Raw genomic sequence first — 46,503 nt, 5'->3', positions numbered from 1 at the left:
CTCGCTAGCGCCACTCCCGACGAGTGCACGAAGTGCTCGAGGAGGCGTTGACGGGAAAACCCGTGAAGTGTCGTTGTCCGAGCCCGCCCTTGATCGCACTTGCCGGGATCGCCATCTATCGAATTGACATGGCTGAGCTACTTGAGTTCCTCACGCTGATGCTTGCCATGGCGATCTATGGCTCCGAGAAGCATCCCAGGCACCCTGCGATCAGGAACTCGATACGGATCATCGCGTTTGCAGGTTCAGCGGTTGCCCTGGCCATCATGCTGGGGCTGGTGGCCGACATCCGAGTCCCCCTCATAGTGACCGTTCTTTGGGGTTTGGCGGGCCTGATTGTTCTGATGGCAGAGCACGAGCTGGGCGACAAGCGCATTGCCGTTGCAGCCTGGCTGACCGGGGCGGCGCTGCTTGGGGTGGGACTCTGGCAGGGCTTCTAGAATCCAACCCCACCTTCACCCGCGACCCCTATTGTCGCCAGCAAGACAGACGCCCGGTCGGCCCACGGCGCATCTCTCGGGCATGGAACGCTCGCCCGCCCTGACCGGAATCCTCTTCGCCATTGGCGGCACGCTGATCTTTTCCGTCAACGACGTCGCGATCAAGTTCCTGTCGGGCGGCTATGCGCTGCATCAGGTGATCCTGATCCGCGCCTGCGTGGCGTTGACGGTCATCCTGAGTGTCATCGCCGTCTCCGGCACGGGGTTCCGCCAGCTGGTGACCAGTCGGCCCAGGACGCATCTTCTCCGTGTCGTCATCATCATGGTGTCGAACGTGACCTTCTTTCTTGGCCTTGCGGCGATGCCCTTGGCCGATGGCGTTGCGGTGGCTTTCGTCAGCCCGATCGCGGTGACCGTGCTGTCGGTGGTGTTCCTGCACGAGACCGTCGGGCCAAGGCGTTGGGCGGCCGTGATCATTGGGATGATCGGCGTGATCGTCATGCTGCGACCGGGTGCGGGGGTGATCCAGCCGGCGGCTCTGTTGGTGCTGATCTCGGCCATCCTTTATGCTGCCGGGAACCTGCTCTCGCGGCAGATGGGCGGGACAGAAAGCGCCATGACGCTGGGATTCTACGTGAATGTCGGGTTCGTCCTCGTCAGCAGCGTGATGGGGCTTTGGGCCGGCGACGGGCATCTGGCGACCGACGACCCGCTCTGGGGCTTTCTGTTCCGTCCGTGGATCTGGCCGCCGATGGCCGATTGGCCGATCTTCCTGGCCACCGGGCTTTCGGTCAGCATCGGCGGGATGATGATGACACAGGCCTACCGGACCATCGAGGCGGGGCTGGTGGCACCTTTCGAGTATATCGGCATGCCTGCCGCAATCTTCTGGGGGCTGGTCGTCTTCGGCACCTTTCCGGACGCGACAGCCTGGGTCGGGATTGCGCTTATCTGCGGGTCGGGCCTTTATGTGATCTGGCGCGAAACGGTTCGGAAGCGGGAAAGCGATGCAGCCTGAAGCAGTGATCTTCGACATCGGCAATGTGCTGACCCGCTGGCAGCCCGAAGCCTTCTATGACCGGGTGATCGGCGAGGACCGGCGCCGCCGGCTGTTCGCCGAGGTCGACCTGCACGGGATGAACCTGGAGGTCGATGCGGGTGCGCTTTTCCGCGAGACGATCTATGACTGGGCGGACCAGTATCCGCATTGGGCTGTTGAGATCAGGTGGTGGTACGACCGCTGGATCGAGCTTGCCTCACCCCGGATCGAAGGGTCCATCGCGCTGCTGCGGGCGTTGCGGGGCAAGGGTGTGCCGGTCTTCAGCCTGACCAACTTTGGCAGCTACTCCTACGAGGAAGCGCGCGACAAGCTGGACTTCCTGAGCGAGTTCGACCGGGAATATGTCTCGGGCCGGATGGGGGTGATCAAGCCCGACCCGCGCATCTATGCGATGCTCGAAGAGGATTGCGGGATCGCGGCGGATCGGTTGCTCTTCGCTGACGACAAAGCCGAGAACGTCACGGCGGCGGCCCGGCGGGGCTGGCGGACGCATCAGTTTGAAAGCTGGGAGGGCTGGGCCGCGCGCCTGGTTGCGGAAGGCTTGCTCACCAACCAAGAGGCCGGACTATGACCGTCGAGATGATCCCGTTCAGCGCCGAGGCGCATCTGACCTGGGAAGGCCTGACCCAGGCGCTGGAGGCCGGGCACCGCCTGCCGCGCGCGCAGATCGAGGATATCCTGTTCCGGCGCGGGCAGGATGCACTGCTCAGCCGGGTGGCCTGGATCGACGGGCTGGGATCGCTGGTCAAGACCGGGCTGGTAGCACCCGGCAATGCGGCCCTCGGCAAGCCCACGATCAACGGAGCGGTGACCCTGTTCGACGATGTGACGGGCGAGCTGACGGCGCTTCTCGACTTCCATCTGGTGACCAAGTGGAAGACCGCCGGGGACAGCCTTCTGTCGGCCAAGCGGCTGGCGCGGAAGGAGAGCCGGAACATCCTGCTGGTCGGGGCGGGCACAGTGGCGCGCAGCATGGTTCAGGCCTATTCCTCGGTCTTTCCGGGGGCTGAGTTCACGGTCTGGAGCCGGACCCGCGCTTCGGCCGAAGCGATGGGCCTGCCGGTGGCGGATGACCTTGAGGTGGCGGTGCGCAACGCCCACATCATCTGCACTGCGACCATGTCAACCGACCCGCTGATCAAGGGCGACTGGCTGCAGCCCGGCCAGCATCTGGACCTGATCGGGGCCTATGCCCCTGCAATGCACGAGGTCGACAGCAAGGCCATGGCTCGGGCGCGCATCTTCGTCGATGCCCGGGCGACGACGGTGCATCACATCGGCGACCTGATGACGCCGCTGGCCGAGGGCGTGATCACCGCGGCCGACATCATTGCCGATTTCTACGACGATCCAGCGGCGTTTGCGCGTCGGTCGGACGACGAGATCACCATCGCCAAGAATGGCGGCGGGGCGCATCTGGACCTGATGACAGCGACCTATATCTCCGGGGTCTGGGCGGGCCGACCCTAGCAGCCGCTGAGACCGTCCCTATTGAGGACAAGCGCTTCGTGGCGCTTCAGGATTCGGCGGGCAGCGGGGAAAGCGGTGTGGCGATGCAACGCCAACTCGGGGAAGAGGCGGAAAAGCTCCGCGCGCTGTTCTTCGCCGACTTGCGTGAGGGCGTGGTCGCCGGGCAGGAAGCTTTCCGCCCATGCGCCGTTCGCCCGCACGACCTCATGCCGCGAGCACATGAAGTGGATGTAGCTCACCGGCCGCGCCGCGCTTTGGGCGATCCCCGGAACCCCGGCAAGGTGCTTCGCGGCCACAAGGACCTCAGGCTCCTCGAAGTAAAGCTGAGCCCGCCGCGAGCCGACCAGCATCCGGTGGGCGGGGCTGACCAGGAGGTCGCTCTCGGGGAGATTGTCGCCCAGCGATCCGGCCCTGATGACGATGGGCCGGAGGCTCTCGTCCTTCCGCAGCTGCCGCGCCGTCAGGTCGCGCCGACCGATCCAAGCGATCTCTTGCCAGCCGTTGTCGCGGGTCAGCACCCGGTCGCCCTGGCGCAGTTCTTCGACGGGAACCGGACCCCTGACGGTCTCGATCAGCGTGCCTGGGGTGAAGCAGATGACACCCTCGATCTCGGTGAAGGTCAGCGTGCCGATGATGCTGTCAGGATTGGCGCTGTCGCGGAAGACGACCGTCCCGGCCAACGCACCCGGTGTGGTGTCGGAGTAGTTGACCGTGTAGTTGGAGGCCGCAGACAGGTCGAGAACATCATTGTCCGCACCCCCCGCCCCGCCGTCGATCGTCGCCGTGACCGGCCCGCTGACGATGAACGTGTCGCTGTCGTCGTTCCCGTTGATGGAGTCGCCATCCCCGACGAGGATCGTGTCGTTCCCGGCGCCGCCGAAGACGAGATCGGCGCCGTCTCCGCCAACCAGTGTGTCGTTCCCTGCACCGCCGTCGAGCGTGTCGCGTGAGGCACCGCCATCCAGGCTGTCGGCCCCTTCACCACCCGCGAGAACATTGCCGCCGATACCGCCGGTGAGCGTGTCGTCGCCAAGGCCGCCGGTCACGTTCTCGACGCTTATCAGCCTGTCGTTCAATGCATCGCCAAGCGTGCCGCGGTTTGTCGCCAGGCTGACGCTGACCGAACCGGTCGAGCCCGAGTAGTCGGCCGTGTCAATTCCGCCGTTGCCCTGCAGCAAGTCCGCCCCGGTGCCACCCACCAGCGTGTCGTTGCCAGCTCCACCTGTCAGGCTATCGTTGCCGCCGCCGCCCGCCAGCACGTTGTCAAGATCGTTGCCTGTAAGCGTATCGTTGGCCGAGCTGCCCGTCAGGTTTTCGATGCTGATCAGTTGGTCGAATGCAGCGTCTCCGCCACTCGCCGATCCTGTCTGAAGACTGACGGCTACGCCTTGGCTGGACGTCGAGTAGTCCGCGGTGTCGATGCCATTGCCGCCGTTGAGCCTGTCGCCTCCAGTGCCGCCAATCAGCGTGTCATTGCCTTCGCCGCCGACCAGGGAGTCGCCCGACGCCCCGCCGGACAAGCGATCATTCCCGTCGCCGCCCAATAGGGTGTCGGTCGAGGAACTGCCGGTGATCGTGTCGTTGAAGACCGAACCGATCACGACTTCCATTCCGGAGAGAACGTCGCCCTCGGCATCGTCGCCCACGCCTGGCGTCAGGCCGTCGACCGCGACCGAGATTCCGGCCGAAGAGGCGGAGTAGTCGGTGGTGTCAGACCCTGCCCCGCCAACCAGCGTATCCGCACCCGCACCGCCGATCAGCGTGTCGTTGCCGCCGCCGCCTGTCAGAACGTTGCCGAGATCGTCGCCGGTCAGCACATCGGCCACCGTCCCGCCGGTAAGGTTCTCGATGCTGCTGAGAGTGTCGCCCAGTGCATCGCCGCCTGTGGCCGTTCCCGTCGCGAGATTGACAGTCACGCCTTGCGTGTCGGTCGAATAATCGGCGGTATCGGTTCCGCTTCCGCCCCGAAGTTCGTCTGCTCCGGTGCCGCCGATCAGGGTGTCATTGCCCTCACCTCCAGCCAATGTGTCGTCCGATCCGGCGCCGGACAGACGATCATTCCCGTCGCCGCCAACCAGGGAGTCAGCCGAAGCGCTGCCGATGATCGTGTCATTGAAGGCCGAGCCGATCACGGTTTCAATCGCAGAGAGTATGTCGCCCTCTGCGTCGCCGCCCACGCCCGGCGTTAGACCATCCATCGAGATCGAGATTCCGGCCGAAGAAGCGGAATAGTCGGTAAGATCGAAATCGTCTCCGCCGAACAGCGTATCCGCGCCTTCTCCGCCGACCAGAGTGTCTGACCAGCTCCCGCCTTCAATGCTGTCGTTTCCGCCGCCACCGGACAAAAGATCATCGCCGGAAAGACCTATGAAGATGTTGTCAGCGACATCGCCGATGATCGTATCATTGCGGGAACTTCCGATAACGCCTTCAACGCCCGAGAGGGAATCTCCCTCCGCTTCTCCGCCGCTTTCGGCCACGCCATCAGAAAGATCGATATTGACCGCATCAGATTCAGCTTGGACAACATCAAATCCACCGTACTCGACCCAATCGATCCCAGCGCCGCCAACAAACGTGTCCGCTCCGATGCCACCGATCAGTGTATCGTCGCCCCCGGCACCGCTGACTAGGTTGTTGCCTTCACCAACGAAAAACAGATTGGCCGCATCATCGCCGGTCAACGTGTCATTGAAAGCACCGCCGATCAGATTTTCGACACCGCCAAGCGTGTCGCCCTCCGCATCTCCGCCGACGCCCATAGTGCCGTCGAGCGACACATCAACGGCCACTGTCGAACTGCTGTAGTCAGCAGTATCGATGCCGTCTCCTCCCGTCAGCGCATCCGCGCCCTGGCCACCGATCAGGGTGTCGTCGCCCCCGGCCCCTGAAATGCTGTCATCGCCGCCTGCCCCATCCAGCAGGTTGGCCTGCGCATCGCCAGTCAGCGTGTCGTTCTGCGACGAGCCGGTCAGATTTTCGATGCCGCTCAGTGCATCGCCCTCTGCGTCTCCGCCCGCCTCGGCCAGCCCGTCGCCCAGGTTGACATTCACAGCCAGGGCCGAGCCCGAGTAGTCGGCGGTGTCGGTGTCGCCACCGCCCGTCAGCAGGTCCGCCCCGCCGCCACCCTCTAGGACGTTCGCAAACCCGTCCCCCGTCAGCGTGTCGTTCTGCGCTGATCCGGTAAGGTTCTCGATGCCGCTGAGCGTGTCGCCCTCGGCATCGCCGCCCGTCTCGATCAGCCCGTCGGCAAGGTTAACATTCACCGCCAGGGCCGATCCAGAGTAATCGGCTGTGTCGTCGCCGAGATCGCCCACCAGAGTGTCGCTTCCGGCCCCGCCGATCAGAGTGTCGTTGCCCCAGCTTCCTGTCAGCGAGTCATTTCCGTTCCCGCCGTCCAGCGTATCGTTGCCCTGGCTGCCGGTGACTTCATCGCTTCGCAACGTGTCGTTGCCGCCACCCCCTGTGAGAAGGTTGTCACCCTGGTTGCCAGTCAGCCGGTCATTGAAGGACGTGCCAGTCAGGTTCTCGATGTCGCCGAAGTTCGACAAGGTGATGGCTAAAGCCGACGTAACCTGACTGTAGTCCGCCGTATCGATCCCGTCACCACCCGAAAGGAGATTGCCGCTGCTGGGCCGCAGTGTGTCGTTGCCCGCCCCGCCATAAAGCGTGTCCCCAAAGCCGAACGCGGTCAGGAGATCGTTGCCGCTGCCGCCATTCAGGACGTTGATATTGGAGTCTCCGGTCAGGGTGTCGCCGTGGGCACTGCCGATCACATTTTCGATGAACGTGAGCGTGTCGCCCGTGGCGTCACCGCCCGAGGCAGTACCGAGCCTGAGCGAGATATTCACACCAGCGGTCGAGGTGGAGTAGTCCGCAGTGTCTGATCCTTGGCTGCCTTCCAGAAAATCTGCACCGGCACCGCCAACCAGGACGTCGTTGTCGAAGCCACCAAGCAACCTGTTCGCGCCGGCATCGCCGGTAAGCGTATCGTTGAAGGCCGAGCCAGTGATGTTCTCGATCCCGACCAGTGAATCGCCTTGTGCGTGCCCTCCGCTGCCCACCGTTCCGTCAAGGGCAATGCCGACACCGTTGTTCGAAGTGCTGTAGTCCGCCGTGTCGATGCCGTCGCCGCCAACCAGCAGGTCCGCTCCGCCGTTGCCGGTCAGCACGTTGTTTCCTGCGTCCCCGGTGAGCGTATCGTTGAAGGCCGAGCCGACAAGGTTTTCGACGCCGGTCAGCGTGTCGCCTTCCGCACTGCCGCCGGTGTTGGTGCCGATGCCAAGAGTGACGTTAACGCCGCTTGAGGATGTGTTGTAAAAGGCGGTGTCAATGCCCGCCCCGCCGTCGAGGGCGTTTGCCGCGGTATCCCCGATCAGCGTATCGTTGAAGGCCGAGCCGGTGACGTTCTCGATACCGGAAAGAACATCGCCTGCGGCATGCCCGCCACTTTCGGCGGTCAGGTCGGACAGGTTGACGTTCACCGCAGCGTTCGAGGCGCTGTAGTCGGCAGTGTCGGCGCCACTCCCGCCGATCAGCGTGTCGCCCGAGGCCAGTCCCGCAAGCGTGTCATTGCCGTCCCCACCGTCAAGCGTATCCACGCCTGCGGTTCCAATGAGAAGATCGTTGAAGGACGATCCGGCCAGCCGCGTGATCCCCGTCACGATATCGCCTTCGGCATCGCCGCCGGTCTCGGCCAGGCCATCCGACAGGTTCACCTGCACCCCAGCCGATGATCCGCTGTAGTCGACGGCGATTGCGTTCTGCAACGTGTCGGCACCCGCGCCGCCCACTAACGTCCCGCCACCGCTCAGCAGGTCGTTTCCGGCCCCGCCATACAGCGTTGCGCTGGGACCAGTGGCCGTCAGCGTATCGCCGAACGACGTTCCGATGATCCGTTCGATCTGGGTCAGAACGTCGCCATTGGCCTCGCCGCCGGAGCCAAAGATGCTTGATCCGCCTATGACGAACGACACGGCGCTGTCGGCCCCGGAATAGTCAGCTGTGTCGGTTCCCGAACCACCGATGAGCGTGTCGGCCCCCGCTCCTCCGAACAAAGTGTCGTCGCTACCGGCGCCATCGAGGTAATCGGCGCCCTGCCCGCCCGTCAGCGAGTTGATTCCGGCGGTTCCGATCAACGTGTCGCCGAAGTCCGAGCCGACAAGATAAGCGACGCGGGTGAGTGTGTCCCCTTGAGCATCCCCACCACTCTCCGGCGCGCCGTCGCCAAGATTGACGTTCACTCCCGTGGGTGATGTGCTGTAATCGGCTGTTCCGAAATCGAAAATACCACCGTCCAGAACGTCCGCCCCGGCGCCACCGACCAGCTTGGCGCCCCATGCGCCGACCAGCGTGTCGTTGCCGCCGCCGCCGATCAGCAAGTCGCCGGATTGGCCTAAACCGCCGGTCCAGCCGGCTGCGATATAGTTGTCGCCTTCGTCGCCGATCAGGGTATCGCGGAAGTTTCCGCCAACCAGGCTTTCGAAGCCCGAGACCGTATCTCCTTGGGCATACCCGCCGCTTTCGGGCAATCCGTCGCCCAGGTTCACAGCGACGCCGCTCGTCGCGCCTTCGTAGGACAGCAGGTCATTGCCCGCTCCGCCGGTCAGCAGGTCAGCTCCGGTGCCACCGAAGATCGAATCGTTCCCGGCACCGCCATCGATGACGTCATCACCGGTGCCGCCGAACATCAGGTCGGACCCGACGTCGCCGATCATCAGGTCGGCCCCGGCGCCGCCGACAAAGGTATCCGCGCCAGAAGGGCTTGCGCCGCCTATGCCACCCACCAGAGTGTCGTCGCCGTCGCCGCCGGTCAGTGAGTTGGGCCCCCCGACAGAGGTTCCACCCGAGATGCCGACAATCGAATCGTTGAAAGCCGTCCCGATCACGTCGTCGATCTGAAGCAGCACATCGCCTTCGGCATCTCCGCCGGACTCGGGCAAAGCGTCGGACATGTTGATGAAAACTGCCGCGCCGGACTGGCCGTAATCAGCAGTCGCAGCGGACAAGGTCGTCGAGCCGTCCAGAGTATCCGCGCCGGCCCCTCCGACCAGCGTGTCGCGACCGCCGGTTGCGACCAGCGAGTCGTTCCCTTCCAGCCCGACAATGCTGTCATTCCCGCTTGTACCGACCAGCGTGTCGTTGCCCGCCGTACCAATTATCGTCGCCATAGACCTTCGCCATCCCAGCACGTCCACGCACAACCTTGCGTTGCGGGGAGAACGCTCACTCACATCCTAAAAGGACGTCTTATGGGCGAAATTATGGAACTGGAAGGCACCCGCCGGGCACATTGCCGGCCGCGGTGGAAATTTTTCTGCGAGTGCAAGAAATGCCACAGACGGGACTTTGGTCGGAGCGAGAGGATTCGAACCTCCGACCCCCTGCTCCCGAAGCAGGTGCGCTACCAGACTGCGCTACGCTCCGACCGATGCCGCGGGGGTTACCGCGTCCTCCGGGCTTTGGCAAGAGGCGTCACGCCTGATCGCCGGTCCTCTCGAACCGCTTCAGCCAGCTGGAAATCCGGGGCTGGGTGCCGGTATCCATGCGCGAGCGGCTTTCGAGAACCGGGCGGTTCTGGCTGACCGAGGGGGTGCCTTCGCGCAGCACGATGTAGATGCCGGACGCGATGATGACGGCAGAGCCGACTGCGGTGTAAAGGTCCACCGTTTCGTCGAAGAAGAGCCAGCCGTAAAGGGCGGCCCAGATGATCTGGCTGTACTGCATCGGCGCTACGATCACGGCGGGCGCAGTCCGGTAGGCGGCGATGATCCCCAGCGCGCCGAGCATGCCGAGGAAGGCCATGACCGCGGTCAGGCCCAGATGGGTGACCGACATGGGCTGGTAGACGAAGGGAAGGGTCGCGCCCATGGCGAAGAAGGTCAGGACCATGGGGTAGAGCATCAGGACGACCGAGCGTTCCTCGGACCCGATCTTGCGCACGATCACGCTGGTCAAGGCGCCCGTGAAGGCGGCGCCAAGGGCGGCGAGGTGGCCGATGGAGAACCCCTCGCCGCCGCCGGGACGAAGCACGATCATGACGCCGATCAGCCCGACGATGACGGCGATGCCGCGGCGCAGGCCCACCTTTTCGCCCAGCATCGGGATCGCCATCAGGGTGATCAGCAAAGGCATGGCGAAGAAGATTGCGTAGCATTGCGCCAGGGGCAGTTGCGAGAAGGCGAAGAACCCCATCACGCCCGTCGCTACCGCCGACACCGACCGCAGCGCCGACCACCAGGGATGGCGCGGGATCAGCGTCCCGTCGCGCCGGTCGCCCATCAAGAGCATCATGACCAGCGGAAAGCCCATGAGTCCGGAGAAGAACATGATCTGGAACGAGGTATAGGTCGCGCCCAGAAGCTTCACCACTACGTCATGGGTCGCGTAGAGGGCGAAAGCCGCGAGCGAGAAAAGAGCGCCGCGCAAGTTGGGGGACATGAGAGCCGGGTCCGTGAAGATGTGCGGCTACAGAGCCGCGGCTGATTGCGCTATCATCATCGCCCGGAATGGCCTTGGCCACAAGGGCGGCCAAGGTCGATCCGGCGCAGGAACCGTCAGGAATCCGCGCCCTTGCGGCGGAAGCGGTTGAACACCCAGCCCAGAGGCGCGAGCAGCAACACGAACCCGCCCTTTTTCAGGAAAGCCAGCGCCACAGCAATAAGCCCTGCCGCAGCGACTGGATTACCCGAGATCAGACCGCCGACGTCCATTGCGGCGACCTTGTCGGTGTCCGGGTTGAAATCCGCGTAGCGGTTGCCTTCGGTGAAGGTGATCATCTTCAGGATATCCGGCGCCGAGGCCTTCACATCGGCAAGCATCTGCATGTCAGCGATGAAGCTGACCACCAGCACACCCTTCCGGCCAAGCTCGCGGATGTCGTAGTTCAGCGTCTCACCCTCGGTCTGGGCGAACTTCAGCCGCTTGGCCCAGTAGAGCTCGTTCGTCGCGCTGTCGTAGTGCGGCGGCTCGGCCCAACCGAGAAGCGCAATGCTCTCGTAGCCGTTCTCCGCCCGCCATTTGTTTCCCTCGAGCGTGTCGGCTGTCATCTGCGTCAGCATCTCGTTGAAATCGTAGGAAGCGGCGTCCTCATCCGACACGTAGCCCATCGGGTCATAGGTGATCGTCGCGCCCCATGATCCGTTCCATGCCCAGCCGTCGCGAGGGAAGATCATCCCCTCGACGCTTTCGTCTGGCGGGTTGCCCCAAAGCTCCTCAAGCACGAAGCGGGCATCCGCGCTATCCAGGAAGTAGTAGCCATCTGGCACATCGATCGCCGCGATCCCGCCCGACAGGGTGATCTGGCCCTGCTTCAGATCGAACTGGCCAAAGATCGCCCGCTCTTCGTCGTTCATCTGACCGTATTCTTCCGGGAAGAACGTCTGGAACGGCTCGGCCGCGACCGGGCCTGTGAGGCAAAGTGCAAGGCAGACCGTCGCGGGAAGCGGAAGGGAATGAATGAAGCGCAAAACAACCTCCTGTAAGCAGCCGCACGATAGCCGAGGCAATTTGTTTTGCAACTTAAACGCTAGCGTCCAATGCCGCGACAATGGCATCGCCCATCTGGCCGGTCGTGACGGGCTTGCCGCCGTCGGGGCCCATCAGGTCGGCGGTGCGGACGCCATCGGCCAGCACCTTCTCGACCGCCTTTTCGACGCGGGTCGCCTCGTCCCCAAGGTCGAAGCTGTAGCGGAGCGCCATCGCGAAGCTCAGGATGCAGGCGATGGGGTTCGCCTTGCCCTGCCCCGCGATGTCTGGGGCCGAGCCGTGGACGGGCTCGTAAAGTGCCTTCGGGCGGCCGTTGGCCATCGGCACGCCAAGGCTCGCAGACGGCAGCATGCCAAGCGAGCCGGTCAGCATCGCCGCGATGTCCGAAAGAAGATCGCCGAAGAGGTTGTCGGTCACGATGACGTCGAACTGCTTTGGCCACCGGCACAGCTGCATCGCGCCTGCATCGGCGTACATATGCGACAGTTCCACATCCGGATAGTCGCGGTCACGGATCTCCTGCACCACTTCGCGCCAGAGGATGCCCGATTCCATCACATTGGCCTTCTCCATCGAGCAGACCTTCTTCGACCGCTTCCGGGCCAGCTCGAAGGCTGAGCGGGCCACGCGAGCGATCTCGGATTCGGTGTAGCGCTGGGTGTTGATCCCCACGCGTTCGTTGCCTTCCTTGAAGATGCCGCGCGGCTCGCCGAAGTAGACGCCGCTGGTCAGTTCCCGGACGATGACGATGTCCAGACCCGCGACAACCTCGCGCTTCAGCGACGAGAAATCCGCCAACGCGTCAAAGCACTGCGCGGGGCGGAGGTTCGAAAAGAGGTCCATTTCCTTGCGCAAACGCAGGAGACCACGCTCCGGTTTGACGGAAAAGTCCAACTTGTCGTATTTCGGCCCCCCCACGGCGCCCAGGAGAACGGCATCCGCGGCCTGCGCCTTCGCCATCGTATCGTCGTGCAGGGGCGTTCCGTGTTTGTCATAAGCACAGCCGCCGACGAGGTCTTCCGACACGTCGAAATGGACGCCGCGCCTGGCACCCATCCAGGCGATGATCTTCTTGACCTCGGCCATGACTTCCGGGCCGATGCCGTCGCCGGCGAGGATGAGGAGGGAGGGATTGGCCACGCGCGGTCTCCTGCAGGAATGACCCGGACCGCCTAGCCCCTTGGCCCCCGGTGGTCAAGCCGGGAAGCCGCCCGCCAGCGCATCCCACACCCGGCGCAGGCGGGGCGACTGGCGCAGATGCGGCGCGGCGGTCAGCCAGACGGGCAGGCTTGGCAGGTCGGGAATAAGGTCGATCCTCTCCAGCACGGGGTCGTCGTCGGCGATCCTTCTCAGGATGCCGCCGACCCCGCAGCCGGCGCGGATCAGCGAGACATAGACCAAGGGGTCGTCGCAGCGCACCGGAAAGAAGCTGCGGTTGACCGGAAAGCCCAACTTGGTCATGACCCGGATGATCTGGTCAGACCGGTCCTGCCCCACGAAATCGAGCTGGATGAGGTCTTCAAGGGTGGCGGGTCTTCCCCTTCGGTCAAGGTAGGACTTCGCCGCATAAAGGCCCAGGGACAGGTCGGCCACATGCCGGGCGACAAGGTCAGCTTGCGTGGGGCGGTACATCCGCAGCGCAATGTCCGCCTCGCCGAAGAGCAGGTTTTCCGAGGTGTCGGACGGGATCAAGTCGATCTCGATCCCCGGTTCTTCTGCCCGGAGGCGGGCGAGGATTGGCGGCAGGATGGTCAGCGACACGACCCGGCTGGCCGTGATCCTGACGGTGCCCTCGATCCCCTTGGCACGGCCCTTGGCGGTAAGCGCCAGGTCCGCCGCTGCCGCTTGCATCGCACGGGCCGCGGGCAGCAGCGCCTGTCCGGCATCGGTCAGGACCAGACCTTGCGCGATGCGGGTGAAAAGCGGCACCTCCAGCGCCGCCTCGGCCGCCTGGACATGGCGACCCAGGGTCGGCTGGCTGATCCCCGTGGCGCGGGCGGCAGCGGAAAGCGACCCCGCCTCGGCCACGGCAAGGAACGAACGGATGAGCGACCAGTCGAGCTTTTCCATTCAATAATGAATATCCGCTTCGCGCTTTCATGCAATTCCTTATTCGCCGTGCTTCACCGATATACGTCGGGAAGGAGTACCGGACATGGCACAGACAGCATTGGTTCTTGGCTCTTCAGGCGGGTTCGGAGGGCAGGCGGCGTTGGCGCTGCAGGCGGCGGGCTGGAGGGTCAGCCGTTACAAGCGTGGTACCGACATGGCGGCGGCGGCCAAGGGGGCGCAGCTGATCGTCAACGGGCTTAATCCGCCCGCCTACCACAACTGGGACAAGCTGATCCCCGAGATTACCGCCTCGGTCATCGCGGCGGGGCGGGCCAGCGGGGCCACTGTTCTGGTGCCGGGCAACGTCTATCCCTACGGTAAAGAGCCGGGGCCCTGGGGGCCGGACACGCCGCACCGCCCGGTCAGCCGCAAGGGTCGCATCAGGGCCGTGATGGAGGAAAGCTACCGCACGGCCGCAGAAAGCGGCGGGCCGCGCGTCATCCTGCTGCGGGGCGGAGACTTCCTCTTGCCGGAGGCGCCGCAGATGCCGATGAACCGGATGATCCTGGCGAAGGCCGCGAAGGGGCGGATTACGGCGTTGGGCGACCCCGACGCACTACACGCCTACGCCTACCTGCCCGACATGGCGCGGGCGGCGGTTGGCTTGGTAGAGCTTGGCGACAAGCTGCCCGCCTACGCCGACATCCCCTTTGCCGGGCATGCCTTTACGGTGAACGATCTTGCGGACCGGGTTGCGCGGCTGTCCGGTCGCCCGACGAAAGTGCGGCGCTTTCCCTTATGGTTCTTCGCCCTCGCCAGCCCGTTCTGGGAGCTTGCGCGCGAGCTGCGCGAGATGCTGTATCTCTCCAGCTATCCGCACCAGCTTGACCCCGCCCCGTTGCGCCGCTGGCTTCCGGACTACCGCGATACGGCCCTGGATGAGGTGATCATGCTCCACCTGCGGGCGCTTGGGATCAGGGCAGCGTGACGTCGACCCAGACCGGGAAATGGCGGGAGGCGGCGGCAAGGTCTGCGGAAAGCGGGGCGTTCTCGGCGGGCCAAAGCACGCCAGCCCCGGCGACGGCAAGCCCGGCCTGGGGCAGCACATAGTCCAGCCGGAGGCCGCCGATCTTGTCATAAAGCGCTGTGTCCAGGCCAGGCTTGCCGTGATGGGCGGGCTCGGTCCGGCCATGGGCGCCCTGGGGGGCGGGATCCTGCAGCGCGGGGTGGGTGAGGAGGGCAGCCATCCCCTCGCGCAGGCCGTCGCCGTCGGCGGGGTCAAGGTTGCCGTCGCCGAGAAGGACGAACGGACCCGCGGTCGGCTGCATGGGAAGGGAGCCGTCGAGGAAGAGGCGCCAGAAGGCAGCCTCGTCATGGTTGCGCTTGCCGTTCCGGTCCTCCGGCCCGTCGAAGACCGGCGGTGTCGCGTGCCAGGCCAGAAGGTGGAGCAGGCCACTATCGGTCACGACTGGTACATCCCAGAAGCCGGTCGTTGCCAGCCGTTGGACTTCCAGGAGCTTTGGTTCCATCCCCTCGGGCAGCATGGCGCCCGGCAGGTCCTCCCAAAGGAGATCCGAAAAGTCGCGCGAGGCCGCCTCATCAAGCGGAAGGCGCGACAGGACGGCCATCCCGCCCTGGCCCGAGAAAAGCCCGAAGCCCTGGGCATCGCGGGGGTCGCCGATCCGGCCATTCCCGTCGACATCGAAGCCGGTCTGCATCCCGGTGTTGGGGCGGAAGGCCAAGCGGTGGGGATAGTCGATCCCCGCCGCAGCCAGATCTTCCGCCAGCAGCCGCAGCGCCACCCCTCCCCGGTCATAGTCGACCGATGTCAGCAGGATCACATCCGCCTCAAGCGCCACCATGACCCGCACGATTGCCGCAACCTGCGGGTCCTCGCCCGAGGCCAGGTCCTTGACCAGAAGGCCCGGCCCGATCCGGTCGAGGCCCACATTCCAGGTCGCAATGCGCAGGGTTTCGGCCTGGGCCGGCGCGGCGGCAAGAAGCGCCAGAACGGGAAGGCGCAGCGGTGGGATCAGAGATCTTCGTCCTCGTCGTCGTCGCGGTCGAGCTTGCCGGGCTCGATCGCGCCCAGGACCGCAAGCTTGGCAGCCCGCTTGATCCGGATCATGTCGGCAATCCGCGCCATCGCGACCGCCCGCATGATCAGGGCCGCAGGCAGGTAGGCCCAAAGCGCCATGGTCCAGATCAGCGTCTGGGGCGAGGTCAGCGTCTCGGCCGGGATGCCCGTTGTCAGCACCGCGACAAGGGCGGGAATGACGAAGGGCAACAGGAACCCGACCGTCAGGTTGGCGTAGGAATCGCGGACCAGCCGGTCGACGACATCACCCCCGGCGGTCGGCTCGAAAGTGGGAAGGTTCACCCAGACGTTGAACGCGCTTTTCGTCGACGGCCAGCCGACCAGCTTCAGCACGATGACGAAAATCCCAAGCGAGAACAGCGAGATCAGATAGGCGGCCCCGGCAGCCACCTTGACCAGAACGATCTGGCTTGCCGTCGCCCCGTCCGCCAGCATGTAGCTGGCCAGACGGACCGGCGAGTAGGGGAAATCGAGCGCCGCGCCGATGACCAGCCCGATCGCGAAAAAGAGCCGTGAGACCGTGGTCGAAACCTCCTGATCGGCCGCGATGACCGACAGGAAGATGACGATCGTCAGCATCATCAGATAGCGGACCCGGTTGTAGGGCGCGCCGTCGCGGAATTCGATCAGGCTGGGGTAGACGGCGTTGTATTCGAAGAACACCAGCGCGCCCCCGAAAAGCGCGATAAGGGCGACGATCTGCTTGGTATCCGAGCCGATGCCGGGAAGGATGACCGAGGGCATCACGATCACGACCATCACAAGGAAGGCGCGCACACCAGCAGCGACCGCCCGCGAAAGCCACGTCCGCGCCCATCCGTCCGTCGAGATGACAGAGGTCAGCCGCAGCTTGCTGCGCAGCGCTTCGATCCATGCGGTGCCGTTTGCCACAATTCCGCCCAATTCCGCACCGTTCTTAGCCGAGTCGTGTCTACTGCCCTCAAATAGCCCAAGATTTGTGGCCATTTCAGGGTCAGTCTGGGCCCAATAGGCGGCGTCGTACAGATTATCCGCACAATCGGCTTAAACCCGCCGCCCCATCAGTTTTCGCGGAAGGCGAGGGCGAAGTAGTCGGTGAAGGGCTTGACCAGATAGGCGAGCGGCGTTCTCCGCCCGGTTTCCATGAAGACCTCGACCGGCATGCCAGGCAGAATCGCGCGCGCGCCAAGGCGGGCCTCTTCGCCCGCATCGAGCTCAAGTTCTGCCGTGAAATAGGTCGCACCCGTCTCTGAATCCGTCAGCGCATCGGCCGAAACCAGCGTGACATGCCCCTTCAGGTGCGGTGTGTCCCGCGCAGAGAAGGCCGAGAACACCAGTTCGGCCGGCTGCCCCGGCGCGACCTCGTCGATGTGGATCGGCGCGATGCGGGCGGTCACCACCAGCGGCCGGTCCTGCGGGATCACGAACAGCACCGGATCGGCCGGGCGGAGCACCGCCTGCGGCGTCGTCACCTGCAGCCCAAGCACGATGCCCGAAACCGGGGCGCGGATCTCCAGCCGGTCAATCCGTTCGGTCAGGGCCCGGCGGCGCTCGGCCAGCTCAAGGATCATGGGGCCGATCTGGCGAAGCTCGGTCGCGGCCTCTTCACGGCGCTGGGTGACAAGGCTCGATATCTCGATCTCGATCTCGGTGATCTGTCCTTGGGTCCTGGCAAGCTCGGCGGCAAGCTCTCCCAGTTGCCCCTCAAGCCGGGCCTCTTCGCGCTGCAGCGCTAGAACCGTCCCGGCCTGCGTCAGGCCCTTGTCACGCAGGCTTTGCTGGGCCCGAAGCTCTTCCCTGATCAGCTCCAGCTGCCTTGCAAGCGCAGTGCTTTGCGCCGAGATGCCGCCCGCCTGCGAGGTGATCTGGTCGATGCGCCGGGACAGAAGCTCCCGCTTCTCGGCCAAAGTGGCACGGCGGGCATCGAAAAGGCGCCGCTGGCCTTCCAGCTGCGCCTCCACGTCCGGCGAGGTCCGGGCAAGCGCCAGTATCTCATCCGGGAAGGTCAGTTCGGTGGCTTCGTCCCGTTCGGCCACCAGCCGGGCAGAGCGGCCCGTCAGCTCGGACAGCTGTCCTTCGACGATTGTCAGTTCCGAACGCAGCGCCGCGCCGTCAAGCCGGATCAGCGGATCGCCCGCCGAGACACGCGCGCCCTCGGCGACCAGGATAGCCTCGACCACGCCACCGTCCGGATGCTGGACGATCTGGCGGTCCCTCTCGACCTCGACCTGGCCTTGCGCCACGACCGCGCCCGAGATCTTCGTCAGCGTGGCCCAAAGGCCAAACCCCAGCACCAGCGCCAGGATCGCGATGAAGCCCAAAGCCACGGGCCGCCGCACGGAAAGCGAGGCCCCGGTCATGCCACACCTGCGGGCGAGGAGGAACGGGCAATGTCACCGGCATTCCTGATGGTTTGCCGCAGCACAGTATCGCGCGGGCCGAAGGCCGAGACAGCGCCATTCTGCAGGACCAGCAGCAGATCGCATTCCTGAATGGCCGCCGGGCGGTGGGCCATGATCAGGACCGCAGCCTCCCGCTCTTTCGCGGCGCGGATGGCCTGGTTCAGCGCAGTCGATCCGTCGTTGTCGAGGTTCGAGTTTGGCTCATCCAGGATCAGAAGAACCGGATCGCCATAAAGCGCCCGTGCGAGGCCGATGCGCTGGATTTGCCCGCCCGAGAGGCGGCTGCCCAGGGTCGAGACCCTGGTGTCGTAGCCGTCGGGCAGCTTCAGGATCATGTCATGCGCCGCGGCACTGCGGGCGGCAGCGACAATCCTTGCCGGATCGGCGCCGGTCTGCAGGCGGGCGATGTTCTCGGCAATCGTGCCGTCGAACAGCGTCACCCGCTGGGGCAGATAGCCGATGTAGCTCCCAAGCGTGTCCGGGTCATACTGGTCCAGCGTCGCGCCATCCAGCCTGACCTGCCCGGTCGAGGGGCGCCAGACCCCCGTCAATGCCCGGGCGAGCGAGGACTTGCCCGAGCCCGACGTCCCGATCACGCCGATCGCCTGGCCCGGTGACAAGCGAAAGCTGACATCGCGCAGGACCGGCGCCGTCCCGCCGGGCGGCACGACCGACAGGCTCCGCACCTCCAGAAGCGCCTTCGGGCGGGGAAGTTCGGTCCTTGGCGGCAAGGGCGGACTCCCGGCCAGAAGCTCTGCCAGCCGGGCCTTCGCCTGACGGGCGCGTGTTACCACGGGCCACTGGCCCACGGCCTGTTCGACGGGCTGCAGGGCACGTCCCATCAGGATCGACGCGGCGATCATCGCACCCGCCGACAGTTCCTGCCGCAGGACCAGCCAGGCCGCGAGCCCAAGCATCGCCGACTGGAGAAAGAGCCGCAGAGTCTTGATCGTTACCGAGTAGCCCCCGTTCGTGTCCGCCGCCACAAGCCCCAGGCCAAGCGCCCTGTCGCGGTAGACCCGCAGACGGGCAAAGGCGCCCGCGCCCATCCCCAGTGCCTCGACAAGCTCGGCCTCGGATTTCAGGTTCTCGGCCTGCCGCTCCGCTGTCAGCGACGCTGCATGGGCCGCCTTGATCGGGTCCTCGGTGCGCCGCTGGTTCATCCAGCTCAAGCCCACGATGATCACGCCGCCGCCGAGGGCAAGGCAGCCAAGCCAGGGGTGGAAGATGAAGATCGCCGCCAGGAAGACCGGCGTCCAGGGCGCATCGAAGATCGCAAGCAGGACGGGCGAGGCCCAGAACCGGGCGATCGCATCAAGATCCTGCTGGGCGGCCAGGGCCACGGGGTCTTGCGGGGCGACGGTCAGGCGGCGGAAGGCCGCAGACAGGACACGCTGGTCAAGCGTCTGCTGCAGCCGGGCACCCACCCTGGCCATGATCCGGCCGCGGGCATGGTCGAGAACCCCCATGATCACGAAGAGAAACGCGATGAGGATCGTCAGCGCCAGAAGCGTCGCCTCCGACCGGGACACCAGAACGCGGTCATAGACCTGCAGCATGTAAAGCGGCGCGCTCAGCATCAGAAGATTGACGAAGGACGAAAAGACAAACGCCGCAAGCAATGCCCGGCGTGAGAGGGCGCGTGCCGCCGCAAGCTCGGAAAAGCCGCCACTCAGGTCAGTCGACTGTTTCACCTGGTCCGCCATCGTTCCTTCCTTGGCGTGTTCCTGCCATCTGCCACATGTTGACAACTATTGGCCGTTGTCTCGGGCAAGTGAGGGTCTTATGCCTTGCCAACGGCCACTTAGGGCTATCCTTTGTCAAGCCGTGACCGGACACTAGGGATATGGTTCTGAAAATTCGGTGTATATCGGGGCGAGTCTTGCGCTTTTCGGCCCCCCTTCTGGCCGCGGGGCTGCTGTCGGCCTGTGCCGGCGGTCCCGCCCCCAGCGGAATCAATGACCCGTTCGAACCCACGAACCGCCAGATCCACGCCTTCAACAAGGGTGTCGACCGGGCGCTTGTCGGACCGGCCTCGAAGGGCTTCGGCGTGGTCCCCGAGCCTGCGAAGCGCGTGGTCGGCAATCTGGCCGACACGCTCGACCTGCCGGGCGATATCGCGAACAACCTTCTCCAGTTCCGGCTGGCCGACGCCGGACAGAACACGCTGCGCCTTGGCGTGAACCTGACCTTCGGGGTCGGGGGCCTCTTCGATTTCTCCTCGGCTCTCGGGCTTGAAGGCCAGCCCACCGACTTTGGCGAGACGCTGCATGTCTGGGGCGTCGGCGAAGGCCCGTATCTGGAGCTGCCGCTGGTCGGGTCATCGACCACGCGCGACGCTGTGGGCATGGTTGTCGATGTGGCGCTGGACCCGGTCCGCAACATCCTCCCCGACGACGAGGCCACCGCCGCGACGGTCATCCGCATCCTCTCACGCCTTGGTGATCGCGACCGCTTCTCGGACACGGTAGACTCCATCCTATATGAAAGCGCAGACAGCTATGCCCAGGCGCGGCTTCTCTACCTGCAGAACCGGCGCTTCGAGCTCGGTCAGGAGGCCGGAGCGACCGACGGGGCTGGCGCAAGCGACGACGATTTCATCGACCCCTACGAGGACCCCTATGCCGAGTGACATCACCCTTTCGCGCCGCGGCTTTGCGGCTGGACTCGCTGCCGGGGTTGCCCTGGCCGCCCTGCCGAACGCCGCAGCTGCCCTGACGGCCGACGCGGCAAAGGCGCTGGTCGACAAGACCGTCGCGGACATCAACGGGATCATCAGTTCCGGCGCGTCGGAAAAGGCGATGCTGCGCGATTTCGAGAAGCTCTTCGTCCGCTACGCCGATGTGCCGACCATCGCCCGCTCGGTGCTTGGCCCGGCGGCACGCGAGGCGTCAAACGGCCAGCTTTCCAGCTATACCAAGGCCTTCCAGGGCTACATCGCCCGCAAATACGGCCGCCGCTTCCGCGAATTCATCGGCGGTCGGATCGAGGTGGCCGAAGCCCGCGCGGTGAAAAGCTACTACGAGGTGATCTCCACCGCGATCCTGCAGGGCGAGGCGCCGTTCGAAGTGCGCTGGCACGTCTCGGACAAGTCGGGCAAGAGCCTCTTCTTCAACATCATCATCGAAGGCGTGAACATGCTGGCCTCCGAGCGCACCGAAATGGGCGCTTTGCTGGACCAGCGCGGGGGCGACCTCGACCAGCTGATCGCCGATCTGAAGACGCTCTGACGCAAGGGCGGGCACGACGACCACGCCTCCTCGTGCACTTCGTGTTCTCGTCGGCTTGCGCCAGGCGAGGAGTGCACGAAGTGCATCGACGAGCGGTCCCGAACGCGCCTGATCCAGAACTATAGCCCGATGAGCCGGGGCAAGTCCTCCATCCGGTGAAAGAGCGGCACGCCCAGCGCCGTCAGCTGCCGCGCCGTCGGCGTCTCAGGCCCATGCGCCGCGAAGCCGAGGCATGGAATCCCCGCCGCAAGCGCCGCCCTCGCGCCCGAGGCGCTGTCCTCCACCACTACGCAAGCCGCAGGCTCCACCCCGCAAGCCGCCGCTGCCGCAAGGTAGACGTCCGGCGCAGGCTTCGGCCTACCGATCGCCTGCCCCGACAGCACCGCCCGGAACCGGCCCTTCAGCCCATGCTGGCCGAGCGTGATCTCCATCTTCTCCAGCGACCCGTTCGACCCCATCGCATAGGGAATCCCTTCCCGGTCCAGCCGGTCCAGCACCTCGACCGCCCCTTCCACCAAAGGCACCCCGGCGGCCAGCATCGCGTACATGCGCTGATAAAAATCGCCGACCCAGGTCTCCGGCAACGTCGCCCCTGCCGCCCTTGCCCGGACCGCCACGGTTTCGACCGTGCTGCCGATGAACTCCGCCTCAAGCCGTTCCAGCGTCATCGGCAACCCATGCGCCGCGAACTCCTCGAGGAACAGCGCATAGGTCGGCCCCTCGCTGTCGACGATCACCCCGTCGCAGTCGAACAGAACGGCGGCGGGGCGGGTCATTTGGCGACCCTCAACAGGGTCACAAAGGTATCTCCATACTTTCGCTGATCCACCTGCTCAAACCCCTCCGGCACTCTAGGCGCTGCCCCCTCCTCCCACACAACCATCGCCCCCGGGGCCAGCCAGCCGCCTTGAAGCGCCGCCGTCAAAGCCGCCTCACCCAACCCCTTCGCATAGGGCGGGTCAAGGAAGGCCAGCGTAAAGGGAGCGCCCCCATTCATCCCCAGCCGAGTTGCGTTTTGACGAATAATCAGGGTCTCACCCTCCGCCCGCATCTTCGCGATGTTCGATTTCATCAAGGCCAGCGCCTTCCCACCGTCATCGACGAAGCACACCTCCGCCGCCCCCCGGCTCAAAGCCTCCAGCCCCAGCGCCCCGGTCCCCGCGAAAAGATCCAGCACCCGGGCGCCAGCAACCGGATTGCCATGGCCCCCGTTGATCAGCAGGTTGAAGATCGCCTCGCGCACCCGGTCCGACGTCGGCCGCAGATGCGCCGCCACATCCCCCTCGCCCACCTCCGCCAGCTTCAGGCCCCTCCGGCTACCGCCAATGATCCGCATTCCGTGCTCCGCGACTCCCCTCTCCTCTTGGGGGAGAGGGGTTGGGGGTGAGGGGGCCTAGCCCTTGAGAAGCGCCTTCAGGTCAGGGGCCGAGGCGATCACCTCCGCCGCGGGGCTCTTGCCCATCTCGATGAGCCGCTTGCCGACCATATAGGCCCGGGGGTCGTTCATCGCGTCGACCGCCAGCAGAGCATCCCCCCGGTAGTACCAGAAGCTCACCGCCTCACCCTCGCCCTTCCGGGTGACGATATGGTCGTACCCCGAGTTCAGCCCGGCAATCTGCAGCTTCAGGTCGAACTGGTCCGACCAGAACCAGGGCTTCGCCTGATAGGGCTCCCCCGCGCCCAGGATGTTCGCCGCCACCGCTTCGGCCTGGTCGATGGCATTGCCGACCGACTCCAGCCGGATACGCCCGCCAACCCAAGGGAAGGACGCACAGTCCCCCGCCGACCAGATCGCAGGATCGGAGGTCCGCCCCATCTCGTCCGTCGCAATCCCGTTGTCCAAGGCCAGCCCCGCCGCCTCAGCCAACGCCGTATTGGGCGTGATCCCCACCCCCACGATCACGAAGTCAGCCGGAAGTTCGCGCCCGTCCTTCAGCACCGCGCCCGTCACGCGGTCCTCTCCCACCAGCCGGTCAAGGCCGGTGGACTCCAGCACCGCCACCCCATGCACCTGATGCAAGGCACGCACATAGTCCGACGTTTCGGGCGAGGCCACCCGCTGCAGGATACGCGGCGCCATTTCCACAACCGTCACCGCAAGCCCCAGCTTCGACGCCACCGCCGCCGCCTCCAGCCCGATGTAACCGCCGCCCACGATGATCACCCTGCGACCCGGCCGGAACTCCCCCCGCATCGCGTCGACATCGGCCAGCGTCCGCACCGTGTAGACCCCCGGCAAGGCGCCCCCGATGGCCGCAGGCAGACGGCGGGGCGAAGACCCGGTGGTCAGCGCCAGATGGTCATACGCCAGCACCTCGCCCCCCACCGTCACGGTCCTGCCCGCCGGATCGATCGCCGTTACCGGCTGGCCCAACCTCAACTCAACCCTCTGCTCCACCCAGAAATCGGGCGAGCGGAGCCAGAGCCGGTCCTCCTCCATCTCTCCCAGCAGATAGGCCTTCGACAAAGGTGGCCGCTGGTAGGGCGGCGCAGGCTCGTCCCCCAGCATCACGATCTCGCCCGTGTGCCCAAGCGCCCGCAGCTTCGCGGCCAGCGCCGCCCCCGCCTGCCCGGCCCCGACAATCACCACGCGCATCGCGCTTCCCCCTCTGGCATGTTCCGCGCCGGACCCTATAACCCATGCTGAATAGGCGCAACGCGCAGGAAAAAGGGATCACCAGAATGACGATTGCAGTAGGGACGAAACTGCCCGAGGCCAGCCTTCTGAAGATGGGCGAAAACGGCGCGGAGGCCGTGTCGCTGTCAGACAAGCTCAAAGGCCGCAAAGTGGTGATCTTCGGCCTGCCAGGCGCCTACACCGGCACCTGCTCGACCGCACACGTGCCCAGCTTCATCCGCACTGCGGGCAAATTCGCCGACAAGGGCGTGGACGAGATCATCTGCGTGGCCGTCAACGACCCCTTCGTGATGAAGGCCTGGGGCGAGGCGACGGGAGCCACCGCCGCCGGGATCACCATGCTCGGCGACTCTGACTCCGCCTTCTCCAAATCCATCGGCATGACCTTCGACGTGCCGCAGCTGGGCTTCTTCGCCCGCTCCAAGCGCTACTCGCTTCTGGCCGAGGACGGCGTCGTGACCCAGTTCAACCCCGAAACCGGCACAGGCTGCGAAATCTCGGCCGGAGAGCATCTGCTGTCACAGCTTTAAGCAACCAACGACCGCTCGTCGTTCACTTCGTGTCCTCCTCGCAGGGGCGATCCTTCCGACGAGGAGACGAAGTCGAACGAGGAGGGGTCGCCTCAGCCCCCCGTCTCCGCGCAGTGCCGCCGGAAGGCCCGCTTCAGAAGCTCCAGCTCGGCCCGCAACAGGCTCAGCTCCGCCCGGATATCCTCGTCCAGCGGCTGGCCTGCGACCAGGGTGAACTGGGCCAGCACATCCCCGCCCGACCGCACCAGAAAGGTCTGCACCCCCCCATTGACCGCCCAGGCCGGGATCGGCACCCGTACCGCGAACCGCCCGGCCTTACCCGGCACCGGAGTGACCTCGACCCCCTCGATCGCCCGGTCGCCATGCAACGCCTCGATGACAGGCGCGGCACCATTGACCCCGCTCAGCGTGCCTTCCCAGACCCCGCCCGCGATCCGTGTCTCCGCCAGAGTAATCCCCGTCTTTTCAGCCATCTGACCCTCTAGAGCTCGGCGCGCGGACGGCGGCTAAGCACCACGTCGCGGATGTGGATGCGCGCCATCGAGACGTCGTTCAGGATCAGGTCCAGCCAGGCCCGCTCGATCCGCTTGTCGTTGATGTCGGCATAGGCCAGGTCGAACTCCGCCACCTTCACCCGCCCCTCGACCGGCAGATTGCTGACCGGCTGCGACAGGTTCGGCCCGTGCTTGATGTTCAGTCGGGCAAAGGCGCGGACCGGGCGGTCGCTGTCGATCACCAGCTCCGCCCGCACCAGATGCCGGGACCTAAGGCCGGCGACCGCGTCATCGGGCAGGTTCAGGGCCAGTGACAGAAACGAGCCCTTGAAGCCGAAGACGTCGATGGCCAGCCCAAAGGGCGCGCGGTCGCTCTCATCGCCGTTCCGCACCTGCCGCATGACCACCTCGCCCAGCGGGCAGTCATGGTAAAGCGCGAGGTTCTCGCCAATGGCCGTGCGCTGCCCCGCGGCGACCGCACCGGAGTCCGGCAAGGCCCCGCGCCAGCCCTCGGGACGCCAGGACCAGTCGGTGCCAAGCGGCATCTGCGGCAGGCCCCCGCCCAGGGCAGGCAGCGCCAGGCGGGTGTCGGCCGCCTGCAGCACCCGGTCAAGCCGACGCCGCATGCCCCGCGCCTCGGCGCGCAAGGCGCGCAGCTCAAAGCTCTCCAGCCCCGGTGCGGCATCGGCGACCCGCGCCCAGCGCTCGTCGGCCCGCCGCTGGTGCCAGCGATCCAGAAACTGCGCGATGCGGCCCATCGTGCCTTACTGGTCCATGTAGACGTGGCTTTCGCCCTTCGCGCCCGGATGCGTCACCGCCCCCCAGCGCGCGCCGCCGACCAGCCGCGCGAACTTGTGCACCGCGCCCGAGGTATAAGCCGTCTTGCGCGGTCCCTTCCACTCGGCCTTGCGTTTGGCAAGCTCTGCATCCGACAGGTCGACCGACAGTTCCCCGGTAAGGGCGTTCAGCGAAATGATGTCGCCGTTCTTGAGGAGAGCAATCGGCCCGCCATGCGCCGCTTCCGGCCCCACGTGGCCCACGCAGAACCCCCGCGTCGCGCCCGAGAACCGGCCATCGGTGATCAGCGCCACCTTCTTGCCCATGCCCTGACCGCTAAGAGCCGCCGTCGTCGCCAGCATCTCGCGCATCCCAGGGCCCCCAGCGGGGCCTTCGTTGCGGATGACGATGACCTCGCCTTCCTTGTATTCCCGAGCCTTAACGGCGGCGAAGGCGTCTTCCTCGCATTCAAAGACCCGCGCGGGGCCGCTGAAGACCTGCTCGGCATCGGTCATGCCTGCGACCTTCACGATCGCCCCGTCAGGTGCCACGTTGCCCTTCAGGCTGACCACGCCCCCCGTCTTGGTGATGGGAGAGCCGATGTGATAGATCACCCGGCCGTCCGCCTCGCCCTTGATCTCATCCAGGCTTTCGCCCAGCGTCTTGCCCGAAGCAGTCATGCAGTCGAGGTGGAGAAGGCCTTCCTTCGCCAGCTCCTTCATCACTACGGCCACACCGCCCACTTCATGCAGGTCCTTGGCCACGTACTTTCCACCCGGCCGCAGGTCGACGAAATAGGGCGTGTCCTTCATGCAGGCCGCCACGTCGAAGAGGTCGAAGTCGATCCCCGCCTCGTTCGCCAAAGCCGGCAGGTGCAGCGCCGCATTGGTCGACCCGCCCGTGCAGCCCACCACCCGCGCCGCGTTCTCCAGCGACTTCAGCGTCACGATGTCCCGCGCACGGATGTTCCGCTCGATCAGCGTCATCACCGCAACGCCCGAAGCCTCGCCATACTGGTCGCGTGACTCGTAGGGCGCGGGCGCGCTGGAAGAGTTCAGCAGCGCCAGGCCAATAGCTTCGGACACACAGGCCATCGTATTCGCCGTATACTGCGCCCCGCAGGCCCCGGAGGACGGGCAGGCCACCCGCTCCATGATCTCAAGTTCAGCCTCGGACATGGCGCCCGCCTGCACCTTGCCCACCGCTTCGAACATGTCCTGCACAGTGATGTCGCGGCCCTGATAGCGGCCCGGCAGGATCGACCCGCCATAGATGAAGACCGACGGCACGTTCAGCCGCACCATCGCCATCATCATCCCCGGCAGGGACTTGTCGCAGCCCGCAAGGCCCACGATCGCGTCATAGCAATGCCCGCGCATCGTCAGCTCGACCGTGTCAGCAATCGCATCCCGGGACGCCAAAGACGATCGCATCCCCTCATGCCCCATGGCGATACCATCGGTCACGGTGATCGTGGTGAACTCACGCGGAGTGCCGCCGCCCTTCTTCACACCCTGCTTCACGATCTGCGCCTGACGGTTCAGCGCGATGTTGCAGGGGGCCGCCTCGTTCCAGCACGTCGCAACCCCGACCCAGGGCTGGTGGATCTCTTCCTCGGTGATCCCCATCGCATAGAAATAGCTGCGGTGAGGCGCACGCGCCGGACCTTCGGTCACATGGCGGCTGGGAAGTTTCGACTTGTCGAAACGCTGGCTGGTCATGGCGGCTCCTTGCGGGACGTGGCTTGGCCCGCAGGGATAATGGCCCGCCCGGCAAGGGGCAAGCCGAATTGGCAGGGTCTCAGCCGTCCGTGCCGCCGATTGCGACAGTCGCGCTTTGCATCAGCCCGTCAACCTGCAGGCGCAGGCCGTTGATGAAGCTGACATAGCTTTCCAGCGGGCCAGCAAGCGCCGGGATCATCCTCGCCAGCATGTCGGCGCTGCCATAGACCGCAGCACCCAGGATGGCGATGGTCAACACCAGAAGGAAGCCGCTCCGGAAGCTGCTCCGCCCCTCTGCGGCAACGGGCACGGCCTCTGCACCCTGCTCCTCGGTCTGTTCGGCGGGCCGGAGGGTCGAGTTGATCTCTTCTACGTCAGGCAAAAGCGTGCGACGCGCCGAGGGCTTGGTGTCGGAGTCGTCCGAGCTGACGACTTCAAACTTCTTGGCCGGGGCGGCGGCTTTCTTGCCCGCGGGAACAGCAGCATCCAGCCCAAGGTCGGTCTGCGTTTCCAAGGGCTTGCCGTCGGCCTTGCGGGCGTGGGCCTCACGTTCGGCCTCCTCGCGCAGGATCGCGAGTACGGACTCGTCAACCGCATAGGCGGCAGGTTCCTTGGCTGCAGCAGCCGCGGCTGCCGCAGCCACAGCTGCTGCGGCCACTGGCGCTGCCACCAAAGGCGCATCATCCGCGTCGTCGTCCAGATCGGGCAGAACCGTCTCGGCCGCATCCGCCGCCGCCGCTGCAACGGTCTCGGCTGGCGGCTCCTCGGCAACCGGCTCCTCTGAGGCAGTCTCGGCGGCCGCGGGCGTATCCGACGCCGGCTCTGCCGAAATCGTCGTCTCGGCCACGGTTTCTGCCGCCACCGTTTCCTCGGCCACGGTTTCTGCCGCCACCGTTTCCTCGGCTACCGGTTCAGCGGGCGCCTCGGCGACAGCCTCGGGTTCCTGGACATCCGCAACGGGTTCTGTCGGCGCTTCGGCGGCACTCTCATCAGGCTCGGCCACCTCAGCTTCGGCCTTCACCACCTCATCATCCTTGGCACCAGTCTCGGCGACGGGCTCCGGAGCAGGTGGCTCAGGCTCAGCCGCAACGGGCTCTGGCGCCGGGGCCACAACTTCCGCAGCAGCAGGCGCAACCGCCGCGGCTTCGGTCGATTGCTCGGCCGAGACAGAACGCTGCCGCATCTGAAACCACGCATGCCCGCAGTTCGCGCACTGGACATCGCGCCCGGTCTCGGGAATCGCGTCCTCGGGCACCTCGTACTTGGCCTCGCAGTTTGGGCAAACCAACCGCATTGTTGTCCCTCAGCCTATTCTGGTCACCTCGTCAGGTTGTAATCCCTAATTCCTGTTGTTCCAAGGCCTTGTCGCGCACCCTTTTACAATCGTTCAACCCTGTGCGATGGAAAGCGCAGTGTCGGCGGAATGCCTTCGCCCCAGACGCCCCGAACCGGACCGCAGAGGACAGCCGTGATCACCTTCGAGAACGTGGCCTACAGCTATGGCGGGGGTGAGCTTCTGTCGGATGTCTCACTGCGCCTTGCCCCCGGTTCCTTCCACTTTCTGACCGGCCCGTCAGGCGCCGGAAAGTCCACTTTCCTGAAGCTCGCCTACGCCGAGCTTCTGCCCACCTCTGGCCGCGTCACCCTCTTTGACCGCGACGTGACCTCGCTTTCGCGCGACGATGTAGCCCGCACCCGCCGCCGGATCGGGATCGTGCATCAGGACTGCAAGTTCCTTGACCACATGTCGCTTGCCGCCAACATGGCGCTGCCGTTCACCGTCTCGGACCGCGAAAGCGACCGGCAGGACATGGATGACCTTCTGGGCTGGGTCGGTCTCAAGCACCTTGCCGACGCCCTGCCCCCGCAGCTTTCGGGCGGCGAACGTCAGCGCGCAGCCCTCGCCCGCGCCGTGATCGTCGACCCGGACGTGATCCTGGCCGACGAACCCACCGGCAACGTCGACTGGGAAATGTCGCTTCGCATCCTGACGCTCCTGGTCGAGCTGAACCGCATGGGCAAGACAATCCTCGTCGCCACCCACGACCTGAACCTGATCCGCCAGGCCAAGGCGCAGATCCAGGCCCGCGTCCTGCGCATCTCGAAACACCGCATCCAGCTGGCGGGGGCCGACCTGTGAGGTTCCCGAAAGCCAAACCGGCAAGCCCCGTTACCCGCGCGCTTCAGGTGGTGCCGCCGTCAGGCCCGACAGCCTGGCTTACGACCTTTACCGCAGGCGCAATGACCTTCCTCTGCGTCTTCGCCCTTGCCCTGTCGCTCGCCTCCGGTCGCCTCGCCGACCGCTGGTCCGAAGCGCTGGCCCGCACCGCCACGATCCGCCTGTCCGCCCCCGCCGAACAGGTACAGATCCAGACCGACGCCATCCTCTCTGTCCTCGCCGCCACGCCCGGCGTCGCCAGCTTCCGCGCCATCGACGACGCCGAGACGCGCGACCTTCTGGAACCCTGGTTCGGCCCGGACCTCCCCATCGAGGCCCTGCCCATCCCCCGCCTCTTCGAAGTCGTGGAAGCCGAACCGCCTTACGATTCCGAAGGCCTCCGCCTCCGCCTTGCCGCCGAAGCTCCCGGCGCGGTCCTCGACGATCACACCCGCTGGCGCCGCCCCCTGGCCGAGGCCGCCGAGCGTCTCCGTTTCCTTGGCGTCCTCTCCATTGCCCTGATCGGCGCCGCCATGGCCGCCATGATCACACTCGCCGCCCGCGCCGCCCTTGCCACCAATGCCGAGGTGATCCGCGTCCTCCGCCTTGTGGGCGCCAAGGACAGCTACATCGCCCGCGCCTTCGTCCGCCGCTTCACGCTCCGCACCTTTGCGGGCGCAGCGGTCGGTGCCGCCGCAGGCCTCGCCGGTGTCGCCGCCCTCCCCGCCGCCGACGCCGCCGGGGGCTTCCTGACCGGCCTCGGCTTCACCGGCACGGGCTGGCTTTGGCCCTTCGTCCTGCCACCCTGCGCTGCTATCGTCGCCTTCATCGCCACCCGCCGCGCCGCCTTCCAGAAACTGCGAGAGCTTACATGACCCCGATCCGCTGGCTTCTCTCGCTCCTCTTCATCGTCCAGATGTATCTCGCGATGGCCGTCATCGGTCTCGTCTTCCTGCCCTGGGCGCTCGTCTCACCGAAAGGAGCACGCGCCGCCTGCAAAACCTACTGCCGCTGGGTGATCTTCACCCTCCGCCTCATGTGCGGTCTGCGCTGCGAGGTCCGCGGCCTGCCCCCCGACGTCGAAGCCGTTGTCGCCGCCAAGCATCAAAGCTTCCTCGACATCATCCTGATCTTCAATGCCGTCCCGGCAGGCAAGTTCATCATGAAGCGGCAGCTCATGTTCGCGCCCATCATCGGACAATACGGGCTTCGGATCGGCTGCGTCCCGGTCAACCGGGGCAAGCGAGGCGCGGCGATCGCCAAGATGAAGGCCGACGTGGCCAAGGGCGCCGCCGAACCCGGCCAGTTGATCATCTACCCCCAAGGCACCCGCGTCGCCCCCGGTGCAGTCAAACCCTACAAGGTCGGCACCGGCGTTCTCTATGAACAGCTCGGCCAGCCCTGCTACCCCGTAGCCGCCAACGTCGGCGTCTTCTGGCCCAAACGCGGGATCCTGCGGAAACCCGGCCTCGCCGTCGTCGAATTCCTGCCCCCGATCCCGCCAGGCCTGCCCGTCGCAGATTTCATGACCCGGCTCGAGGAAGAGGTCGAAACCCACTCCAACCGCCTGATGGCCGAGGCAGGGTTCAAGGCCTGACAGCGCGCGATGAACGACCCTCCCGCCAAACCGCTCGTCTGTCGATGGCTTCCCTTGAACCGCGACATTCGGAACCGTAGTGCCGCTCCGCAAAGCGCCGCGACTGCAGAGCACCTGATCGCCAGCCGACCCGACCAGCCTTAGCCCCGAAGCTGCCATCGCGCCCGTTCGCCCAATGCCCGATCGAACGGCTGCTTCTCGGCCCTTGTCCCGCAAAAACAACTTTGCAAGCTTGCCGCCATGCGACAGACTGCCATGGGAGTTGCGAGGCACTTGGGTAGGATAATCCATGGCGTTTCAATACGATTGGTTCTCGCATAACATCCGGCGATTTGAGGCGCAGCTTATGCATCTCGCTGGAACGCCCTGCCGCGTTCTTGAAATCGGCTGCCATGAAGGCCAAGCGACCTGCTGGATGCTCAGAAAGATAGCGACCCATCAGGACTCTTCAATCGACTGCATTGATATTAGAACGAACGAGAATTTCTGGCCAAATGTTTCGGAGACAGGTGGACTGAATAGAGTCACCCTGTATCGCGGCTGTTCATTCGAAATGATGTTCAGGTTGCCGCTATTGCACTACGACTTCGTCTATGTTGATGCGTCACATTGGACACAGAACGTACTGGAAGACGGTGTTCTGGGGTTCAGGTTGCTCAAGGTAGGGGGCATCATGGCTTTTGATGATTATAATTGGGATGATGAACGCTTCAATCATTATGGGCGTCCCAAGCCATCCATCGATTTCTTCCTGCAAGCATATGCCGATTTGATTGAAATCAAGGAAAGAAGCTCTCAAGTATGGATCAGGAAGCTTTTGTCCGTTCACCCTACACCCGTTTACAAGACGATATCTTGACTGGTGCTGAGCTTCCTCTGCCGCCACTGCCTTTGCATCAGAGCCCAAGGTTGGTCGGCCCATTCCCGCATGCGCAGTTCCTGAGCATGGTCGATCTCCAAAGAAGCATCAAGGCGCCAAGCTCTATTGTGGGTGACCGGCAATCCTTCGGCAAACACCGGTAGGCCCCGAACGTCGTAGCCGTTCCGCTGGGCGGGGTCGGTCGATCACGCCGATCCGCTGCCCGGCAATGACACCCCCTGTTGCTCAGGCCTCTGCCCTCTGCCAAAGTCGCGCGAAGCCAAACGACAGGTCCGACCCATGGGAACCACGGCCGACACCATCGACCGCCTCCTCGACACGCTTGCACCCCTGCCGCTCACCTCCCGCAAGATGTTCGGCGAGTACGCGCTTTACCTTGACGGCAAGGTCGTGGCGCTGGTCTGCGACGATCTGCTCTACCTCAAGCCCACCCCCGGCGCGACCGCGGCCCTTCCCGACTGCCCCACCGGCTACCCCTATCCCGGCGCAAAGCTTCATCTCCTCGTCACCGACGCGCTTGATGATCCTGACCGGGTGATCTCGGCGTTGAAAGCCGTTGCCGCCGATCTTCCGGCACCAAAACCCAAGAAGCCCAAAACTTGATTCAAATTGTCTTTCTCTTCTCCAAATATCCCACGGGGGGTCCGGGGGGTGTGAAACCCCCCGGGGCCAGCCAAGAAGCGGAGCGCCCATGACCTGGATCACCACCCTCGAAGACCTCCACGCCCATTACGGGACACCCGGCGAGGCCGCGACCGTCAAGGTCACCGACTACCTCACCCCCGCCTACCGCGCCTACCTCGACCGCGCCCGCTTCTGTATCCTGACGACTGTCGGGCCCGAGGGCACCGATGGCTCGCCAAGGGGCGACGAAGGCCCCGTTGTCTCCATCCTCGACCCCCGCACCCTCGCGCTGCCCGACTGGCACGGCAACAACCGCATCGACAGCTTGCGCAACATCGTCCGCGACGGGCGGGTCAGCCTCATATTCCTGATCCCCGGCTCGAACACCGCGATCCGCATCAACGGCACCGCAAGGCTCACCACCGACGACCCCCTCCGCGCCCGGTTTGAACGTAACGGCAAACACCCCCGCAGCGTGATCGTCATCCAGATCGGCGAGGTCTACTCCCAATGCGCCCGCGCCCTCATCCGCTCCGCCCTCTGGACCAGCGGCGACCAGTCGGCGGGCCTGCCGACCGTCGGCGACATGCTCCGCGAGATCACCGAAGGCGGGATCGACGGCAAGGCTTACGACGCGGAATGGCCCGGCCGCGCCGCAAAGACGATGTGGTGACCGGGTGGCCCGCCTGCGACTTCGTCACTCCTCGCAGTCCGTTCCGACGAGGAGACGAAGTCGAACGAGGAGGGGGGCCTCAACTCAGCGGACAGTCCGCCACCTCAAGGTCCAGCGCCAGCTTGGCTTCCGGCCCATACCCCAGCCCCGAGACGTTGATGTAAAGCGCTCCGGTCTCGGCCCAGATCTCGGTCACCTTCATCGTCGTTCCGGCGGGATCGATCGCGACCTTCTCGAACAAGGCGCACTCCGTCTCGAACTTCAGCACATAACCGTTGAACTTCGCCTCATAGAACCGCCCGATCCCGCTGCGGGGATAGCTCAGCTCGATCCGGGTCGGCCCGATCTCGACCGTCACCGGCACGATGTCCAACCCACCGGTCAGCCCCTCCGGCTCCAGCCCGAACTCGACGCCCTGACCGACCATCACCGTCCGCCCCCGCGCCTGCACAAAGGGCTGCTCGCGGATATCCCAGGTCTCGACCGTGAAGGTCACCAGCCGACCTTCCAGCGTCCCGGCCGAAACCGGCAGGGCCATGAGGCTGCAAAGGATCGCCGCCCGCATCATGCGAATTTCAGCGCCGCAATGCCGGCGATGATCAGCCCGATTCCCGCCACTCGCATCGCACTTACCGGCTCGCCGAACAGATAGACCGCGGCGATCGCCGTCCCAACCGCCCCGATGCCCACCCAGACCGCGTAGGCTGTGCCCACCGGGATGTCCTTCATCGCGATGCTGAGAAGATAGAAGCTCGCCAGCGCCCCGATCACCGTCAGGACCGACGGGATCGGCTTCGAGAACCCATCGGAGTACTTCAGCCCCAGCGCCCAGCCCGTCTCCATCAGTCCTGCGATCAGGATGACCAGCCAAGGGTTCACGCCGCCAGACCCTTCGACCCCATCTCGATGAACTTCTGCCGCCGGTCGCGGATCAGCGCCTCCGGCTTCTTCGACACAAGCTCGGCCAGCATCGCCTCGATCGCCTTGCCCACCGCGTCGATCGCCTCCTTCGGCTCCCGCTGCGCGCCGCCCAGCGGTTCCTTCACGATCCGGTCGATGATCCCAAGCTTCTGCAGATCCTGCGCCGTCAGCCGCAACGCCTCGGCCGCCTCACGCATCTTCTCGGCATCCTTCCACAGGATCGAAGCGCAGCCTTCGGGCGAGATCACCGAATAGATCGAATGCTCCAGCATCGCCACCCGGTTCGCCGTCGCAAAGGCCACCGCCCCGCCCGAGCCGCCCTCGCCGATGACGACGCTGATCAAGGGCACGCCAATCGTCAGGCACTTCTCGGTCGACCGCGCAATCGCCTCGGCCTGGCCCCGCTCCTCGGCACCCTTGCCGGGATAGGCCCCCGCCGTGTCGATCAGCGTGATCACCGGCAGCCGGAACCGGTCTGCAAGGTCCATCAGGCGGATCGCCTTGCGGTACCCCTCGGGCCGGGCCATGCCGAAATTGCGCTGTATCCGGCTTTTGGTGTCGTTGCCCTTTTCATGCCCGATCAGCACCACCGGCTGGTCCTTGAACCGCGCAAGACCCCCGATCACCGCATGGTCGTCGGCAAAAGCCCGGTCGCCTGCCAGCGCGGTGAATTCGGTGAACAGCGCCTCGACATAGTCCTGGCAATGCGGCCGGTCGGGGTGCCGCGCAACCTGGCACTTCTGCCACGCGGTCAGGTTCTTGTAGAGATCGCGCAGCGCCACTTCGGCCTTCCGGTCCAGCGCCTCGGCCTCTTTCGCCACATCCATCCCCGGGTTGGTTTTCCCCATCGCGCGCAGCTCTTCGGCCTTGCCTTCGATGTCGGCGAGCGGCTTTTCAAACTCAAGGTACTGCATGCGAGGCTCCCGGAAGCGTTGCCTCTATATGACCAGCCGTGATGCGAAGTGCAACTCGCGCGGGCGGCCGCGAAGACAGGCCGTCAGCTTTCCGCCGCCCCGCCATCCAGCGCGATCAGATGCGCCACACCGTCCCGCCCGCATGAGAGCTTGCCCGCCACCTTGCTGTCAGGGCTCACCACCCGCCAGAACGGCACCACCTCGTCCAGCCGCTTGCCTTCGTCCAGATCGCGCAAGGCCACCTCGGACACGACCTTGAGGTAAATCGCCGTCGTCACCGGACACATCGCCAGCGCCCCCGCCTTCCGCGCAAGCTCATTGCGAAGCCGGTCGATCGTCCGCGTCTCGCCCGGCGGGATCTTCGCGATATAGGCCGCGATGTCGCCGGGAGACGAGATCAGCATCGTATTCCCAGCCTTCACCCCGGCGAAATCCGTGTGCAGCGTCACCACATGCGGCGGCTTGGCCGCGTTGAAGCGCTTCCGCCAGTCCGTCGGCTTCTTCTTCGCCTCAGCCATGCCTCACCCCTCCACCCGCGCCTTCAGGGCCGCAAGATAGGTGGCGGCAAATTCCTCCGGATCAAACATCAACCGCGAGATGACCCGTCCGAAAGCCGAAGGCACCGTCGCCCGCTCCACCACGGCAATCCTTGTGCCACCCTCGACGGGCTCCAGCACCGCCTCCCACTCGCCGCTGTAACCCCATCTCGAGATGAAGCGGAACCGGACACGCTCAAGGGTCATTTCCTCGACGAAAAGGCTGATCCGCTCGCCCGAGGTCGTCACCTCGATCCACCCATCCCCACTGCGCTGGACGCTCTCGATCTCCGGGCGCCATTCCGCCTGCGCCTCGACGTCCTGCAACACCGCCAGCACCGCCTCGGGCGGGGCCGCGATCACCAGCTCGGCCCGGCCCTCGCGGGTGGCAGGCATCATCCAGCCCGCCAGAAAGACCAACGCGGCCAGACCCACCAGGGCGCCCGCAATCCAGATCAGAACCCGCATCTCGTCCTCCCGTTCAAGGCATGCATCAATATAGCAACTGGCCCCTCCCGCCGGGAGTATGTCAGAAAAACACACGCAAAATGAATGCCTTGAATGAAATTCCTGCCCAATCAGCCGATTCTGCAGACACCCGCCCCCCAACTCGGCAAGATTTGTGCAGCCCCGCTATGCAACGATTTCCGCGGAAGAGCAGAAAGACCAACCCGAATGACCAACGCGAATGAAAAGCGGCTCCTGCGCGTCCTGGACCACATCCACGACAACCCCGCCGGGGACCTGTCGCTCGATGCGCTCTCGGATATCGCGGCGATGAGCCGGTTTCACTGGCACCGCGTGTTCCGTGCAATGACTGGGGAAACCATGGCTCAGGCCGTGCGCCGCATCCGGATGCACCGCGCCTCGTACTATTTGGTGATGACCGACCGTCCGATTGCGACCATCGCCACCGAAATCGGCATGCCGAACCTTGCCAGCTTCAATCGCACCTTCACCGATCACTTCGCCATGTCTCCTTCTGCCTTCCGCAAGCGGGGCGAGCTGCGCCCTTATGTCCGCAACCAGATACAGGAGATCACGCTCATGCACCCCGTCACCATCCGCACCGAACCCCCGCTGCACCTGGCCGCCGTGCCGCACAAAGGCCCCTACTTCGAGATATCGCGTGCCTTTCAGAAGCTTTCTGCGGTCATGGCCAGCCGCGACCTCTTCAGAAAGTCGGGGCGCATGGTCGGCGTCTTCTACGACGATCCGCAGTCCGTCCCGGCGCCCGAGTTGCGCAGCCACGCCGCGTTCGAGCTGACCGGAAAGGCCGATCTCTCCGACCCGCTAGAGGCCGTCTCGCTTCCCGGAGGGCGGCACGCTGTCCTCACCTACAAAGGTCCCTACGCCGGGCTTCCCGCCGCCTACGACCAGCTCTACGGCGCCTGGCTGCCCGGCTCAGGCGAAGAACCGGCCGAGACCCCGTCCTTCGAGGTCTACCTGAACTCACCCATGGACACCGCGCCCGAGGATCTGGTGACCGAACTCCACCTGCCCCTGAAATGACCGCTGCTCCCCCGCCAACCCCCGAGGTCGCCGCCGTCTTCGCGGCGGCCTCGCCCGAAGCCAGAGAGGGCCTTCTGGCCCTCCGCAGCCTCATCTTCACCGTCGCAAGCCAAACCCCCAGCGTCGGCCCCCTGACCGAGGCGCTGCGCTGGGGCCAACCCGCTTACCTCACGCTGGAAAGCGGCTCCGGCTGCAGCCTGAGGATCGGGCCTGCACCACAGGGCTTCGGACTTTTCGTCCATTGCCAGACCTCGCTCATCGAGGACTTCCGCGCCGGCCCCGGTGCTGCGTTCCACACGTCCGGCACCCGCGCCGTCCTGTTCCAAAGCGCGGACGAAGTCGATCAAGGCGCAATCGCCCCTTTGATCTCCCGCGCGCTTACCTGGCACAAAAGGGCGCGCTGAAGCGCGACCTAGACGTCGGCTCGCTTGCCGACGCCGGTCTCCGCATCGCCGCAGTCAGTCGACCACGATCCTGGCGGGATCCGCCTCATCGAGCTGAACCTCGATTAGCCGGTCGATGGCCTGGCCAAGCAGGGTCTTCATCATCTCGTCCAGATGCAGATAGCCGGGCGCGTTCAGATGATAGGGCGGAAACCACGGGCACCCTTCCCGGTCTACCCCCAGCTTCGCTTGGGCCACCGCTCCTCCGTTCAGCGTTACGGGGTCCTGAAATTCCGGCCCCCGCAGAAAGAAGACCTGCGAGATCCCTCTTCCTGACAGCGCCCATCGGACCGGTCCACCAGTATTGTGCAGATAAAGGACAAGCGGGCCATCCCCGGCCACCTCCACGGCAATCTCCCTCGACGACTTCCCCGAATACCGCTGTGGGCCATTTTCCGTGACGTTCACGACCACGATCTCGGCCCCGTCGGGCAGTTCCATCTGCCGACAGTCGACGCCCCGCTCCACATTGTCCGCCCGCTGGGCCGACAGGAACAGCTCTCCATCCGGTTCTGGCATGCCTAGGCTTTGGTCCCTGCAATACGGGCCCTCAAGGCTCTCTGGCCCGGCAGGCTCTCCCGCTCGGTCCAACTCCAGAAAGCAGGTCCTGTAATCATCGTTCCCATTCATCTCGGGCAGCGGCGCGCCAGCACCCAGAAGATACGTGCTCGACGGGCTGTCCGCGGGCAGCCTGAACGCCCGAGTCACCACATAGTCAACTTGCGGCACGAACAGGAAATCCGGTGTGAACCGTGTCCGGTAGCGCGCGCTGAACGCCTCGGCGTAGGCATTTACGGCCTCCGCAAAGCCGGGGTCTCCGGGTGCCAGCAGCGCGCCCGAGGCGACTAAAGCGTTCAGCCCGGCCTGCCCCGTCGGCTGATCATATGTTTCCGCCGCTCGCAGCGAGACTACGCTGGTCGGATCGACGGAGACCGGCTGGTCGGAGTATTCCGGCGTCACAACGCCAACTGGCCAAGCCGGCGTCGACTCTTGTCCAGGGAGTGGCTCAAACGAGAAGGCTGATGGCTCGACAAATGCATCAGCTTCCAGCCGTCCCTGTTCCGGCTCAGGATGAAATGTCACCTGGTCCGACGGCCCTGACCCAAACCACTGCGATGCTGTGCAGGAATACGCCATCCGCGTGCAGGATGTTTGTTGAACCACATCCAATGCCGAAAGGTCGGGATCGGTGAAGAAGACTCGATCCTCTGGAATGCCGATCACCCCCGCCGCCCACGGCCCAAGCGAGGTCGCCCCCAACACAATGACCCGAGACACGCTGTCCGTGTCCCCCTCGATGTTCCAGATGATCTGGCGCCAGGATTCCAGCACCAGATAGTGCTGCTGGTCGCTCGGTTCGATCCTGACCGTGGCAAAGACCGTGGCCTCGGTCGGCGCGCCCACATGAACCGAGGCGCTTGGCAGCCAACCGTTTGCCGAAACCACGGTGACGGACTCCGAAGCCTCTGGTATCGGGATCGTACAGCTGGGAAAGTGATGGTCCTCTAAGCTTGGCCCCAAGCACGCAGCCGCCTGCTGGGGAAAGGTGGCGCATAGGGCAACCAAACCGAACGCGCCTGCGATCTTGAAACATCTGAACACAATGGCTCCTCTTCCAAGATATCGCCGTCCGGCCTCCTCATCGCCCATGCATTCACGTGGCGCAAGCGCGGCAATGGTTAACAAAGTGCCGAATGTCTGATTGGAATCAAAACTGATCAATCTTTTCAAACGGTTACGAAGCTGTCCCACCGTGGGACGCTGAGAAGACCCTACCGGCTCGCCTCATGCTCCAGCCGCTGCCGGGCGATCGACTCGTGTTTCTCGGCCTTCATCTGGTCATGGAAGGCCTGCTCGACATAGGCCAGATGCGCCACAACCGCCCCCCGGGCCGCCTCCGGGTCGCGCGCCTGGATTGCCGTGTTCATCCCCCTGTGCTGGTCCAGAAGCTGATCCCGCGTCATGCGGTTCCGGAACAGCAGCTGCCGGTTGTAGAACACCCCCTGCCGCAGGAGGTCGAACATCGACCGCAGCATGTGCAGCATGATCACGTTGTGGCTCGCCTCGATGATCGCCATGTGGAACTCGGCATCCAGCTGCGCCTCGTCCGTCGGGTCGCGCTTCTGGTGCGCGGCCTCCATCTTGCGAAAGATCGTGTCGATCACCTTCAGATCGGTCTCAGATCCCAGCTCCGCCGCCCGCCCGGCCGCCAGCGCCTCCATGTCGCGCCGGAACGCGATGTAGTCGAAGACCGCCTCGTCATGCGTGGAGAAAAGCTGCGTCAAAGCGGGCGAAAAGGCCGAGCCCAGAACATCGGCGACAAAGATGCCCGACCCGGCCCGGCTGACCAGAAGGCCCCGCTCCGCCAGCTCGGCGATCGCATCGCGCAAGGAAGGCCGCGACACGCCAAGCTTCTCGGCCATGTCGCGCTCGGAAGGCAGCCGCTCCCCCGGATGCAGAATGCCGCGCAGGATCAGCTGTTCGATCTGACGAACGACGGATTGTGAGAGCTTTTCGGACGTGACTTTCTGGAATGGCATGGCGGACCCCGATGATTGGTCCGAAATTATTACCGATTTGCCGGAATCACAATGAAAAAGGGGCCAGAGAAGCTCTGGCCCCTTCGCAATCTCGCGCCCGGATCAGTTGGTCGGGCGGATGATGATCTCGACCCGGCGGTTCTGCGCGCGGCCATCCGGGGTCAGGTTCGACGCGATGGGCGAGTCCTCGCCCCGTCCGAAAGCCGCGATCCGGTTGCCCGGCACGCCACTGTCGCGCAGGATGCCCGCGACCGAGACCGCCCGGCGCTGCGAAAGATCCTGGTTGTAGGCGGCGCTGCCCGTGTTGTCGGTATGGCCGATCACCTCGATCCGGCTGTTCGGATACCGCAGAAGGCTTGCGGCCACCGTGCGGATATCGCCGGCCAGGTCGGGCCGGACCGACGCGCTGTCGGTTGCGAACAGCAGGTCCTGCGGCATGTTCACGATCAGGTATTCGCCCGTATTCGTGACCGAAATGTTCGAGCTCAGCGAGCCGCGCAGTTCGGCCGCCTGGCGGTCAAGGTCCGCGCCGATCAGCGCGCCCGTGCCTGCGCCCAGGGCACCACCGACAAGCGCCCCTTTCAGTTCGTCTCCGTCGCCCGAAACTGCAACACCCGTCGCCGCCCCGATCAGACCGCCGATCACCGCGCCGCTCTTGGTGCGCGCGTTCGGGTCATTGGGGTAGGCATTGGGATCGACACAAGCGGTCAGAAACAGCGTACCGGCCGCAGCCAGGATCAGGGGGGTCTTCATCATCATTGCTCTCGCCTCGTGAGTGTGGCCCGTTCGGGGCTCGTGCGACCTTATACCAACGCGCGGGGAAGACTTACAGCCCCGACCCCGGCCCCCGTCGGGTCGGCAGGCTTCCGCCAATCACATGCCCGTCCGCGCCGCCTCCCAGGCCAGCATCGCCCGCTTCCGCGGCAGCCCCCAGTGATAGCCGCCAAGCCCCCCGTCCCGCCGAAGCGCGCGGTGGCAGGGGATCAGAAACGAGATCGGATTCCGCCCCACCGCCGTCCCAACCGCCCGGTGCGCCGTAGGGTGGCCGATGGCGCCGGCGATATCCGCATAGGTCGTGACATGCCCCGTCGGGATCGAAAGCAACGCCTCCCAGACCTTGATCTGGAACGGCGCCCCGATCAGGTGGAGCGCCGCCGGAGACCCCCCGAAAGCCGCATCGACCATGGGCCGGATCGCCACCGGATCCTCGACGAACGCAGCCTTCGGCCAGCGGCCCACCAGATCCTCCATCGCGGCCTCGGCCCCGGTCTCATCGGCAAAACCCATGCCGCAGATGCCCTTTTCGGTCGCCATCACCAGCGCCGGGCCGAACGGGCTTTCAAACCAGCCCCAGCGAATCTCCAGCCCCTCGCCGCCCCGCGCGTAATCGCCGGGCGACATCGCCTCCCAGGTCAGGAACAGATCATGCAATCGCCCCCCACCCGACAGCCCCGTCTCATGCGCCGCCGCCAGAACCGTGTGGCGTTCCGAAAGCAGCCGCCGCGCGTGGCCCAGAGTCAGATACTGCTGATAGCGCTTGGGGCTGACACCCACCCACTGGCTGAACACCCGCTGAAAATGCGCCGGGCTCATCCGCATCTTCGCCGCCAGGTCTTCCAGCGTCAGCGCAGGTCCTTCGTCGTCGATCACCCCCAGCGCGCGGGCGATCACCTGATAGTGGTAGGCAGGGGAAAGGTCGGTCATGGGCGTATCTCCTTCCCGCCGAACATAGGGGCCACGGCCAGCCCCCGCGACCCGGATAATGCGCATCCGGTTTCCAGACTTGAGCGGCACTCGCCGCCATGCTTCAACCGTCTGGCACCGGACGGAGGCCACGCATGCGACTGAAGACCCTGACCCTGATCGCCTCACTCGCCACCCCGACCTTCGCAACCGCTGAAACCCGCTGCGGCTGGTACGACAACCCCACGCCGGGGAACGTCTTCTTCGATGACGCCGATGGCTCCTGGACGATTTCAACGCAGGGCGGGCCCGAGGCGCTCGGCTTCGGTGACGCCTACACAACCAACTTCGACGACCGCGAGCGCGTCGTCACCAACGCCGGAAGCTATGGCTACAGCTGCGCCTGCGTCCACGGCAAGTTTGGCCCGGTCGGCTCCGGTGAGGTGCTGAAGGTCACCCGCCTCGAAGGCCTGCCACTGTCGCAATGCGTAAACGACCCCAAGCTTCCCCCGCCGCCCGGCTAGTAAGGTTGCCACACCACCACCCGCCAACATGTCCGAAGTGCAGTACTAAGCCATCAGGTATCATGAAGACCCAAGCCCTCACTCTGATCGCCGTCCTGATCACCCCTCCAGCGCTTGCCGAAACCGAAACCCGCTGCGGCTGGTATGCCGACTATCTGTCGTCAAACATCACCCTGTACGACGCGGACAGCTTCTGGACGATTTCGACCTATGAAAGCACACCCACGCCGGGTTTCGAGGAGGCTTACACGAAGCAATTCCACGACCGGGAGATTGTCGTGACCGATGCTGGCTCGCGCTCCGGATACAGCTGCGCCTGTGTCGTTGGTGAGTTCGGTCCGCCCGGATCAAGGAAGGTGTATGCCATCTCCCGCCTGAAAGGCCTGCCGCTTTCGCAATGCAAGAACGACCCGAAACTGCCCCCAGACCCCAGTTTTGCGGGCTAGCCAGCGGTTGCTGCCGCGCTGGCCGGAAAGGCGCTGTTCCAGCCGCACCAGGCCAAAGCCGTGCCTGCAGAGCGGACACTTCGCATCGGGTCTCACGTACTTGAGCGCCACCAGCCCGCATGTTCTAACCCCCCAACCCTGATCGGAGTTCGGAATGCAGCGCAAAATCCTCACCCTGATCGCCACGCTGATCACCACCCCCGCGCTCGCCACCGCGGAAACCCGCTGCGGCTGGTACTTCGACTACCTGTCGGCGGGGGTGATCTTGTTGGTCGACGCGGACGCCCACTGGTTGATTATGCCGAATGGCGGCGAGCCTCCACCGGGGTTCGAAACAGCCTACACGCTCGCATTCGACAATCGCGAGGAGCAGTTCGAAAGCATAAGCTACGACAACATCAACTTCTTAGTATACCGATACAGTTGCGCCTGCATCGACGGTGAGTTTGGCCCGATCACGTCAGAAGACGTGATTGCCATCACCCGCATGAAAGGCTTGCCGCTTTCGCAGTGTTTCAACGACCAGAACTTACCCATGCCACAACTTGAAGGCTAGCCAACGGTTGCCACACCACTACCGCGCTGGCATGAAGGACGTATGGCCAGACAGCTCCCCTATTCCACCCTGAAGCACATCTTCGCCCGGTTCGCCGAGGCCGAGCCGCATCCGAAGGGTGAGCTTCACCACACCAACGCCTTCACCCTTGTCGTGGCCGTCGCGCTTTCCGCCCAAGCCACCGACGCGGGCGTCAACAAGGCCACCGCCAAGCTCTTCCAGATCGCCGACACGCCGGAAAAGATGCTGACCCTCGGCGAAGACGGCCTTATCGAACACATCAAGACCATCGGCCTTTTCCGCAACAAGGCCAAGAACGTCATCAAGCTCTGCCGCATCCTGATCGACGACTACGACGGTCAGGTCCCCTCCTCCCGCGCGGCACTGCAATCGCTGCCCGGCGTGGGCCGGAAGACGGCAAACGTCGTCCTCAACATGTGGTTCCACCACCCCGCCCAGGCCGTCGACACCCATATCTTCCGCGTCGGCAACCGCACCGGAATCGCCCCCGGCAAGGACGAAGTTGCCGTCGAACGCGCCATCGAAGACAACGTCCCCGCCGAATACCAGCAGCACGCGCACCACTGGCTTATCCTGCACGGGCGCTATATCTGCGTCGCGCGCAAACCGAAATGCGGCATCTGCCCGATCGAGGCCTGGTGCCAATACGAGGAAAAGACCGCATGAAATCCTATCAGGTCGTCGGCATCGGCAACGCCATCGTCGATGTCATCTCATCTGCGGATGACAGTTTCCTCGATCTCATGGGGATCCAGAAGGGCATCATGCAACTGGTCGAGCGTGAACGGGGCGAGATGCTCTATGCCGCGATGACCAACCGCAAGCAGGCCCCCGGCGGGTCCGTCGCCAACACCCTCGCCGGGCTTGGCAACCTCGGCCTTTCCACCGCTTTCATCGGCCGCGTCCACGACGACGCGCTTGGCCGCTTCTACGCCCGCACGATGGCCGACGAAGGCACCGACTTCGTGAACGCTCCCGTGCCAAGCGGAGAGCTTCCGACCTCCCGCTCGATGATCTTCGTCTCGCCCGATGGCGAGCGTTCGATGAACACCTACCTCGGCATCTCCTCGGAACTCGGCCCCGACGACGTGTCCGACTCTGTGGCTGGCAGCGCCGAGATCCTCTTCCTCGAAGGCTATCTCTACGACAAGCCCAAGGGCAAACAGGCCTTCGAACGCGCCGTCGACCTCTGCCACAAGGCCGGAGGCAAAGCCGGCATCGCCCTCTCCGATCCCTTCTGCGTCGACCGCCACCGCGACGACTTCCGCCGCCTGGTCAAGTCGCTCGACTATGTGATCGGCAACCAGCACGAATGGGCCTCGCTCTACCAGACCGACCTCTCCGCCGCACTTGAACAGGCCGCGAGCGACGCAGGCCTCGTCGTCTGCACCCGCTCCGGCCATGACGTGATCGTGGTGCGCGGCGACGAACAAGCCGTCGTCCCGGTGAAACGCGTCGTCCCCGTCGATGCCACCGGAGCAGGCGACCAGTTCGCCGCCGGCTTCCTCTACGGCTACGCCACCGGCCAGTCGCTCGCCACCTCCGGCCGCATGGGCTGCGTCGCGGCAGCCGAGGTGATCAGCCACTTCGGCGCCAGGCCCGAGACCGACCTGAAACAGCTCTTCCGCAAGGAAGGCCTGATCTGAGCCGGGCGGCCCCCCTGTCATCTCCGCGAAGGCGGAGACCCAGCGAGCCGTAGGGTGGGTGCCAACCCACCAGGGTTCGGTCAGATTCGCGGCGGCTTGTTATGTAAATTCAATTGGTTATGAAGGATGTGGTGGGTTGGCGCCCGCCCTACGGCTCGCTGAGAACATCATTATTAATTCCTTCCGGAATGCCGTGCAAACCCTCAAGGCCAGTGGCTTTGCTTCCCATGATCAAACCTCCTTCAGCCGGACGAGACGGCGAACTTTCAGCCCCGCTCGCTTGATTTCGCCAATCAGTTGATCCGAGAAGTACATGTCGATCCCATGGAACTTCCTCGTCTCACACCAGAGATGAGCTTTGCCAAAAATAGCCTTCGAGAATGCGAGACCGGCGAAGCACTTCGGGTCCGCTAAGCACCGTGATGAGAACCTCCCATCGCTGGTTCTCTCCCAACTCTTTTCACTGCTTTGTTCAGGACAGAAGCTGTGAATGTATTGGCCCGGAATAAATGTGTAATAGGTTCCAGAATAGGGTTCGTCATTGGGGCCGGTGATGCGAAGCGGCCGAAAGTGATGAACCCCGGGTTCCAGCCGCTCGATGATGTCCTTCATCGGCTGATCGACGCTGTATGGTCCTTCGTTCATGAACAAAGAGTTCAGAGCAGAGTATTGGCGTTCTGTTTGATAGGCAGTGGGCCATTCGTGATCGGCGGGCAGATCGATCTCGGGAAGATCGGGAAGAAGCCTTTTTCCAGGCTCTTCGTGGAATTTCAGAGAAACAAAAAGTGTGTATAAAGCGCTGCGATTGCCATATTTCGCCTTTTCCTCGGGCGGCAGTTGGTCGAAGTGCGCGACCAGCCTCTCTTTGTAACCCGGGCTCGAACTCATGGGGCGGTGGCTACCAAAGCTCCCACTTCTTATCGTCAGTCCCCAAACCATCTCATCTCTCCTTTATCGCCGCCGCCCGTCGCGCGATCTTGCCTGCACCACGGGTCAGTCGCACGCGTCAATCCCTAACAAAGACCTAACGCGCGTAACCAATTGAATTTCCTTAGATCAAACCCGTGACCAACCGTGGGTCACGCTTGGCCCGCACTCGCCCCGCGCGACCCGCCCATCTTCTCTATCAGCTCCTTCTCCACAAGCCCCCCGATCTGCGGATGCAGCCGCAGCTCGCCTTCCTTCACTACCTGGGCAAAGTTGGCGATCGCCCGGCCCGCCGTCTTCCGGTCTGCTGCTATCACGTCCAGAAGCCAGTTGATGGACCCGCTCTGCCAGCCAGTGCAGGGTGGGTGCCAACCCACAAATCCAACCGCAGCCATCGGATTTCTCATAACAAATTTCGATCCGCGAACGTGGTGCGGCCCTGACCCACCACCCCCCGCCCATAACGCCCCACCCAACCCAACCCCCTAACAACTCCCTAACGCCCCCATAACCCCTTGAAATCC

General features: G+C 64.9%; 48 protein-coding genes, 1 tRNA gene and 1 pseudogene. 21 read left to right on the top strand and 29 right to left on the bottom strand.

The features are described 5' to 3' along the window. The first annotated feature begins 89 nt into the window (after positions 1-89). The 4 genes from ACRCSW_RS24990 to ACRCSW_RS24975 all read left to right on the top strand — a co-directional run bounded on the left by ACRCSW_RS24990 (position 90) and on the right by ACRCSW_RS24975 (position 2,970). The gene (locus ACRCSW_RS24990) at positions 90-440 is read left to right on the top strand and encodes a hypothetical protein (RefSeq protein ID WP_438708359.1); all 351 of its coding nucleotides are present in this window, start codon (positions 90-92) and stop codon (positions 438-440) included. Between the two features lie 82 nt (positions 441-522). Next, the gene (locus ACRCSW_RS24985; protein WP_438708358.1) at positions 523-1,458 is read left to right on the top strand and encodes a DMT family transporter; all 936 of its coding nucleotides are present in this window, start codon (positions 523-525) and stop codon (positions 1,456-1,458) included. Beyond that, positions 1,448-2,071: an HAD family hydrolase gene (locus ACRCSW_RS24980; protein ID WP_438708357.1), complete on the top strand. Its 624-nt coding sequence runs from the start codon at positions 1,448-1,450 to the stop codon at positions 2,069-2,071. The genes ACRCSW_RS24985 and ACRCSW_RS24980 overlap by 11 nt, the downstream gene beginning before the upstream one ends. Further along, positions 2,068-2,970 carry an ornithine cyclodeaminase family protein gene (locus tag ACRCSW_RS24975; RefSeq protein WP_438708356.1) on the top strand — a complete coding sequence of 301 codons (903 nt, stop codon included), beginning with the start codon at positions 2,068-2,070 and terminating at the stop codon, positions 2,968-2,970. The genes ACRCSW_RS24980 and ACRCSW_RS24975 overlap by 4 nt, the downstream gene beginning before the upstream one ends. Here the strand turns inward: ACRCSW_RS24975 and ACRCSW_RS24970 are convergent. The 6 genes from ACRCSW_RS24970 to ACRCSW_RS24945 all read right to left on the bottom strand — a co-directional run bounded on the left by ACRCSW_RS24970 (position 2,967) and on the right by ACRCSW_RS24945 (position 13,527). Further along, the gene (locus ACRCSW_RS24970; protein WP_438708355.1) at positions 2,967-9,140 is read right to left on the bottom strand and encodes a Hint domain-containing protein; all 6,174 of its coding nucleotides are present in this window, start codon (positions 9,138-9,140) and stop codon (positions 2,967-2,969) included. The two genes, ACRCSW_RS24975 and ACRCSW_RS24970, sit on opposite strands and share 4 nt — an antisense overlap. 179 nt (positions 9,141-9,319) lie before the next feature. Then, positions 9,320-9,396, bottom strand: a tRNA-Pro gene (locus tag ACRCSW_RS24965). 48 nt (positions 9,397-9,444) lie between these two features. Then, complete coding sequence (locus ACRCSW_RS24960) at positions 9,445-10,410, bottom strand: DMT family transporter (protein ID WP_438708354.1); 966 nt, start codon at positions 10,408-10,410, stop codon at positions 9,445-9,447. Between the two features lie 116 nt (positions 10,411-10,526). Continuing rightward, entirely contained in the window at positions 10,527-11,438 is a 912-nt protein-coding gene (locus ACRCSW_RS24955) for a DUF2167 domain-containing protein (RefSeq protein ID WP_438708353.1), read from the bottom strand. Positions 11,439-11,490: 52 nt separating this feature from the next. Continuing rightward, positions 11,491-12,597, bottom strand: coding sequence for a 3-isopropylmalate dehydrogenase (leuB, locus tag ACRCSW_RS24950; protein ID WP_438708352.1), 1,107 nt, complete (start codon positions 12,595-12,597; stop codon positions 11,491-11,493). A gap of 54 nt (positions 12,598-12,651) precedes the next feature. After that, entirely contained in the window at positions 12,652-13,527 is an 876-nt protein-coding gene (locus ACRCSW_RS24945; protein WP_438708351.1) for a LysR family transcriptional regulator, read from the bottom strand. Positions 13,528-13,612: 85 nt separating this feature from the next. Between ACRCSW_RS24945 and ACRCSW_RS24940 the strand changes: the two genes are divergently transcribed. After that, positions 13,613-14,497, top strand: coding sequence for an epimerase (locus ACRCSW_RS24940; RefSeq protein WP_438708350.1), 885 nt, complete (start codon positions 13,613-13,615; stop codon positions 14,495-14,497). Here the strand turns inward: ACRCSW_RS24940 and ACRCSW_RS24935 are convergent. The 4 genes from ACRCSW_RS24935 to ACRCSW_RS24920 form a co-directional block, all read right to left on the bottom strand. Next, positions 14,484-15,458, bottom strand: a complete 975-nt coding sequence (locus tag ACRCSW_RS24935; RefSeq protein WP_438708349.1) for an endonuclease/exonuclease/phosphatase family protein — start codon at positions 15,456-15,458, stop codon at positions 14,484-14,486. The two genes, ACRCSW_RS24940 and ACRCSW_RS24935, sit on opposite strands and share 14 nt — an antisense overlap. 83 nt (positions 15,459-15,541) lie before the next feature. Beyond that, complete coding sequence (locus ACRCSW_RS24930; RefSeq protein WP_438708348.1) at positions 15,542-16,498, bottom strand: hypothetical protein; 957 nt, start codon at positions 16,496-16,498, stop codon at positions 15,542-15,544. Positions 16,499-16,647: 149 nt separating this feature from the next. Continuing rightward, positions 16,648-17,946: an HlyD family type I secretion periplasmic adaptor subunit gene (locus tag ACRCSW_RS24925; protein WP_438708347.1), complete on the bottom strand. Its 1,299-nt coding sequence runs from the start codon at positions 17,944-17,946 to the stop codon at positions 16,648-16,650. Next, positions 17,943-19,694 carry a type I secretion system permease/ATPase gene (locus ACRCSW_RS24920; RefSeq protein ID WP_438708346.1) on the bottom strand — a complete coding sequence of 584 codons (1,752 nt, stop codon included), beginning with the start codon at positions 19,692-19,694 and terminating at the stop codon, positions 17,943-17,945. The genes ACRCSW_RS24925 and ACRCSW_RS24920 overlap by 4 nt, the downstream gene beginning before the upstream one ends. A 176-nt stretch (positions 19,695-19,870) precedes the next feature. Here ACRCSW_RS24920 and ACRCSW_RS24915 point away from each other — a divergent pair, with 176 nt between their 5' ends. Both ACRCSW_RS24915 and ACRCSW_RS24910 read left to right on the top strand, forming a co-directional pair. Further along, entirely contained in the window at positions 19,871-20,620 is a 750-nt protein-coding gene (locus ACRCSW_RS24915; protein WP_438708345.1) for an MlaA family lipoprotein, read from the top strand. Further along, a complete protein-coding gene (locus tag ACRCSW_RS24910; RefSeq protein WP_438708344.1) occupies positions 20,610-21,218 on the top strand; it encodes an MlaC/ttg2D family ABC transporter substrate-binding protein in 609 nt (202 codons plus the stop codon). Before ACRCSW_RS24915 ends, ACRCSW_RS24910 begins: the two co-directional genes overlap by 11 nt. A gap of 119 nt (positions 21,219-21,337) precedes the next feature. Here the strand turns inward: ACRCSW_RS24910 and ACRCSW_RS24905 are convergent, their stop codons facing one another. From ACRCSW_RS24905 to ACRCSW_RS24895, 3 genes are read right to left on the bottom strand one after another with little or no spacing between them, the layout of a single operon-like run. Beyond that, a complete protein-coding gene (locus tag ACRCSW_RS24905) occupies positions 21,338-21,994 on the bottom strand; it encodes an HAD family hydrolase (protein WP_438708343.1) in 657 nt (218 codons plus the stop codon). Next, positions 21,991-22,554, bottom strand: a complete 564-nt coding sequence (gene rsmD, locus ACRCSW_RS24900; RefSeq protein WP_438708342.1) for a 16S rRNA (guanine(966)-N(2))-methyltransferase RsmD — start codon at positions 22,552-22,554, stop codon at positions 21,991-21,993. The genes ACRCSW_RS24905 and rsmD overlap by 4 nt, the downstream gene beginning before the upstream one ends. A 57-nt stretch (positions 22,555-22,611) precedes the next feature. Beyond that, positions 22,612-23,814: an NAD(P)/FAD-dependent oxidoreductase gene (locus ACRCSW_RS24895; RefSeq protein ID WP_438708341.1), complete on the bottom strand. Its 1,203-nt coding sequence runs from the start codon at positions 23,812-23,814 to the stop codon at positions 22,612-22,614. Positions 23,815-23,900: 86 nt separating this feature from the next. Between ACRCSW_RS24895 and ACRCSW_RS24890 the strand changes: the two genes are divergently transcribed. Then, positions 23,901-24,386, top strand: a complete 486-nt coding sequence (locus ACRCSW_RS24890) for a peroxiredoxin (RefSeq protein WP_438708340.1) — start codon at positions 23,901-23,903, stop codon at positions 24,384-24,386. A gap of 92 nt (positions 24,387-24,478) precedes the next feature. Here the strand turns inward: ACRCSW_RS24890 and ACRCSW_RS24885 are convergent, their stop codons facing one another. From ACRCSW_RS24885 to ACRCSW_RS24865, 5 genes and pseudogenes are all read right to left on the bottom strand, one after another. Beyond that, the gene (locus ACRCSW_RS24885) at positions 24,479-24,859 is read right to left on the bottom strand and encodes a hypothetical protein (RefSeq protein WP_438708339.1); all 381 of its coding nucleotides are present in this window, start codon (positions 24,857-24,859) and stop codon (positions 24,479-24,481) included. An 8-nt stretch (positions 24,860-24,867) separates the two neighbouring features. Continuing rightward, positions 24,868-25,638 carry a DUF6478 family protein gene (locus ACRCSW_RS24880; RefSeq protein ID WP_438708338.1) on the bottom strand — a complete coding sequence of 257 codons (771 nt, stop codon included), beginning with the start codon at positions 25,636-25,638 and terminating at the stop codon, positions 24,868-24,870. A 6-nt stretch (positions 25,639-25,644) separates the two neighbouring features. Then, positions 25,645-27,378, bottom strand: a complete 1,734-nt coding sequence (gene ilvD / locus ACRCSW_RS24875; RefSeq protein ID WP_438708337.1) for a dihydroxy-acid dehydratase — start codon at positions 27,376-27,378, stop codon at positions 25,645-25,647. A gap of 79 nt (positions 27,379-27,457) precedes the next feature. Beyond that, positions 27,458-28,561, bottom strand: a complete 1,104-nt coding sequence (locus ACRCSW_RS24870) for a hypothetical protein (protein ID WP_438708360.1) — start codon at positions 28,559-28,561, stop codon at positions 27,458-27,460. A gap of 15 nt (positions 28,562-28,576) precedes the next feature. Continuing rightward, positions 28,577-28,672, bottom strand: a pseudogene (locus ACRCSW_RS24865) (zinc-ribbon domain-containing protein); the annotation flags it as partial. Positions 28,673-28,846: 174 nt separating this feature from the next. On the opposite strand from ACRCSW_RS24865, the gene ACRCSW_RS24860 reads away from it, so the two are divergent. From ACRCSW_RS24860 to ACRCSW_RS24835, 6 genes are all read left to right on the top strand, one after another. Then, positions 28,847-29,518, top strand: coding sequence for a cell division ATP-binding protein FtsE (locus ACRCSW_RS24860; RefSeq protein WP_438708336.1), 672 nt, complete (start codon positions 28,847-28,849; stop codon positions 29,516-29,518). After that, positions 29,515-30,411, top strand: coding sequence for a cell division protein FtsX (locus tag ACRCSW_RS24855; protein WP_438708335.1), 897 nt, complete (start codon positions 29,515-29,517; stop codon positions 30,409-30,411). Before ACRCSW_RS24860 ends, ACRCSW_RS24855 begins: the two co-directional genes overlap by 4 nt. Further along, positions 30,408-31,133, top strand: a complete 726-nt coding sequence (locus ACRCSW_RS24850; RefSeq protein ID WP_438708334.1) for a lysophospholipid acyltransferase family protein — start codon at positions 30,408-30,410, stop codon at positions 31,131-31,133. Before ACRCSW_RS24855 ends, ACRCSW_RS24850 begins: the two co-directional genes overlap by 4 nt. A 289-nt stretch (positions 31,134-31,422) precedes the next feature. Continuing rightward, on the top strand, positions 31,423-31,992 hold the full coding sequence (locus tag ACRCSW_RS24845) for a class I SAM-dependent methyltransferase (protein WP_438708333.1): 570 nt from the start codon (positions 31,423-31,425) through the stop codon (positions 31,990-31,992). Positions 31,993-32,292: 300 nt separating this feature from the next. Continuing rightward, complete coding sequence (locus ACRCSW_RS24840; protein ID WP_438708332.1) at positions 32,293-32,616, top strand: TfoX/Sxy family protein; 324 nt, start codon at positions 32,293-32,295, stop codon at positions 32,614-32,616. Between the two features lie 88 nt (positions 32,617-32,704). Continuing rightward, the gene (locus ACRCSW_RS24835) at positions 32,705-33,310 is read left to right on the top strand and encodes a pyridoxamine 5'-phosphate oxidase family protein (RefSeq protein WP_438708331.1); all 606 of its coding nucleotides are present in this window, start codon (positions 32,705-32,707) and stop codon (positions 33,308-33,310) included. 79 nt (positions 33,311-33,389) lie between these two features. On the opposite strand, the gene ACRCSW_RS24830 is transcribed toward ACRCSW_RS24835, so the two are convergent. From ACRCSW_RS24830 to ACRCSW_RS24810, 5 genes are all read right to left on the bottom strand, one after another. Continuing rightward, positions 33,390-33,878 (bottom strand): hypothetical protein, encoded by a 489-nt coding sequence (locus ACRCSW_RS24830; protein WP_438708330.1) that lies wholly within the window; start codon positions 33,876-33,878, stop codon positions 33,390-33,392. After that, on the bottom strand, positions 33,875-34,189 hold the full coding sequence (locus ACRCSW_RS24825; protein ID WP_438708329.1) for a DMT family transporter: 315 nt from the start codon (positions 34,187-34,189) through the stop codon (positions 33,875-33,877). The genes ACRCSW_RS24830 and ACRCSW_RS24825 overlap by 4 nt, the downstream gene beginning before the upstream one ends. Beyond that, positions 34,186-35,145 carry an acetyl-CoA carboxylase carboxyltransferase subunit alpha gene (locus ACRCSW_RS24820; protein WP_438708328.1) on the bottom strand — a complete coding sequence of 320 codons (960 nt, stop codon included), beginning with the start codon at positions 35,143-35,145 and terminating at the stop codon, positions 34,186-34,188. The genes ACRCSW_RS24825 and ACRCSW_RS24820 overlap by 4 nt, the downstream gene beginning before the upstream one ends. Before the next feature lie 83 nt (positions 35,146-35,228). Next, positions 35,229-35,663: a hypothetical protein gene (locus ACRCSW_RS24815; protein WP_438708327.1), complete on the bottom strand. Its 435-nt coding sequence runs from the start codon at positions 35,661-35,663 to the stop codon at positions 35,229-35,231. 3 nt (positions 35,664-35,666) lie between these two features. Next, entirely contained in the window at positions 35,667-36,149 is a 483-nt protein-coding gene (locus ACRCSW_RS24810; protein ID WP_438708326.1) for an SRPBCC family protein, read from the bottom strand. Between the two features lie 207 nt (positions 36,150-36,356). Here ACRCSW_RS24810 and ACRCSW_RS24805 point away from each other — a divergent pair, with 207 nt between their 5' ends. Further along, complete coding sequence (locus tag ACRCSW_RS24805) at positions 36,357-37,193, top strand: AraC family transcriptional regulator (RefSeq protein WP_438708325.1); 837 nt, start codon at positions 36,357-36,359, stop codon at positions 37,191-37,193. Beyond that, positions 37,190-37,597 carry a DUF1801 domain-containing protein gene (locus tag ACRCSW_RS24800; protein ID WP_438708324.1) on the top strand — a complete coding sequence of 136 codons (408 nt, stop codon included), beginning with the start codon at positions 37,190-37,192 and terminating at the stop codon, positions 37,595-37,597. Before ACRCSW_RS24805 ends, ACRCSW_RS24800 begins: the two co-directional genes overlap by 4 nt. Positions 37,598-37,651: 54 nt before the next feature. On the opposite strand, the gene ACRCSW_RS24795 is transcribed toward ACRCSW_RS24800, so the two are convergent. The 4 genes from ACRCSW_RS24795 to ACRCSW_RS24780 all read right to left on the bottom strand — a co-directional run bounded on the left by ACRCSW_RS24795 (position 37,652) and on the right by ACRCSW_RS24780 (position 41,880). Continuing rightward, positions 37,652-39,082 (bottom strand): hypothetical protein, encoded by a 1,431-nt coding sequence (locus ACRCSW_RS24795; protein ID WP_438708323.1) that lies wholly within the window; start codon positions 39,080-39,082, stop codon positions 37,652-37,654. A gap of 326 nt (positions 39,083-39,408) precedes the next feature. Next, positions 39,409-40,176 (bottom strand): FadR/GntR family transcriptional regulator, encoded by a 768-nt coding sequence (locus tag ACRCSW_RS24790; RefSeq protein WP_438708322.1) that lies wholly within the window; start codon positions 40,174-40,176, stop codon positions 39,409-39,411. A gap of 102 nt (positions 40,177-40,278) precedes the next feature. After that, complete coding sequence (locus tag ACRCSW_RS24785; protein WP_438708321.1) at positions 40,279-40,935, bottom strand: OmpA family protein; 657 nt, start codon at positions 40,933-40,935, stop codon at positions 40,279-40,281. A 114-nt stretch (positions 40,936-41,049) separates the two neighbouring features. Beyond that, positions 41,050-41,880 (bottom strand): methylated-DNA--[protein]-cysteine S-methyltransferase, encoded by an 831-nt coding sequence (locus ACRCSW_RS24780; protein ID WP_438708320.1) that lies wholly within the window; start codon positions 41,878-41,880, stop codon positions 41,050-41,052. A 134-nt stretch (positions 41,881-42,014) separates the two neighbouring features. Here ACRCSW_RS24780 and ACRCSW_RS24775 point away from each other — a divergent pair, with 134 nt between their 5' ends. The 5 genes from ACRCSW_RS24775 to ACRCSW_RS24755 all read left to right on the top strand — a co-directional run bounded on the left by ACRCSW_RS24775 (position 42,015) and on the right by ACRCSW_RS24755 (position 45,052). Beyond that, positions 42,015-42,383, top strand: coding sequence for a DUF4087 domain-containing protein (locus tag ACRCSW_RS24775; protein ID WP_438708319.1), 369 nt, complete (start codon positions 42,015-42,017; stop codon positions 42,381-42,383). A 62-nt stretch (positions 42,384-42,445) separates the two neighbouring features. Further along, complete coding sequence (locus ACRCSW_RS24770; RefSeq protein ID WP_438708318.1) at positions 42,446-42,829, top strand: DUF4087 domain-containing protein; 384 nt, start codon at positions 42,446-42,448, stop codon at positions 42,827-42,829. 154 nt (positions 42,830-42,983) lie between these two features. After that, positions 42,984-43,385 (top strand): DUF4087 domain-containing protein, encoded by a 402-nt coding sequence (locus tag ACRCSW_RS24765; protein ID WP_438708317.1) that lies wholly within the window; start codon positions 42,984-42,986, stop codon positions 43,383-43,385. A gap of 42 nt (positions 43,386-43,427) precedes the next feature. Further along, positions 43,428-44,072, top strand: coding sequence for an endonuclease III (gene nth, locus ACRCSW_RS24760; RefSeq protein ID WP_438708316.1), 645 nt, complete (start codon positions 43,428-43,430; stop codon positions 44,070-44,072). After that, positions 44,069-45,052, top strand: a complete 984-nt coding sequence (locus ACRCSW_RS24755) for an adenosine kinase (protein ID WP_438708315.1) — start codon at positions 44,069-44,071, stop codon at positions 45,050-45,052. Before nth ends, ACRCSW_RS24755 begins: the two co-directional genes overlap by 4 nt. A 231-nt stretch (positions 45,053-45,283) precedes the next feature. On the opposite strand, the gene ACRCSW_RS24750 is transcribed toward ACRCSW_RS24755, so the two are convergent. Together ACRCSW_RS24750 and ACRCSW_RS24745 are read right to left on the bottom strand one after the other, a co-directional pair. Continuing rightward, positions 45,284-45,991 carry an imm11 family protein gene (locus ACRCSW_RS24750; protein ID WP_438708314.1) on the bottom strand — a complete coding sequence of 236 codons (708 nt, stop codon included), beginning with the start codon at positions 45,989-45,991 and terminating at the stop codon, positions 45,284-45,286. A gap of 140 nt (positions 45,992-46,131) precedes the next feature. Next, positions 46,132-46,374, bottom strand: a complete 243-nt coding sequence (locus tag ACRCSW_RS24745) for a hypothetical protein (protein ID WP_438708313.1) — start codon at positions 46,372-46,374, stop codon at positions 46,132-46,134. Between the last annotated feature and the right edge of the window lie 129 nt (positions 46,375-46,503).

The organism is Tabrizicola sp., assembly GCF_051645465.1.
Lineage (GTDB): Bacteria > Pseudomonadota > Alphaproteobacteria > Rhodobacterales > Rhodobacteraceae > Tabrizicola.
This window is presented reverse-complemented; position numbering and strand designations above follow the sequence as displayed.

Coding starts and splice junctions, on each gene's coding strand:
- ACRCSW_RS24805 (WP_438708325.1), top strand. CDS start 36,357: ATGACCAACGCGAATGAAAAGCGGCTCCTGCGCGTCCTGGACCACATC.
- ACRCSW_RS24870 (WP_438708360.1), bottom strand. CDS start 28,561: ATGCGGCAGCGTTCTGTCTCGGCCGAGCAATCGACCGAAGCCGCGGCG.
- ACRCSW_RS24750 (WP_438708314.1), bottom strand. CDS start 45,991: ATGGTTTGGGGACTGACGATAAGAAGTGGGAGCTTTGGTAGCCACCGC.
- ACRCSW_RS24975 (WP_438708356.1), top strand. CDS start 2,068: ATGACCGTCGAGATGATCCCGTTCAGCGCCGAGGCGCATCTGACCTGG.
- ACRCSW_RS24815 (WP_438708327.1), bottom strand. CDS start 35,663: ATGGCTGAGGCGAAGAAGAAGCCGACGGACTGGCGGAAGCGCTTCAAC.
- ACRCSW_RS24890 (WP_438708340.1), top strand. CDS start 23,901: ATGACGATTGCAGTAGGGACGAAACTGCCCGAGGCCAGCCTTCTGAAG.
- ACRCSW_RS24810 (WP_438708326.1), bottom strand. CDS start 36,149: ATGCGGGTTCTGATCTGGATTGCGGGCGCCCTGGTGGGTCTGGCCGCG.
- ACRCSW_RS24885 (WP_438708339.1), bottom strand. CDS start 24,859: ATGGCTGAAAAGACGGGGATTACTCTGGCGGAGACACGGATCGCGGGC.
- ACRCSW_RS24755 (WP_438708315.1), top strand. CDS start 44,069: ATGAAATCCTATCAGGTCGTCGGCATCGGCAACGCCATCGTCGATGTC.
- ilvD (WP_438708337.1), bottom strand. CDS start 27,378: ATGACCAGCCAGCGTTTCGACAAGTCGAAACTTCCCAGCCGCCATGTG.
- rsmD (WP_438708342.1), bottom strand. CDS start 22,554: ATGCGGATCATTGGCGGTAGCCGGAGGGGCCTGAAGCTGGCGGAGGTG.
- ACRCSW_RS24910 (WP_438708344.1), top strand. CDS start 20,610: ATGCCGAGTGACATCACCCTTTCGCGCCGCGGCTTTGCGGCTGGACTC.
- ACRCSW_RS24970 (WP_438708355.1), bottom strand. CDS start 9,140: ATGGCGACGATAATTGGTACGGCGGGCAACGACACGCTGGTCGGTACA.
- ACRCSW_RS24960 (WP_438708354.1), bottom strand. CDS start 10,410: ATGTCCCCCAACTTGCGCGGCGCTCTTTTCTCGCTCGCGGCTTTCGCC.
- ACRCSW_RS24820 (WP_438708328.1), bottom strand. CDS start 35,145: ATGCAGTACCTTGAGTTTGAAAAGCCGCTCGCCGACATCGAAGGCAAG.
- ACRCSW_RS24785 (WP_438708321.1), bottom strand. CDS start 40,935: ATGATGATGAAGACCCCCCTGATCCTGGCTGCGGCCGGTACGCTGTTT.
- ACRCSW_RS24945 (WP_438708351.1), bottom strand. CDS start 13,527: ATGGAAAAGCTCGACTGGTCGCTCATCCGTTCGTTCCTTGCCGTGGCC.
- ACRCSW_RS24905 (WP_438708343.1), bottom strand. CDS start 21,994: ATGACCCGCCCCGCCGCCGTTCTGTTCGACTGCGACGGGGTGATCGTC.
- ACRCSW_RS24775 (WP_438708319.1), top strand. CDS start 42,015: ATGCGACTGAAGACCCTGACCCTGATCGCCTCACTCGCCACCCCGACC.
- ACRCSW_RS24765 (WP_438708317.1), top strand. CDS start 42,984: ATGCAGCGCAAAATCCTCACCCTGATCGCCACGCTGATCACCACCCCC.
- ACRCSW_RS24840 (WP_438708332.1), top strand. CDS start 32,293: ATGGGAACCACGGCCGACACCATCGACCGCCTCCTCGACACGCTTGCA.
- ACRCSW_RS24770 (WP_438708318.1), top strand. CDS start 42,446: ATGAAGACCCAAGCCCTCACTCTGATCGCCGTCCTGATCACCCCTCCA.
- ACRCSW_RS24850 (WP_438708334.1), top strand. CDS start 30,408: ATGACCCCGATCCGCTGGCTTCTCTCGCTCCTCTTCATCGTCCAGATG.
- ACRCSW_RS24925 (WP_438708347.1), bottom strand. CDS start 17,946: ATGACCGGGGCCTCGCTTTCCGTGCGGCGGCCCGTGGCTTTGGGCTTC.
- ACRCSW_RS24895 (WP_438708341.1), bottom strand. CDS start 23,814: ATGCGCGTGGTGATTGTCGGGGCCGGGCAGGCGGGGGCGGCGCTGGCC.
- ACRCSW_RS24980 (WP_438708357.1), top strand. CDS start 1,448: ATGCAGCCTGAAGCAGTGATCTTCGACATCGGCAATGTGCTGACCCGC.
- ACRCSW_RS24745 (WP_438708313.1), bottom strand. CDS start 46,374: ATGGCTGCGGTTGGATTTGTGGGTTGGCACCCACCCTGCACTGGCTGG.
- ACRCSW_RS24830 (WP_438708330.1), bottom strand. CDS start 33,878: ATGATGCGGGCGGCGATCCTTTGCAGCCTCATGGCCCTGCCGGTTTCG.
- ACRCSW_RS24940 (WP_438708350.1), top strand. CDS start 13,613: ATGGCACAGACAGCATTGGTTCTTGGCTCTTCAGGCGGGTTCGGAGGG.
- ACRCSW_RS24800 (WP_438708324.1), top strand. CDS start 37,190: ATGACCGCTGCTCCCCCGCCAACCCCCGAGGTCGCCGCCGTCTTCGCG.
- ACRCSW_RS24835 (WP_438708331.1), top strand. CDS start 32,705: ATGACCTGGATCACCACCCTCGAAGACCTCCACGCCCATTACGGGACA.
- ACRCSW_RS24985 (WP_438708358.1), top strand. CDS start 523: ATGGAACGCTCGCCCGCCCTGACCGGAATCCTCTTCGCCATTGGCGGC.
- nth (WP_438708316.1), top strand. CDS start 43,428: ATGGCCAGACAGCTCCCCTATTCCACCCTGAAGCACATCTTCGCCCGG.
- ACRCSW_RS24880 (WP_438708338.1), bottom strand. CDS start 25,638: ATGGGCCGCATCGCGCAGTTTCTGGATCGCTGGCACCAGCGGCGGGCC.
- ACRCSW_RS24845 (WP_438708333.1), top strand. CDS start 31,423: ATGGCGTTTCAATACGATTGGTTCTCGCATAACATCCGGCGATTTGAG.
- ACRCSW_RS24790 (WP_438708322.1), bottom strand. CDS start 40,176: ATGCCATTCCAGAAAGTCACGTCCGAAAAGCTCTCACAATCCGTCGTT.
- ACRCSW_RS24780 (WP_438708320.1), bottom strand. CDS start 41,880: ATGACCGACCTTTCCCCTGCCTACCACTATCAGGTGATCGCCCGCGCG.
- ACRCSW_RS24920 (WP_438708346.1), bottom strand. CDS start 19,694: ATGGCGGACCAGGTGAAACAGTCGACTGACCTGAGTGGCGGCTTTTCC.